Source organism: Cohnella luojiensis, from assembly GCF_004564235.1.
GTDB lineage: Bacteria > Bacillota > Bacilli > Paenibacillales > Paenibacillaceae > Cohnella > Cohnella luojiensis.
In genome coordinates, this window is record NZ_SOMN01000001.1 from 288,358 (window position 1) to 346,028 (window position 57,671).

The 57,671-nt window shown below is 50.5% G+C and carries 57 protein-coding genes, 4 tRNA genes, 1 pseudogene and 1 other annotated feature (2 of these 63 only partly in view); of the genes and pseudogenes, 43 read left to right on the top strand and 19 right to left on the bottom strand.

Annotation, left to right across the window (positions count from 1 at the left end; translation table 11 throughout):
- From ftsZ to sigG, 4 genes are all read left to right on the top strand, one after another.
- On the top strand, window positions 1-917 hold the 3' portion of the coding sequence (gene ftsZ, locus E2980_RS01315) for a cell division protein FtsZ (protein WP_135150309.1). 211 nt of this gene lie to the left of the window's left edge; only the last 917 of its 1,128 coding nucleotides appear in the window; the start codon falls outside the window, past its left edge; the stop codon is at window positions 915-917.
- 188 nt (window positions 918-1,105) lie between these two features.
- A complete protein-coding gene (gene spoIIGA, locus E2980_RS01320; RefSeq protein WP_135150310.1) occupies window positions 1,106-2,068 on the top strand; it encodes a sigma-E processing peptidase SpoIIGA in 963 nt (320 codons plus the stop codon).
- Window positions 2,069-2,084: 16 nt separating this feature from the next.
- Entirely contained in the window at window positions 2,085-2,807 is a 723-nt protein-coding gene (gene sigE, locus E2980_RS01325) for an RNA polymerase sporulation sigma factor SigE (protein ID WP_135150311.1), read from the top strand.
- Window positions 2,808-2,900: 93 nt separating this feature from the next.
- The gene (sigG, locus tag E2980_RS01330; RefSeq protein WP_115990769.1) at window positions 2,901-3,683 is read left to right on the top strand and encodes an RNA polymerase sporulation sigma factor SigG; all 783 of its coding nucleotides are present in this window, start codon (window positions 2,901-2,903) and stop codon (window positions 3,681-3,683) included.
- A 432-nt stretch (window positions 3,684-4,115) separates the two neighbouring features.
- Here sigG and E2980_RS01340 read toward each other — a convergent pair whose 3' ends face one another.
- On the bottom strand, window positions 4,116-5,039 hold the full coding sequence (locus E2980_RS01340) for a transposase (protein ID WP_135150312.1): 924 nt from the start codon (window positions 5,037-5,039) through the stop codon (window positions 4,116-4,118).
- Window positions 5,040-5,483: 444 nt separating this feature from the next.
- Here E2980_RS01340 and E2980_RS01345 point away from each other — a divergent pair, with 444 nt between their 5' ends.
- The 9 genes from E2980_RS01345 (at window position 5,484) to E2980_RS01390 (ending at window position 13,478) form a co-directional block, all read left to right on the top strand.
- Window positions 5,484-5,762 carry a YlmC/YmxH family sporulation protein gene (locus E2980_RS01345; protein ID WP_135150313.1) on the top strand — a complete coding sequence of 93 codons (279 nt, stop codon included), beginning with the start codon at window positions 5,484-5,486 and terminating at the stop codon, window positions 5,760-5,762.
- Window positions 5,763-5,845: 83 nt separating this feature from the next.
- Window positions 5,846-6,661 (top strand): peptidoglycan editing factor PgeF, encoded by an 816-nt coding sequence (gene pgeF / locus E2980_RS01350; RefSeq protein ID WP_240702796.1) that lies wholly within the window; start codon window positions 5,846-5,848, stop codon window positions 6,659-6,661.
- Window positions 6,662-6,668: 7 nt separating this feature from the next.
- The gene (locus E2980_RS01355) at window positions 6,669-7,367 is read left to right on the top strand and encodes a YggS family pyridoxal phosphate-dependent enzyme (RefSeq protein ID WP_135150315.1); all 699 of its coding nucleotides are present in this window, start codon (window positions 6,669-6,671) and stop codon (window positions 7,365-7,367) included.
- Window positions 7,368-7,369: 2 nt separating this feature from the next.
- Window positions 7,370-7,825 carry a cell division protein SepF gene (locus E2980_RS01360; RefSeq protein WP_135150316.1) on the top strand — a complete coding sequence of 152 codons (456 nt, stop codon included), beginning with the start codon at window positions 7,370-7,372 and terminating at the stop codon, window positions 7,823-7,825.
- A gap of 7 nt (window positions 7,826-7,832) precedes the next feature.
- The gene (locus E2980_RS01365) at window positions 7,833-8,099 is read left to right on the top strand and encodes a YggT family protein (RefSeq protein WP_135150317.1); all 267 of its coding nucleotides are present in this window, start codon (window positions 7,833-7,835) and stop codon (window positions 8,097-8,099) included.
- Window positions 8,100-8,114: 15 nt separating this feature from the next.
- Window positions 8,115-8,900 (top strand): YlmH family RNA-binding protein, encoded by a 786-nt coding sequence (locus E2980_RS01370; RefSeq protein WP_135150318.1) that lies wholly within the window; start codon window positions 8,115-8,117, stop codon window positions 8,898-8,900.
- An 83-nt stretch (window positions 8,901-8,983) separates the two neighbouring features.
- Window positions 8,984-9,469 carry a DivIVA domain-containing protein gene (locus E2980_RS01375; protein WP_135150319.1) on the top strand — a complete coding sequence of 162 codons (486 nt, stop codon included), beginning with the start codon at window positions 8,984-8,986 and terminating at the stop codon, window positions 9,467-9,469.
- A 60-nt stretch (window positions 9,470-9,529) separates the two neighbouring features.
- Window positions 9,530-9,806: a binding site (T-box leader), on the top strand.
- Window positions 9,807-9,849: 43 nt separating this feature from the next.
- The gene (gene ileS, locus E2980_RS01385) at window positions 9,850-12,942 is read left to right on the top strand and encodes an isoleucine--tRNA ligase (protein ID WP_135150321.1); all 3,093 of its coding nucleotides are present in this window, start codon (window positions 9,850-9,852) and stop codon (window positions 12,940-12,942) included.
- 161 nt (window positions 12,943-13,103) lie between these two features.
- Window positions 13,104-13,478 carry a DUF5665 domain-containing protein gene (locus tag E2980_RS01390; RefSeq protein ID WP_135150322.1) on the top strand — a complete coding sequence of 125 codons (375 nt, stop codon included), beginning with the start codon at window positions 13,104-13,106 and terminating at the stop codon, window positions 13,476-13,478.
- 218 nt (window positions 13,479-13,696) lie between these two features.
- On the opposite strand, the gene E2980_RS01395 is transcribed toward E2980_RS01390, so the two are convergent.
- Window positions 13,697-14,449 carry a TraR/DksA C4-type zinc finger protein gene (locus tag E2980_RS01395; protein ID WP_135150323.1) on the bottom strand — a complete coding sequence of 251 codons (753 nt, stop codon included), beginning with the start codon at window positions 14,447-14,449 and terminating at the stop codon, window positions 13,697-13,699.
- Between the two features lie 165 nt (window positions 14,450-14,614).
- Between E2980_RS01395 and lspA the strand changes: the two genes are divergently transcribed.
- From lspA to E2980_RS01450, 11 genes and pseudogenes are all read left to right on the top strand, one after another.
- Window positions 14,615-15,145 (top strand): signal peptidase II, encoded by a 531-nt coding sequence (gene lspA, locus E2980_RS01400; RefSeq protein WP_135150324.1) that lies wholly within the window; start codon window positions 14,615-14,617, stop codon window positions 15,143-15,145.
- Window positions 15,111-16,076: an RluA family pseudouridine synthase gene (locus tag E2980_RS01405; protein WP_240702809.1), complete on the top strand. Its 966-nt coding sequence runs from the start codon at window positions 15,111-15,113 to the stop codon at window positions 16,074-16,076. The genes lspA and E2980_RS01405 overlap by 35 nt, the downstream gene beginning before the upstream one ends.
- A 131-nt stretch (window positions 16,077-16,207) precedes the next feature.
- On the top strand, window positions 16,208-17,461 hold the full coding sequence (locus tag E2980_RS01410) for an LL-diaminopimelate aminotransferase (protein ID WP_135150326.1): 1,254 nt from the start codon (window positions 16,208-16,210) through the stop codon (window positions 17,459-17,461).
- Window positions 17,462-17,738: 277 nt separating this feature from the next.
- Window positions 17,739-18,299: a bifunctional pyr operon transcriptional regulator/uracil phosphoribosyltransferase PyrR gene (gene pyrR, locus E2980_RS01415; RefSeq protein ID WP_135150327.1), complete on the top strand. Its 561-nt coding sequence runs from the start codon at window positions 17,739-17,741 to the stop codon at window positions 18,297-18,299.
- A gap of 64 nt (window positions 18,300-18,363) precedes the next feature.
- Window positions 18,364-19,668 carry a dihydroorotase gene (locus tag E2980_RS01420; RefSeq protein WP_135150328.1) on the top strand — a complete coding sequence of 435 codons (1,305 nt, stop codon included), beginning with the start codon at window positions 18,364-18,366 and terminating at the stop codon, window positions 19,666-19,668.
- 12 nt (window positions 19,669-19,680) lie between these two features.
- A complete protein-coding gene (locus tag E2980_RS01425) occupies window positions 19,681-20,826 on the top strand; it encodes a carbamoyl phosphate synthase small subunit (protein ID WP_135150329.1) in 1,146 nt (381 codons plus the stop codon).
- Window positions 20,813-24,031: a carbamoyl-phosphate synthase large subunit gene (carB, locus tag E2980_RS01430; RefSeq protein WP_135150330.1), complete on the top strand. Its 3,219-nt coding sequence runs from the start codon at window positions 20,813-20,815 to the stop codon at window positions 24,029-24,031. The genes E2980_RS01425 and carB overlap by 14 nt, the downstream gene beginning before the upstream one ends.
- An 88-nt stretch (window positions 24,032-24,119) precedes the next feature.
- Entirely contained in the window at window positions 24,120-24,860 is a 741-nt protein-coding gene (gene pyrF / locus E2980_RS01435) for an orotidine-5'-phosphate decarboxylase (protein WP_135150331.1), read from the top strand.
- A complete protein-coding gene (pyrE, locus tag E2980_RS01440) occupies window positions 24,857-25,504 on the top strand; it encodes an orotate phosphoribosyltransferase (protein WP_135150332.1) in 648 nt (215 codons plus the stop codon). Before pyrF ends, pyrE begins: the two co-directional genes overlap by 4 nt.
- A 194-nt stretch (window positions 25,505-25,698) precedes the next feature.
- Window positions 25,699-26,487: pseudogene (locus tag E2980_RS24890) on the top strand (ABC transporter ATP-binding protein).
- Window positions 26,408-26,983: an ABC transporter permease gene (locus E2980_RS01450; RefSeq protein ID WP_240702797.1), complete on the top strand. Its 576-nt coding sequence runs from the start codon at window positions 26,408-26,410 to the stop codon at window positions 26,981-26,983. The pseudogene E2980_RS24890 and the gene E2980_RS01450 overlap by 80 nt, the downstream one beginning before the upstream one ends.
- Before the next feature lie 132 nt (window positions 26,984-27,115).
- Here E2980_RS01450 and nagZ read toward each other — a convergent pair whose 3' ends face one another.
- Window positions 27,116-28,429 (bottom strand): beta-N-acetylhexosaminidase, encoded by a 1,314-nt coding sequence (gene nagZ, locus E2980_RS01455; RefSeq protein ID WP_135150334.1) that lies wholly within the window; start codon window positions 28,427-28,429, stop codon window positions 27,116-27,118.
- A gap of 71 nt (window positions 28,430-28,500) precedes the next feature.
- Window positions 28,501-30,153: a glutamine--tRNA ligase/YqeY domain fusion protein gene (locus E2980_RS01460; RefSeq protein ID WP_135150335.1), complete on the bottom strand. Its 1,653-nt coding sequence runs from the start codon at window positions 30,151-30,153 to the stop codon at window positions 28,501-28,503.
- A 202-nt stretch (window positions 30,154-30,355) separates the two neighbouring features.
- On the opposite strand from E2980_RS01460, the gene E2980_RS01465 reads away from it, so the two are divergent.
- From E2980_RS01465 to E2980_RS01510, 11 genes are all read left to right on the top strand, one after another.
- Window positions 30,356-31,132: an ABC transporter ATP-binding protein gene (locus tag E2980_RS01465; protein WP_135150336.1), complete on the top strand. Its 777-nt coding sequence runs from the start codon at window positions 30,356-30,358 to the stop codon at window positions 31,130-31,132.
- Window positions 31,092-32,192 carry an efflux RND transporter periplasmic adaptor subunit gene (locus tag E2980_RS01470; RefSeq protein ID WP_167746933.1) on the top strand — a complete coding sequence of 367 codons (1,101 nt, stop codon included), beginning with the start codon at window positions 31,092-31,094 and terminating at the stop codon, window positions 32,190-32,192. The genes E2980_RS01465 and E2980_RS01470 overlap by 41 nt, the downstream gene beginning before the upstream one ends.
- 3 nt (window positions 32,193-32,195) lie before the next feature.
- Window positions 32,196-35,084 carry an ABC transporter permease gene (locus E2980_RS01475; protein WP_135150337.1) on the top strand — a complete coding sequence of 963 codons (2,889 nt, stop codon included), beginning with the start codon at window positions 32,196-32,198 and terminating at the stop codon, window positions 35,082-35,084.
- A 3-nt stretch (window positions 35,085-35,087) separates the two neighbouring features.
- The gene (locus tag E2980_RS01480; protein WP_135150338.1) at window positions 35,088-35,978 is read left to right on the top strand and encodes an ABC transporter ATP-binding protein; all 891 of its coding nucleotides are present in this window, start codon (window positions 35,088-35,090) and stop codon (window positions 35,976-35,978) included.
- The gene (locus E2980_RS01485) at window positions 35,975-37,528 is read left to right on the top strand and encodes an ABC transporter substrate-binding protein (RefSeq protein WP_135150339.1); all 1,554 of its coding nucleotides are present in this window, start codon (window positions 35,975-35,977) and stop codon (window positions 37,526-37,528) included. Before E2980_RS01480 ends, E2980_RS01485 begins: the two co-directional genes overlap by 4 nt.
- Before the next feature lie 146 nt (window positions 37,529-37,674).
- Window positions 37,675-37,839 (top strand): hypothetical protein, encoded by a 165-nt coding sequence (locus E2980_RS23995; RefSeq protein ID WP_167746934.1) that lies wholly within the window; start codon window positions 37,675-37,677, stop codon window positions 37,837-37,839.
- 76 nt (window positions 37,840-37,915) lie between these two features.
- On the top strand, window positions 37,916-38,101 hold the full coding sequence (locus tag E2980_RS01490; protein WP_135150340.1) for a YycC family protein: 186 nt from the start codon (window positions 37,916-37,918) through the stop codon (window positions 38,099-38,101).
- 73 nt (window positions 38,102-38,174) lie between these two features.
- Window positions 38,175-38,251: transfer RNA gene (locus E2980_RS01495), tRNA-Met, on the top strand.
- Between the two features lie 23 nt (window positions 38,252-38,274).
- A tRNA-Ile gene (locus E2980_RS01500) sits at window positions 38,275-38,351 on the top strand.
- 70 nt (window positions 38,352-38,421) lie between these two features.
- Window positions 38,422-38,510 (top strand) — tRNA-Leu (locus E2980_RS01505).
- 86 nt (window positions 38,511-38,596) lie between these two features.
- On the top strand, window positions 38,597-39,301 hold the full coding sequence (locus E2980_RS01510; RefSeq protein ID WP_135150341.1) for a uracil-DNA glycosylase: 705 nt from the start codon (window positions 38,597-38,599) through the stop codon (window positions 39,299-39,301).
- Window positions 39,302-39,378: 77 nt separating this feature from the next.
- On the opposite strand, the gene E2980_RS01515 is transcribed toward E2980_RS01510, so the two are convergent.
- The gene (locus tag E2980_RS01515) at window positions 39,379-40,275 is read right to left on the bottom strand and encodes an S-layer homology domain-containing protein (protein WP_167746935.1); all 897 of its coding nucleotides are present in this window, start codon (window positions 40,273-40,275) and stop codon (window positions 39,379-39,381) included.
- Between the two features lie 155 nt (window positions 40,276-40,430).
- On the opposite strand from E2980_RS01515, the gene E2980_RS01520 reads away from it, so the two are divergent.
- A complete protein-coding gene (locus E2980_RS01520; protein ID WP_135150343.1) occupies window positions 40,431-40,625 on the top strand; it encodes a hypothetical protein in 195 nt (64 codons plus the stop codon).
- Between the two features lie 297 nt (window positions 40,626-40,922).
- Here E2980_RS01520 and E2980_RS01530 read toward each other — a convergent pair whose 3' ends face one another.
- The 7 genes from E2980_RS01530 to E2980_RS01550 all read right to left on the bottom strand — a co-directional run bounded on the left by E2980_RS01530 (window position 40,923) and on the right by E2980_RS01550 (window position 44,117).
- Window positions 40,923-41,135, bottom strand: coding sequence for a DUF3006 domain-containing protein (locus E2980_RS01530; protein WP_135150345.1), 213 nt, complete (start codon window positions 41,133-41,135; stop codon window positions 40,923-40,925).
- The gene (locus tag E2980_RS01535) at window positions 41,135-42,160 is read right to left on the bottom strand and encodes an MBL fold metallo-hydrolase (RefSeq protein ID WP_135150346.1); all 1,026 of its coding nucleotides are present in this window, start codon (window positions 42,158-42,160) and stop codon (window positions 41,135-41,137) included. The genes E2980_RS01530 and E2980_RS01535 overlap by 1 nt, the downstream gene beginning before the upstream one ends.
- Before the next feature lie 73 nt (window positions 42,161-42,233).
- Entirely contained in the window at window positions 42,234-42,446 is a 213-nt protein-coding gene (locus E2980_RS01540; protein WP_135150347.1) for a hypothetical protein, read from the bottom strand.
- A gap of 116 nt (window positions 42,447-42,562) precedes the next feature.
- A complete protein-coding gene (locus tag E2980_RS24000) occupies window positions 42,563-42,718 on the bottom strand; it encodes a hypothetical protein (RefSeq protein WP_167746936.1) in 156 nt (51 codons plus the stop codon).
- A gap of 67 nt (window positions 42,719-42,785) precedes the next feature.
- Window positions 42,786-43,259 (bottom strand): hypothetical protein, encoded by a 474-nt coding sequence (locus E2980_RS01545; protein WP_135150348.1) that lies wholly within the window; start codon window positions 43,257-43,259, stop codon window positions 42,786-42,788.
- 184 nt (window positions 43,260-43,443) lie between these two features.
- Window positions 43,444-43,590 (bottom strand): hypothetical protein, encoded by a 147-nt coding sequence (locus E2980_RS24005; protein ID WP_167746937.1) that lies wholly within the window; start codon window positions 43,588-43,590, stop codon window positions 43,444-43,446.
- Window positions 43,591-44,041: 451 nt separating this feature from the next.
- A tRNA-Val gene (locus tag E2980_RS01550) sits at window positions 44,042-44,117 on the bottom strand.
- 183 nt (window positions 44,118-44,300) lie between these two features.
- Between E2980_RS01550 and E2980_RS24010 the strand changes: the two genes are divergently transcribed.
- Window positions 44,301-44,474 (top strand): hypothetical protein, encoded by a 174-nt coding sequence (locus E2980_RS24010; protein WP_167746938.1) that lies wholly within the window; start codon window positions 44,301-44,303, stop codon window positions 44,472-44,474.
- 175 nt (window positions 44,475-44,649) lie between these two features.
- Here E2980_RS24010 and E2980_RS01555 read toward each other — a convergent pair whose 3' ends face one another.
- On the bottom strand, window positions 44,650-45,423 hold the full coding sequence (locus E2980_RS01555) for an MBL fold metallo-hydrolase (protein ID WP_135150453.1): 774 nt from the start codon (window positions 45,421-45,423) through the stop codon (window positions 44,650-44,652).
- Between the two features lie 181 nt (window positions 45,424-45,604).
- Between E2980_RS01555 and E2980_RS01560 the strand changes: the two genes are divergently transcribed.
- The 3 genes from E2980_RS01560 (at window position 45,605) to E2980_RS01570 (ending at window position 46,911) form a co-directional block, all read left to right on the top strand.
- Window positions 45,605-45,808, top strand: a complete 204-nt coding sequence (locus E2980_RS01560) for a hypothetical protein (protein ID WP_135150349.1) — start codon at window positions 45,605-45,607, stop codon at window positions 45,806-45,808.
- A gap of 109 nt (window positions 45,809-45,917) precedes the next feature.
- A complete protein-coding gene (locus E2980_RS01565) occupies window positions 45,918-46,493 on the top strand; it encodes a copper amine oxidase (RefSeq protein WP_135150350.1) in 576 nt (191 codons plus the stop codon).
- Window positions 46,494-46,614: 121 nt separating this feature from the next.
- Window positions 46,615-46,911, top strand: a complete 297-nt coding sequence (locus E2980_RS01570) for a DUF1292 domain-containing protein (protein WP_135150351.1) — start codon at window positions 46,615-46,617, stop codon at window positions 46,909-46,911.
- Between the two features lie 80 nt (window positions 46,912-46,991).
- Here the strand turns inward: E2980_RS01570 and E2980_RS01575 are convergent, their stop codons facing one another.
- A complete protein-coding gene (locus E2980_RS01575) occupies window positions 46,992-47,411 on the bottom strand; it encodes a DUF1885 family protein (protein WP_135150352.1) in 420 nt (139 codons plus the stop codon).
- Window positions 47,412-47,481: 70 nt separating this feature from the next.
- Window positions 47,482-48,954: an aminotransferase class I/II-fold pyridoxal phosphate-dependent enzyme gene (locus E2980_RS01580; RefSeq protein WP_135150353.1), complete on the bottom strand. Its 1,473-nt coding sequence runs from the start codon at window positions 48,952-48,954 to the stop codon at window positions 47,482-47,484.
- Between the two features lie 231 nt (window positions 48,955-49,185).
- Here E2980_RS01580 and E2980_RS01585 point away from each other — a divergent pair, with 231 nt between their 5' ends.
- Entirely contained in the window at window positions 49,186-50,361 is a 1,176-nt protein-coding gene (locus tag E2980_RS01585; protein WP_135150354.1) for an MFS transporter, read from the top strand.
- A 66-nt stretch (window positions 50,362-50,427) separates the two neighbouring features.
- On the opposite strand, the gene E2980_RS01590 is transcribed toward E2980_RS01585, so the two are convergent.
- From E2980_RS01590 to E2980_RS01600, 3 genes are read right to left on the bottom strand one after another with little or no spacing between them, the layout of a single operon-like run.
- A complete protein-coding gene (locus tag E2980_RS01590) occupies window positions 50,428-51,084 on the bottom strand; it encodes a TetR/AcrR family transcriptional regulator (RefSeq protein WP_240702799.1) in 657 nt (218 codons plus the stop codon).
- Window positions 51,085-51,123: 39 nt separating this feature from the next.
- Window positions 51,124-52,152 carry an ABC transporter permease gene (locus E2980_RS01595; RefSeq protein WP_135150355.1) on the bottom strand — a complete coding sequence of 343 codons (1,029 nt, stop codon included), beginning with the start codon at window positions 52,150-52,152 and terminating at the stop codon, window positions 51,124-51,126.
- Window positions 52,149-52,904 (bottom strand): ABC transporter ATP-binding protein, encoded by a 756-nt coding sequence (locus tag E2980_RS01600; protein WP_135150356.1) that lies wholly within the window; start codon window positions 52,902-52,904, stop codon window positions 52,149-52,151. The genes E2980_RS01595 and E2980_RS01600 overlap by 4 nt, the downstream gene beginning before the upstream one ends.
- Before the next feature lie 277 nt (window positions 52,905-53,181).
- On the opposite strand from E2980_RS01600, the gene E2980_RS01605 reads away from it, so the two are divergent.
- Window positions 53,182-56,199: an efflux RND transporter permease subunit gene (locus E2980_RS01605; RefSeq protein ID WP_276322220.1), complete on the top strand. Its 3,018-nt coding sequence runs from the start codon at window positions 53,182-53,184 to the stop codon at window positions 56,197-56,199.
- Between the two features lie 78 nt (window positions 56,200-56,277).
- On the opposite strand, the gene E2980_RS01610 is transcribed toward E2980_RS01605, so the two are convergent.
- Window positions 56,278-56,922 (bottom strand): YktB family protein, encoded by a 645-nt coding sequence (locus tag E2980_RS01610; protein ID WP_135150357.1) that lies wholly within the window; start codon window positions 56,920-56,922, stop codon window positions 56,278-56,280.
- A gap of 279 nt (window positions 56,923-57,201) precedes the next feature.
- Here E2980_RS01610 and E2980_RS01615 point away from each other — a divergent pair, with 279 nt between their 5' ends.
- On the top strand, window positions 57,202-57,671 hold the 5' portion of the coding sequence (locus tag E2980_RS01615) for a hypothetical protein (RefSeq protein WP_135150358.1). It continues 130 nt past the right edge of the window; the window shows 470 of its 600 coding nt (coding positions 1-470); it begins with the start codon at window positions 57,202-57,204; the stop codon falls past the right edge of the window.

A 57,671-nucleotide genomic window follows, 5' to 3' on the forward strand; every position in this document is an offset into this window, starting at 1 on the left:
CTGGTGCCAACCCTGATGTAGGCAAGAAAGCTGCTGAAGAGTCTCGCGAGTTTATCACGAACACGCTTCGTTCTGCGGATATGGTTTTCGTAACTGCGGGAATGGGTGGAGGTACGGGTACAGGCGCAGCTCCTGTTATAGCTGAGCTGGCGAAGGAATGCGGAGCTCTTACTGTTGGGGTTGTCACTCGCCCTTTCACTTTCGAAGGCCGGAAGCGCTCCTCGCAAGCGGAGCTCGGCATCGAGGCGTTGAAGGAAAAAGTAGACACGCTTATCGTCATACCCAATGACAGATTGCTTGAGATCGTAGACAAGAAGACTCCTATGCTCGAAGCCTTCCGCGAAGCTGATAACGTATTGCGACAAGCGGTACAAGGCATCTCGGATCTTATCGCTGTTCCCGGATTGATCAACCTTGACTTTGCGGACGTAAAGACGATTATGTCTGAACGCGGTTCTGCATTAATGGGAATTGGAACGGCTTCCGGAGAGAATCGTGCCATGGAAGCTGCTCGCAAAGCGATTATGAGCCCGCTCCTGGAAACATCGATCGAGGGTGCACGAGGTGTTATCATGAACATCACGGGCGGGTCGAATTTGTCCCTCTACGAAGTTAACGAAGCTGCGGAAATTGTCATTTCGGCTTCCGATCCAGAAGTGAACATGATCTTCGGAGCTATTATAGACGACAACCTTAAGGATGAGATCAAGGTTACCGTAATTGCTACGGGCTTTGAGCACAAAGGTCCTTCCCGTCGGTCTGCAGCTCCCGCTGCACCGCAGATACAGGCGGAGCCGGCTGGCTCTAACGAGGTTCGTCAGACCGGAAACCTTCGTCCTTTCGGCAATCAGAATCTATCCAGCGATCAATTGGACATTCCCGCGTTTCTGCGTAATCGTCCGCGTAACGACCGTTAGATTGCTACGAAGTAAGAAACGATTGACCAAGTCTCTCAGACAGCATCTTGCTGGCTGGGAGACTTTTTTGTTATTTTTGCTTGATCGACAAAAAAAGGTTTGAAAGGTCGGCAAGATTAGACAGACACCTGATTTGAAAGCGATTATACTGGGTTCATCCATCGGGCGATTTAGGATGGGGGATTCCTATGACCGTTTATGTTGATCTCGTCTTCTTCAATAATCTTGCAGTAGACGGAGCCGTACTTCTGACCACGGCTAAGGTTCGCCATCTTCGGCCGGCCCGAAGCCGATTGTTACTTGCCGCTATTTTGGGAGGGATTTATGCGGCAGCGATGTTCTGGGCACATATCCCTTACCTATATTCATTTGGGGTTAAGATAGCAATCTCCCTTTTGATGGTCCTTCTCACATTCGGGTATGGTGGACCTTTGCAGCTTATACGCAATTTCGGTGCCTTCTATGTCGTTAATTTCGCGACGTTGGGCGGAGTCATCGGAATATCCTTCTTGCTGCAATCGGCAGATTCCCCATGGGGCGGAATGACGTTTACGCAAGATGGAGGATTGCTTTTGAGTTGGCAAATGCAGCTGGGATTGTATGTTACTGCCCTTCTGCTTTCGTTTTGGTTATTTAGAAGCACTTCGGAGACACGCAAGAAGCGGCAAGATCTGGAACAGCTATTCTGGAACATCGAAATCAAAGTGGATGCCGAAAAGTGGACAATCAAAGCGTTACTGGATACCGGAAATCGCCTTTATGAGCCGCTGACTCGTATTCCTGTCATGATCATGGAGGCGGAAGTCTGGAGGGAGCAATTGCCTCCAGGATGGTGCGATAGGCTTAAGAGGGAATCTCCGGACCTGCTCATTTCCGAAATGGATAATCAACTGTCGGAGGAGTACCCGTGGGGAAGTCGCCTGCGCCTAGTACCTTACCGAGCAGTAAACGGAAATTCCCGTCTCATGCTGGCAGTAAAGCCAGATGTCGTAATGTTGTCTCGGGAAGGACATCCCCCTCTTCAAGTGCACCGGGTGCTTATCGGTTTAGATGGAGGCACTTTGTCATCCGAAGGAAATTATCGTGCCATCGTCCACCCGGACATGGCTCAAGCCGACCCAGCGAAGTCGGCTCCATCTCAACCTGCGTGACAGGAGGTTAGCAGAAATGTTCGTGAACTTGAAATTAAGATCCCAATTATCGTTTTATCGCCTGTTATTCTGGTTTGGATGGAAAAGCGAAGAGGTTTATTACATTGGTGGGAGCGAGGCTTTGCCTCCGCCGTTAAGCAGGGAAGAGGAAGAATACTTATTGGAGAGGCTATCGACCGGGGATGCGGCCATCCGGGCGATGCTGATCGAGAGAAACCTTCGCCTGGTCGTTTATATTGCCCGCAAATTCGAAAACACGGGAATTCATATTGAAGATCTCGTATCTATTGGAGCCATCGGTCTCATTAAGGCCGTAAATACGTTTGACCCTGATAAAAAAATCAAGTTAGCCACGTATGCTTCCCGTTGCATCGAGAACGAGATTCTGATGTATTTGCGCCGCAACAGCAAAACTCGCACCGAAGTATCCTTTGATGAGCCGCTTAATATCGATTGGGATGGGAACGAGCTCCTGCTCTCGGATGTGTTAGGCACGGAGAATGATACGATTTACCGTAACATTGAGGAGCAAGTCGATCGGAAATTGCTGCATAAGGCTCTTGATAAGCTTAACGAAAGAGAACGGACGATTATGGAATTGCGCTTCGGGCTAGCGGACGGAGAAGAGAAAACCCAGAAGGACGTAGCAGATTTGCTCGGGATTTCTCAATCCTATATTTCAAGGCTGGAGAAACGTATAATAAAGCGGCTACGTAAGGAATTTAACAAAATGGTTTAGGTGTTGCGAGAATATTCGAGTGACAATTTACGGAATAAAAACCATCGTCCCGGAGATACTTTACATTAATGCTGCTCCCCGGGAGGAATTGCCTTGACCCGCAACAAAGTGGAGATTTGTGGAGTGGACACCTCAAAGCTGCCCGTTCTAACCAATGCCGAAATGAGGGAACTATTTCTTGCTCTGCAAACCCGAGGAGAGATCACGGCCCGGGAAAAATTAGTAAATGGAAATTTACGCCTGGTGCTTAGCGTGATCCAACGATTCAATAATCGTGGGGAATTTGTGGACGACCTGTTTCAAGTCGGATGCATTGGCTTGATGAAAGCCATCGACAACTTCGATTTAGGTCAGAACGTCCGCTTTTCTACTTATGCCGTACCGATGATCATCGGGGAAATACGCCGCTACTTGAGGGACAATAACCCGATTCGAGTGTCCCGTAGTTTGCGTGATATCGCCTATAAGGCGTTGCAGGTCAGAGATCAGCTTACGAACCAACATTCCAGAGAACCGACTATTCTGGAAATTTCACAAGTTCTGAATGTTCCGAAAGAAGATATCGTGTTCGCGCTAGATGCGATTCAGGATCCGGTTTCATTATTTGAACCGATCTACCACGATGGCGGCGATCCCATTTTCGTCATGGATCAGATTAGCGATGAACGGAATAAAGATGCTCAATGGATAGAAGAAATCGCTCTCCGCGAAGCGATGAGGAAGCTTAACGATCGTGAGAAAATGATTTTATCGATGCGCTTCTTCGAGGGTAAGACTCAGATGGAAGTGGCTGACGAAATCGGCATCTCTCAAGCTCAAGTGTCTCGCCTAGAGAAATCCGCCATCCAACAAATGCAGAAACACGTGAAAACTTAATCGACTGTCAGGATTTTAGCGAGAGGGTGAAGGTGACTTCATCCTCTTTCGTGTTATCCCGCCCTGAATCCCCCCCCCTTATTTCGGTCTACGTCTTACGTCCCTCTCAGCTCTTCTTACGTCCCTCTCAATCCCTATGGCCATTATCCCCTTCGCTCAGGGTGATGGATGAATCCAACAGAACGCAGAACGTAGCAGAACGCAGCAGAACACAGAACGTAGAACACAGAACGCAGAACGCAGTAGTACGCAGAACACAGAACGTAGAACACAGAACGCAGAACGCAGTAGAACGCAGAACGCAGTAGAACGCAGAACACAGAACGTAGAACACAGAACGCAGAACGCAGTAGAACGCAGAACGCAGTAGAACGCAGACACACTTAAGTTTATTGTGGGACACATCAAAAATGTTTGATTCCTTACAACAGGTTATCCAGCCTTTCTTAAAAGTTCGAAATAATCATTTTTAAGCATGGCTGAATTATTTTTACGATTGATCAGAGTGGGGTATTTTAGTGTCGTTGTTGACGCGCAATGATGGAATAGAACTCCGAAAATATTCTCGTCGCGTTTCGTCATATTGAAGCCAAAGCAAAACTGATCTAAATAAGCTTGCAGATGCTTGGGGCCAATCCCGTTAAAAATGTGGTTGATCCATTGCGAAGCTTGATAACAGCGCTGTATGATCGGGAAATATCTTTGGCGACTAAACTTCTGAATGACTACGCTAATGTCGGCAGTTGAAGAATTGACATGCCTGCTAACAAACTCGCGTCCACCCGCTGGAGTAATACGATCGTAAATCAAATGTTCTTCAGCGACTTGCATGATTTTGAGATGTGTAATTTGATCATTCTTGTCAATTGAAGCGCCTGCCAGCAGAGGTTGTTCTTGAGGATGCCGATAAATAGTTGGATTGTGAGGTCTGCCGTAGACGCCCCAATTAACCCGTACAAGGCCGGATAACAGCTCCTCGGATTGACTGCTAGACATGGCATGACGAATTTTATGACAGATTAGCCAAGCGGTTTTGTAAGTTGAGCCAATTATGGATGCCAAACGAATCGCGCTTGTACCTTCGGGGGCAGCATGGAGGAAAATGGCTTGAAACCAATGAATTAGGGATGTACGGGTGCCTTCAAAAATAGTGCCGGAAATAAGTGAAGTTTGGGCGCGGCATTGGCTGCATTCATAAAGCGGCAACCTGCGGGAACGAATGACATAGCAACGGCGATGAGCACACCGGGGGCAGCAGTACCCTTCAGGCCAACGCGCAAAGAATAAAGCATCAATGCAAGCTTCCTCTTTGTCATACTTTTTGCAAAAATGCTCGAAATCCAAAAAATCATCCAATGCATATCACCACCCAAATGGGAACATATGTTCTTATTTTATTTTACATAATTTATGTGAATTTTACAAGCGTTTGTGAAAATATTTTTCTACTGAGCTTTGGGGATAGTGAATAAATCTGAAGAGTATCGCTGCATATCTGAGTTAAGGGGATAGTGGATATAAGGATCAGGGAAATGGGGATATTCAATTCCTGAACGAGGGGGATAGTGGACATAAGACGGTGAAAAGCGACAACTTCTGAGCGAGGGGGATAATGGACCGAGGAGGAGAGGAAGGAAGTCGAAATGGTTGAATCGCAAAAACTGGCCTGAGCGAAGGGGATAATGGGGAGAGGAGTTTAATATATTGCTCCAATGAAGCCTCGCTCCGTGCATTTTTCCAGTCCGGCTCATATATTTAGTAGTAGGGTACGCATGCCTGGTCGACTGGGGGCGAGAGGATATGAAAATTTCCGATTTTCAGACGAAGGACGTAATCAACATAGTTGATGGGAAAAAGTTGGGCCAAGTGAGCGATTTGGAACTGGATTTACGCCAGGGACGAATCGATTCCATTGTTGTGCCTACGTCGACCCGGCTGTTCGGAATGTTTGGCGGGGGGAACGATGTCGTGATCCCATGGAGGAACATCGTAAAGATCGGAACGGATGTGGTGCTAGTCCGATTGGATGAAGCCAAAGTATATCGGCTCGAGGATGGCGAACAGCATTCTGGAAGATAGCGCGCCCCTGGCGCCTTTCTTCCGCATGAGGCTGAGCTATGGTAAACTGGGTTGGGAGGTGTCAATTTTTGGAGCCGTTTCAATTGAGCACAGACTCTGAAGTGCCGCCGTTATTCATGCTTAAGTCGTGGTGCGAGTTGGATGGCTTAACCGCCGGATTTACGACAAGACAAGCCGGGAATGCCGCATTGCACGTCGGGGATATGCCTCAGGCTGTAATAGATAACCGAAGAAGCGTTATGGAGCAGTTAGGCTGGGGCTTTGAAGCATTCACTTGCGCGGAGCAGGTTCATGGCAGTGAGGTACATATCATAGCTCCCGGGGACAAGGGACGAGGTCGTTCCGACCGCGCTAGCGCAATCCCGGATACGGATGCATTGATCACGAATGAATCCAACGTACTGATGGCGATGTACTTCGCCGACTGCGTGCCTTTATATTTTTACGATCCCGTTTCCGGAAGCATGGGACTTGCCCATGCGGGCTGGAAGGGAACCATAGCCGAGATAGCGGTTAAAACGGTAGAAAAAATGCAAGCCCAATTCGGTGTTCAACCGGCTAACTTACTAACGGCAATTGGGCCTTCAATCGGAAGCTGTTGTTATGAAGTAGATCAATCCGTGCTTAAGCATGTCGTTCTGTTATTGGAATCTTTGCAGGCGGGTAATCCATCTTTAGGGGCTTCGGACATTATTAAGCCGGTCGCGGAAACAGATCGCGCGATGCTTGACTTGAAACATTTAAACCGACACCTTATGATAAAAGCAGGAATTTTGCCGAGCCGCATCGAAATGTCAACATGGTGCACAGGCTGTCGTACGGACTTGTTGTTTTCCCATCGAATGGAAAAAGGCGCAACAGGACGAATGATGAGCTGGCTGGGAAGGAAATCGAGGTGATCGTTTCGTGACATTGCAGAGCCGTCTACGAGACGTGGAAAACCGGTTGGAGCAAGCATGCTTAAGAAGCGGCAGGCAACGCGAAGACATAAAGGTAATCGCCGTTACCAAATATGTGCCGGCGGATACTGCTCAAGCAGTAGTTCGTGAAGGAATTACCCACATCGGAGAAAATCGGTGGCCGGCAGCCAAAGCCAAATGGGACGTTTTGAAGGGACAAGCTGTTTTTCATTACATAGGTTCCTTACAAACGAACAAGGTCAAGGACGTGATCGGAAAATTCGATTTTATTCATTCCTTGGATCGGCTTTCGTTGGCTGAAGCGATCCACATCCGTGCCCAAGCGTTGGACATTCATGTTCCGTGTTTTCTGCAAGTGAACGTGTCTGGAGAACAGTCTAAGCACGGTCTAGCTCCGGAAGACGTGAAGACATTCATAACCGATCTCCAAAGATATGAAAGGATTCATCCGGTCGGCTTAATGACTATGGCTCCATACGAAAGCGAGCCGGAAGCGACTAGGCCAATCTTTCGATCGCTTCGGCAGCTAAAAGACGACCTAAACGGGATGTCGATACTAAAAGAGCCGTTAACCGAGCTCTCCATGGGGATGTCCAACGATTTCGAGGTTGCCGTGGAAGAAGGCGCTACCTGGGTGCGTTTGGGAACCGTATTGGTAGGGAAAGAAGAGATAGAGGAGGGATAACGATGGGCGTTATGAACCGATTTCTGAATTACTTGGGCTTGCAAGAAGAACACGAGCAAGATCTCGAACGCGAGAGAATGGGAGAGGGGGAAGATCAAGAAATTGAAACCCCGGTGTTCGATTCGCGTAAACAATCAGGAAAGAACAATGTCGTAAGCATACATTCCCAGAAAAATGCCCGTGTCGTTCTGACCGAGCCGCGTTCTTATGACGAAGCGCAGGATATCGCGGATCAATTAAAATCCCGCCGTTCCGTCGTCGTGAACCTGCAACGCGTAAGAAGGGACCAAGCCATTCGGATCGTAGATTTCTTGAGCGGAACCGTATACGCGCTTGGAGGCCATATCTCTAAGCTTGGTCCGGATATCTTCCTCTGTACGCCTGATTCGGTGGAAGTATCGGGAACGATTACGGAGATACTGTCTGAGGAAGCCGCTGAATACCCCAAAATGAGGTGACACCAGGTTGGAGCAAATAGCAAGTTACATTGGAATTTTGTATCGAATTTACTCGTACATGATCATCATTTACGTGCTCATGTCTTGGTTGCCCGCGGTTAAGGAAAGCTTCGTCGGGGAGCTCTTAGGAAAATTAGTCGAGCCGTACTTAAAGCCGTTCCGTCGTTTGATCCCGCCTATCGGAGGAATGCTGGACATTTCCCCGATCGTTGCTTACTTCGCATTGGGATTTGTAGCTCAAGGGCTTATCGCCGTCTTGAACTTCGTGTTTTAAGATTGAAGGTGTCCTATGTCACATAGAGAAATTTACGAGCATTTTCATCCGGATGAAAAATCGTTTGTAGATCGCGCCTGGGAATGGGTCGAACGTGCCGCAGAACGTCATGAGACGAAGCGGACGGATTTTCTCGACCCGCGCCAGGCGCATATTTTATTTGCGCTGGCAAATCGCCATCCCGATGCCCAAGTCGTCTTAAACGGCGGAGGCACACAGGCGGAACGTCAAAGAGCCATTATCGCTCCCGATTATAAAACGTTAGAAGACGAGGATATGGGAATCGTCGTCTTGGATATTTCCTCGGACGATCGAAGAATATCCGAACTTGACCATGGCGATTATTTAGGAGCTCTGCTAGGGCTTGGCATTAAGCGTGATAAGATCGGAGACCTGCACGTCAGCGAAGAAGGCTGCCACGCGCTCATAGCCGAGGAGATCGGGGATTTTTTAATCGGACATATGAAACAAGCGCACCGCGTAGACGTCAGGGTCACCGTGCGACCTTTATCTGAGCTGAGGGAAATCACGTCGACGCTGGAGGAGCAAGTGATCTCCGTGGCGTCTATGCGTCTTGATGGCGTGGCCAGCGACGTATTTCGGTTAAGCCGTACCAAAATCGTAGCTCCGATCAAAGCGGGACGATGCAGAGTCAGTTGGAAGCCGGTCGAAGATCCCTCTCATCCATTGAGGGAAGGAGACGTCGTTTCCATGAAAGGTTTTGGCCGGTTTAAGATACTCGAGGTGGAAGGCTTATCGAAAAGCGGCAGAATTCGAGTTCGAGTCGGTAAATTTGTGTAGCGGATAAGAAGGATTTCCACATATTTCGTCGAATTCAGTCAGTGAACAAGGAACTTGGAAATATGACACTAGGAGGTGCGCCAATGCCACTTACTCCATTGGACATCCATAACAAAGAATTCGCCCGCCGTCTGCGCGGATACGACGAAGATCAAGTGAACGAGTTTCTCGATCAGATCATCAAGGATTACGAGGCGATGATTCGCGAGAACAAGGAACTGCAAAATCAGGTTGCCGCATCTCAAGACAAGCTTGGACACTTCTCCAACATCGAGGAAACGCTAAGCAAGACGATTATCGTAGCGCAGGAAGCCGCGGATGAACTGAGAGGCAATGCCAAGAAGGAAGCCCAGCTGATCGTGAAGGAAGCCGAGAAAAACGCCGACCGAATTATCAATGACGCTCTTTCCAAGTCCCGCAAGGTAGCTTTGGAAGTAGAAGAATTGAAGAAGCAGGCGACGATCTATCGCGCACGCTTCCGGGCGTTGATCGAAACGCAGATGGAGCTCTTGACGCAAGACGGTTGGGAATCGCTCGATAGCCGCGAACCCCGCGGAATCGAGGCATAACGAGTCGCAGAAGAAAGATCCCTTGCGGATCTTTTTTTATTGAGATATGATTAATCCATACGATTGTCGAAGACGGGAAAAAGGTCGCGCGTTATCCGAAATGCAGAGAGTTGGCGGTCGCTGCGAGCCAACATGAGGAACGTGCCGAATATCATCCCCGAGACGCCCTGCCGAATATCGCGCGACTTCTTGTTTACGCGATTACTAAGCAGCGCCGGATGTCCACCGTTACAGGGAACGCGCACAACAATTGTGCGTTGCGAGTTGCCGTCTAGCTTCAGATTTAGGGAGCGCGGACGGAACAAGGGTGGTAACGCGAGCTAACCTCGTCCCTTTCCAGGGATGGGGTTTTTATTTTTGCGACGAAAGGAAGAGGAACGATGCAACGCGTAGACGTGAAAGAAAAAGCAAGATCCCGCGAGCGACGCATTCTGGAGAAATGGAGCAAAGAGGATACGTTCCGCCAATCGATCGATAACCGCGAGGGTAAGCCTAACTTCGTTTTTTACGAGGGCCCTCCTACGGCAAACGGCAAACCTCATATCGGACACGTCCTCGGACGGGTGATCAAAGATTTCGTAAGCCGCTATAAGACAATGTCCGGTTATCGCGTCATTCGCAAAGCCGGATGGGATACTCATGGCCTGCCGGTAGAGCTCGGAGTTGAAAAGCAACTAGGCATCTCGGGCAAACAAGAAATCGAGAACTACGGCGTGGAGCCTTTTATCAAAAAATGCAAGGAAAGCGTGTTCGAGTACGAACGCCAATGGCGCGAATTGACGGAAGCCATCGCGTATTGGACCGACCTCGACGATCCGTATATTACGCTGGATAACAACTACATCCAAAGCGTGTGGAATATCTTGGCAACGATTCATGAAAAGGGTTTGCTATACCGCGGTCACAGAGTCAGCCCATATTGCCCATCTTGTCAGACGACTCTTAGCTCGCATGAGGTTGCCCAAGGTTATGAGGACGTCAAGGATCTAACCGCGACCGCGAAATTCAAGCTAAAAGAAAGCGGAGAGTTCGTCCTCGCTTGGACGACGACGCCTTGGACATTGCCGGCTAACGTCGCGTTAGCCGTAAATCCGCAGTTGGATTACGTGCGGGTTCGCCAAGAGGGCGAGACGTTCATCGTGGCTTCAGCGTTAGCAGACAAAGTCATGAAAGGCGAATACGAGACGTTAAGCACCGTAAAAGGCATTGAATTAGTAGGCTTAACGTATGAGCCGCTGTTCCCTTACGTCACGGTAGAAAATGCATACCGCGTTATTGATGCCGATTACGTTACCGATTCGAGCGGTACGGGCATCGTCCATATCTCGCCGGCGCACGGGGAAGATGACTACCGCGTTGCCCGATTGCACGACATCCCGATGCTGATGGTCGTGAACAACGAAGGCAAATATATCAGCGAAGTGACGGATTTGGCCGGTCGTTTCGTTAAAGACTGCGATATCGATATCGTCAAGATGTTATCCGAACGCGGTTTGTTGTATCACAAAGAAAGAATGGAGCATAGCTATCCCTTCTGCTGGAGATGCAAAACGCCATTGCTCTACTACGCAACGGAGAGCTGGTTCATCAAGACGACTGCCGTCAAGGACCAGTTAATCGAGAATAACAAGACGATTCAATGGTACCCTGAGCATCTTCGCGACGGCCGATTTGGCAAGTTCTTGGAGGATTTGGTCGACTGGAATATTAGCCGGAACCGCTACTGGGGAACTCCGCTAAATGTTTGGACATGCGAGTCATGCGGCAAAGAGAAAGCGCCTCATAGCATTGCCGAGCTTCGCGAGCTTGCTGTAGGGGACGTTCCCGAGAATATCGAGCTGCATAAGCCTTACGTGAACGCGGTACAACTCCGCTGCGAATGCGGCGGCGTAATGAATCGTGCATCCGAAGTGATCGACGTTTGGTTCGATAGCGGGTCGATGCCGTTCGCGCAATATTTTCATCCTTACGGGGACGAGAAGAAATTCCAAGAGCAATATCCGGCGGATTTCATCTGCGAAGGCATTGACCAAACTCGCGGTTGGTTCTTCAGCTTGTTGGCGGTATCCACTCTATATAACGGAAAAGCTCCGTATAAATCCGTTATCTCGACAGGTCACGTGCTGGACGAGAGCGGACAGAAGATGAGTAAATCCAAGGGCAACGTCATCGACCCATGGGAAATCATCGACGAGTTCGGAACGGATGCTTTCCGCTGGTCTCTCCTTGCGGACAGCGCGCCGTGGAACAGCAAGCGGTTCTCCAAAGGAATCGTCGCGGAAGCCAAGTCCAAAGTAGTGGATACGCTCGTGAACACGCATGCTTTCTATGCCCTGTACGCTTCTATCGACGGTTACGTCGCGGCTAACCACGAGAAGGTGAAATCCGACAACAAGCTGGATTGCTGGATCTTGTCGCGGTTAAACTCTTTGATCGTAGACGTTGCCAAAGGACTTGAGGTTAACGACTTCCTTAATCCGGCCAAAGGCATCGAAATCTTCATCGACGAGCTGTCCAATTGGTACGTTCGCCGTTCCCGCGACCGTTTCTGGGGAAGCGGCCTGACGGAGAACAAGCTTGCGGCGTATCAGACGCTCGGAGAAGTGCTGCTGACCTTATCCAAGCTGATCGCTCCTTACGCGCCATTCGTTTCCGAGGATATCTACGGAAATCTTGGAGGCAAAGGCAGCGTTCATTTGGCCGATTATCCGCAACCAGACTTGGCTGCCGTTGATTCGGAGCTGGAACGAGAAATGGGTGCCGTTCGAAACATGGTGGAGCTCGCTCGGAATATCCGTAACGAATCCAGCCTCAAGACTCGCCAACCCTTGTCCGAACTTCTTGTTTCTCTAAGCGATAGCTTTGATCTCGCGGGATACGAGGATATCATCATGGATGAGATCAACGTCAAATTAATCACGATCGTCAAAGATGATAGCGGGTTCGTGAACTTCAACCTGAAGCTCAACTTGAAGGTCGCCGGCAAAAAGTACGGAAAAAACGTCGGACCAATCCAGATCGCGTTCAAAGGGTTATCCAGCGACGAGACGAGAAACATCGTCCAAACGGGAAAATACGAATTTGTGTCCCCAGATGGGGAAGCGTTGACGGTTGACTTGGAGGAGATTCTAGTCGAGAAGGAAGCCAAGACCGGCTACGCTTCCGCGTCTGGCGGAGGCTTGACCGTGGCGCTGAATACCGAGATCACGCCGGAGCTCGAGCAAGAAGGTTGGGTTCGCGAAGTCATTCGCGCGGTGCAGGATACCCGCAAGAAGCTTGACCTCCCGATCGAGAAACGAATCGATCTCGTTCTTGACGTGGATGCCGAGCTAGAAGCCGCGCTTCGAGCGTTCGACAACGTTCTGAAGGAGAACGTACTCGTCAACGAGGTTTCATTCGGTAAAGCCGCGGGATCGGAATCGGTGCAGGCCGGCGAGAAGACAATTGGCGTGGCTATCGTAACGGAAGCATAATTAACAAGGCAAGAGGCTAAACATAATAAAGAAATCGATAAGACGAGCTCCTTGTTCCGATGGTCAGGTTTGGGATTTCCCAAAAGACCGTCGGGAGGGCTCGTTTTGCATTCGGCTGACAGGGTAAATGGAGGAAAAGGACGCCTGAAGGGACGTGCGGAATGGGCGATAATTCCAAGAACGATAAAAGGGCGGCATCGACAGCCTCAACGGATCGGCTTACGGAAGAGGCCAAGGAGTTGAGGGGCACTCTCGGGTTCCTATCCGAGAGGCTGGAGCGATTGTCCATCGATATGGAGAAGGCGCAATTAAAGGAATACGTCAATCTTATGCATCGGCCGTGGCAGCTCATATGGAGAAGCCTCATATCAGGATTGTCCCGGGGCGTCGGAATCGCGCTCGGGTTTACTTTTTTCGCGGCGACGATCGTTTATCTGCTTAAATTCTTAGGGGCGCTTAATTTGCCTATTGTTGGGGATTATATTGCCGATATCGTGCGGATCGTTCAGCGACAGCTTGAAATAAATCCTTATTGAAAAGTTTTCTAGAATGCTTAAGAAGCCAGGTCTGCGTAGTTGTATCTCTCTCCAGCCGCTTCCTCTCCGCCCATTGCCTTGATGAGATTTAAAGGTGGCAATGGGCTCCAAGAGGCGGACGTAAACTCTTCCGAGAGATACAACTACTCCAACCCGGCTTAGCATTCATAAAGACATCAAACGGAATTATCCAAACAGGCTGTATTTTTAGTTTTAAATTAAAGTTCGTCGTAGAGCTCGTCGGGTTCAAGGGAATGATCGCCTTCGTTGCTTGCCATGTAGCGGTGGTAGGCGGTGTTGCGAACGACCGTTAAGTTATGGCCGGTAATATCGGTGGCCAGGAAACTTTCCAACGGCTCGACGAAGCCATCGTTCTCGTCGGCTTCGATATACATATGGTCGTAATCTTCGATTTGGTTGCCTTCGGCCATAGCCGGACTATTAGAGCTGCCCCAGGACTCCACGATTTGCCAAGCGTCTTCGCCGTCGAAGCCGTTTTGTCCTTCCTTCTCATCCAAGCTGGTACGTCCGAAGGGAGGAGTTAGGAATTCCTCCTCGACCGGCCGATTATTGGAAGTTTCCTGGCGTGGTTCATGCTCGATACAATAGATGGCGGTAGGAAGAGCTTCGAGCCTTTCGACCGGAATAAACTTGCCGCACGCAACGCAGCGTCCGTATTCTCCGGTATCCATCCGCTCCAATGCGGCTTCGACGCGGTCGAGTCGGAAGGCTTCCTTTTCCAATAGGGCCAAATCTTTGCTTCTCTCGTACATCTCGCTTCCTGCGTCCGCGGGATGGTTATCGATCGCCGAGAGCTCCCCTGTCGAATCACGGAAGGATGCGGCAAGGCCGAAATGGCCGTTTCCCTGTACGCGTTTCTCTAAATCGTCACGTTCTTGCACCAGACGTCTTCTTAGCGCCTGAATTCGCTCTTGATCTAACGGAATCGTCAAGATGCCCACTCCCTTCATCTTCTGACTGCCTGTAGTTTTCACTGAACGGGGTTGTTTTACGAGCGAAACGGGTCGGGCAAGTTTGGAGGTTCTGTCGATTTTTACTTGCCTTCATGGACGCTCCTTATCGCAATGTGATAAAATCAACACGTTGGAGAACAGATGAAGGGCGGAGTTAAGCCGATGCAACGTCGTATTTGGCCGGTTTGGGCATATTATGTAGTAGCAATTGTCGTATTCTTGATTGACTATGCGAGTAAGAAAATCATTGACCGCACGGTAGCGCTCGATACCGAGAGAATTCCCGTTTTGGGAGATTTTTTCATCATCACCCACATTCGCAACAGCGGAGCTGCTTTCGGAATGCTGCAGGGAGGACGTTGGTTTTTCCTCTTCATTACCATTATCGTCGTGATCGGGATATTATGGTACTTGCACCGTTCTTACCGTACCGGAAGCGGCTTGTTACTGTTCGCTTTGGCGATGATTCTTGGCGGAGCGGTTGGGAACTTCCTAGACCGTGCCCGTTTCGGAGAAGTCATCGACTTTTTGCAATTTAACTTCGGATCTTATACGTTTCCGATTTTCAACTTGGCGGATTCCGCGATTGTCTGCGGCGTCGGGTTGGTCATTCTGGATACGTTGCTGACCATGAAACAGGAGAATAAACCGGATGGCAATGGAGAGCAACCCCAAGAGCAACAAACTGTCTGATGAGACAAACGGCGATTATGCCTGGCAGGTAGAGGAAGAACAGTCCGGCGAACGGGTGGACAAGCATATCGCGGAAACGTTGGCGGACGAATCGGTTTCCCGTTCCCAAGCGCAGGAATGGATTCGAACCGGACTCGTTACCGTCAACGACAATCCGGTTAAGCCTAATACAAAGCTTTCGGCCGGTGACCGTATCCACGTAACTTTGCCTGAACCAGAGCCGTTAGAAGCTTTTCCAGAAGACATTCCGATCGACGTCGTATACGAGGATAGCGATGTTATCGTCATTAATAAGCCGAGAGGAATGGTCGTACATCCAGCCGCCGGACATCCAAGCGGAACCGTGGTCAACGCCTTATTGCATCATTGCAAGGACCTTTCCGGCATTAATGGCGTCATGAGGCCGGGGATCGTGCATCGGATCGACAAAGACACGTCCGGTTTGCTTATGGTGGCTAAGAACGATCTAGCGCACGCATCCCTTGCGGAGCAGCTTAAGGAACATACCGTAACCCGTAAATATTCCGCGCTCGTATATGGAGTCATGCAGCATGATAAGGGCACGATCGACGCGCCGATAGGACGCGCGAATCATGACCGCAAGCTGTATGTTGTCACGGAAAAGAACAGCAAGCATGCGGTGACGCACTTTGCCGTAAGCGAGCGATTCGATGAATATACGCTGCTTGAACTAAAGCTCGAAACCGGTCGGACGCATCAGATCAGGGTGCATATGAAGTATATAAGCCACCCATTGGTAGGGGATCCCGTGTATGGCGGGAAAAGCGGACGAACGCTGGGTATGAAAGGGCAGGCGTTGCACGCCGAAGTTCTTGGCTTCAACCATCCTCGGTCCGGCGAGTATCTGGAGTTCTCGGTTCCGATACCGGAGGATATGGAGCACTCGTTAAGTATCCTTAGAACCCGATAAACTAAGGCTGAACAGGCTCAAGGCGATTTCTGCAAATGATCTGCACAAAAATCCATGGCGAATCTCGCTTGATTAAGCCATAGTTTGAGTCATAGGAAGAAAATTATCGATTTTACAAGGAGTGTCGTTACTTGAGCGTGGAAAAATACCAATCGACCTTTATTCAAGAGCAGTTCGCAAACCGCATTGGCGGATCGAATTACGGCAAAGATACGAACATTTATAAATTCGAGAAAATAAAAAGAGCGAAAGCGGCCGCTAAAAAGGCTCATCCCGACATGGAATTGATCGATATGGGCGTCGGCGAGCCGGACGAGATGGCGGATGCCGGCATCGTAGCTAAGCTTGCCGAAGAAGCGGCGAAGCCCGGGAACCGCGGCTATGCGGATAACGGGATTCCAGAATTTAAAATCGCTGCCGCTAAATATCTGAAAGAGGTATTTTCCGTTGACGGCATCGACGCCGAGACGGAGGTTCTGCATTCGATCGGCTCGAAGCCGGCGCTTGCCATGCTGCCGGCGGTCTTTATTAATCCGGGCGACGTCACGATCATGACGGTACCAGGATATCCTGTCATGGGAACGCATACGAAATACCTTGGCGGAGAAGTATACAATATTAAGCTGACGAAGGAAAATAACTTCCTGCCGGATATCGATGCGATTCCTGAAGATATCGCTAACCGCGCTAAGTTGCTTTACCTCAATTATCCGAATAATCCTACGGGCGCAGCGGCTACCGTTGAATTCTTCGAAAAGGTTATTGCTTGGGCGAAGAAATACAATGTCGTAGTCGTTCATGACGCGCCTTACGCGGCATTGACTTATGACGGCGTTAAACCGTTCAGCTTCCTGTCCGTTCCTGGAGCTAAAGACGTCGGAGTAGAATTGCATTCCTTATCCAAATCCTACAACATGACGGGCTGGCGGATCGGCTTCGTCGCCGGTAACCCTCTGATCGTGAAAGCTTTCGGAGATGTGAAGGACAACAGCGATTCCGGTCAGTTCATCGCCATTCAGAAAGCGGCGGCATACGGACTTGGCAACCCGGCGATCACGGAAGCGATCTCGGCTAAATATTCCCGCCGTCACAACCTGCTTGTTGGCGCGTTGAACGAAATCGGCTTCTGTGCCGAGAAACCTAAGGGCTCCTTCTTCTTATACGTGGAAGCGCCGAAGGGCATCGTAGGCGGACAGCGTTTCGAGTCCGCGGAAGATTTCTCGCAGTACCTGATTCGTGAGAAGCTGATTTCCACGGTTCCGTGGGACGACGCAGGGAAGTTCGTCCGTTTTTCCGTGACGTTCATCGCTAAAGGCGAAGCAGAAGAAGCTCGGGTTATCGATGAAATTAAAAGGCGCCTGACAGACGTACAATTCGAATTTTAATCACGTTCTTATTGTTGACACTTCGTGTCGAACATGGGATAATCGTTGTTAATGAAACGGAACCTTTAACTCAGTCCTGAGAGGCTGGCAAGGTGGCGCAGAGTTGACACATATCCAAGGGTTGTTCGATTTATCCTGTCCAGCAGTATAACTGCATCGGGTGGACAGGTCATGCGAACGACGAGTTCTTCGGATATTCTCATCTTACTGAAACCTCCTTGCGAAAGATCGCGAGGAGGTTTTTTATGTGCAATTACCGCGTGAAGGAGGGATTGATATGTTAGACTCCCGCGTCATCATGGATGAATCCGCCATACGGCGGGCGCTTACCCGGATCGCTCACGAAATGGTCGAGAAAAACAAAGGGATTCAAGGCTGCGTGCTTATCGGAATTCGCACGAGGGGTATTTATCTCGCAAGGCGCGTAGCGGAGCGGATTCTGGATATCGAAGGCCACCCGATCGCCGTCGGCGAGTTGGACATTACCCGTTACCGGGACGATCGTCCGTTTACGGCGGAATCGGGCGACCTGCTTCCCGATGAGGAATTGAAGCTTTTGGTAAAAGATAAGCGAATCATCCTGTTCGACGACGTGCTCTACACCGGGCGAACGATTCGCGCGGCATTGGATGCTTTAATGGACTGCGGAAGACCGCAATCGATTCAGCTTGCGGTACTGGTCGACCGGGGACACCGCGAATTGCCGATCCGCCCAGATTATGTTGGCAAGAATGTGCCGACCTCTAAGCACGAGCAGATTGACGTTTCGTTAAGCGAGATCGACGAGAGCGATTGCGTCACGATCATGCATCCACGAGAAGCGGAAATCGGGCGATAATATCAGCAACAAGCATGAGCAACAAAAGAAACAGCAGCAGCAGTAGAGGAGGCGCAAGAAAATCATGGCTACTTGGATCATTAACGCAAAGACTCTAAATAAAGAAAACGGCGATATCGAGATCAAACATGTACGAGTAGAAAACGGGCTGATCGCTGAATGGCGCGATGGAACTGCGCTGCCGAACACGAGTGGCGCGGAAGTCATCGATGCGCAAGGGAAGCTAATCTCGCCGGGACTTATCGATATGCACGTACATTTACGCGAACCGGGTTTCGAATACAAGGAAACGATCGCGAGCGGCACGGAATCCGCAGCCAAAGGCGGATTCACGGTCATCGCGCCGATGCCGAACACGCGCCCGGTCATGGACACGCCCGAAACAATCAACTTCGTAATCGACAAAGCGACTACGGAAGGAGTCGTTCGCGTGCTTCCATACGCGGCTATCACGAAGAATGAGCTTGGTCGCGAACTGACCGATTTCGCGGCATTGAAACAAGCCGGAGCAATTGGCTTCACCGATGACGGAGTCGGCGTGCAAAACGCGCAAATGATGAAGAACGCCATGGCGCTTGCTAAATCCCTCGATATGCCGATCATCGCGCACTGCGAAGACGATACGCTAGTCGAAGGCGCTGCAGTCTCGGAGGGCGTATTCGCCCGAAAGCATGGGCTAAAGGGCATTCCGAACGAGTCCGAAGCCATTCATGTCGGCCGCGATATTCTGTTGTCCGAAGCAACAGGCGTTCACTATCACATATGCCATGTCAGCACTGAGCAATCCGTACGGCTGATCCGGCTAGGGAAGTCGGTAGGCGTTAAGGTAACCGCGGAGGTTTGCCCGCATCACCTGCTGCTGTCCGACGAACATATTCCCGACAGCATGGATGCCAATTGGAAAATGAATCCGCCGCTCCGAACGCCGAAGGACGTAGAGGCATGCATCCAGGGGATCGAGGACGGAACGATCGATATTATCGTGACCGACCATGCTCCGCACAGCGAAGAGGAAAAAGCGCGAGGCATGGAAAGAGCGCCCTTCGGCATCGTCGGTTTCGAAACGGCTTTTCCGCTCATGTATACCCATTTCGTCCGAACGGGACGCTGGAGCTTGGATTTCTTGCTTCGCAGGATGTCAACCGATCCGGCCAGACTATTCCGTTTGCCTTACGGAACGATGGAAGTCGGCGCACCCGCCGATCTTATACTTATCGATTTGGAGAACGAACGGGAAGTCGATCCCGCCACGTTCCTCACGAAAGGCCGCAACACTCCTTTCAAGGGTTGGAAGTTGTATGGTTGGCCAACATTAACGATGGTTAATGGCAAAGTTGTCTGGACAGATGAGAATGGCATTAACCGCTAAGGAGTGATTGGGATGCAAGCTAGATTATTGTTAGAAGACGGTACGTTATTCACGGGTCAAGGCTTTGGCGCAGAGGGCGGATCCGTCGGAGAAGTGGTATTTAACACAGGGATTACAGGATACCAGGAAGTATTGTCCGATCCATCCTATTGCGGACAAATCGTGACCATGACTTTCCCGCTCATTGGGAACTATGGCATTAACCGCGACGACTTTGAAAGCATTCGTCCTTACATTCACGGTTTCGTGGTTCGCCGCCACGAAACGATGCCGAGTAACTGGAGGGCGCAATATACAATCGATCAATTATTAAAGGAATACGGCATCGTCGGAATCAGCGACATCGATACCCGCATGCTCACTCGCATCCTTCGCCAGCATGGAACGATGAAGGGGATTCTGACTACCGGCAACGAGCGCATCGAGGAGCTTAAGGAACGCCTTGGAACGACGGCTTTGCTGCGTGATCAAGTGGCGCGTACATCTACGAAGAGCGTGTTCTCCAGCCCCGGGGAAAAAGAGCGTATCGTGCTTGTCGACTACGGCGCGAAAAGCGGAATTCTTCGCGAGTTAACCAAACGCGGTTGCGACGTTGTCGTAGTTCCGCAAGACGCGACGGCGGAAGAGATTCGCCGCTTGTCTCCCGATGGCATTCAATTGTCAAACGGTCCCGGAGATCCGAAGGACGTGCCCCACGCGGTTAATACGATTCGCGAGTTGCTCGGACAATATCCGATCTTCGGCATCTGCCTCGGCCACCAGCTGTTCGCGCTTGCTTGCGGCGCGGATACCGACAAGCTTAAATTCGGCCACCGCGGCGGCAATCACCCGGTGAAGGAACTGGAATCCGGACGCTGCTTCATTACCTCCCAGAACCATGGCTATACGGTGAAGGAAGAGTCCGTGGTCGGAACGGAATTGGAAGTCACGCACATTAACAATAACGATAAAACCATCGAAGGCCTGAAGCATAAGCGCTTCCCCGCTTTCTCGGTACAATATCATCCAGAGGCGGCACCGGGACCTTACGATTCCAGCTACTTGTTCGATCGTTTCTTGGAAATGATCCGCGACAACAAGATCGCCAACCCTGAACGGCCGCGCCAAGCGCAATTGTCGGAGACGCTGAGAGGAGAGCTGCAGTATGCCCAGAAATAATGACCTCAAGAAAATTCTCGTTATCGGCTCCGGCCCTATCGTTATCGGACAAGCGGCGGAATTCGATTATGCCGGCACGCAAGCTTGCCAAGCCTTGAAGGAAGAAGGCATCGAGGTCGTATTGATCAATAGCAACCCTGCTACGATCATGACCGATACGAATATTGCGGATAAGGTGTACATCGAACCGATCAATCTCGAGTTCGTATCCCAAATCATTCGCCAAGAGCGTCCGGATGGGTTGCTTCCGACGCTTGGCGGACAAACGGGCCTCAACATGGCCGTAGAACTTGCGCGCGCAGGCGTGCTTAAGCAAGAAAACGTGAAGCTATTAGGCACGCAGTTGGATGCCATCGAACGCGCGGAGGACCGCGACTTATTCCGTGAATTGATGCGCGAATTGGAGCAACCGGTACCGGAAAGCGACATCGTTACGACAGTAGAAGCAGCGGTTGAATTCGCCAACGGATTGGGATATCCGGTTATCGTGCGTCCCGCATACACACTGGGTGGAACGGGCGGAGGCATTGCCGCGAACGAGGAAGAGCTGCGCGAGACGGTTACTAACGGAATCCGTTATAGCCCGATCGGGCAATGCTTGATCGAGAAATCGATCGCGGGCTTGAAGGAAGTCGAGTACGAAGTCATGCGCGACGCGAACGATAACTGCATCGTCGTCTGCAACATGGAGAATTTCGATCCGGTCGGCGTTCATACGGGAGATAGCATCGTCGTAGCGCCAAGCCAAACCTTGTCCGACCGCGAATATCAAATGCTTCGTTCGGCATCGCTGAAGATCATCCGCGCGCTGAACATCGAAGGCGGTTGTAACGTTCAATTCGCGTTAGACCCGCAAAGCTATCAATATTACGTAATCGAAGTAAACCCGAGGGTGAGCCGCTCTTCCGCGCTAGCTTCCAAAGCGACCGGTTATCCGATCGCCAAGATGGCAGCCAAAATCGCGGTAGGTTATACGCTCGACGAGATCGTCAACCCGGTAACGGGTCAAACCTATGCGTGCTTCGAACCGACGCTGGACTACATCGTGGCTAAAATACCACGCTGGCCTTTCGATAAGTTTACTTCGGCTAACCGCAAGCTCGGCACGCAGATGAAAGCGACCGGGGAAGTTATGGCTATCGGCCGTACTTTCGAAGAGTCCATCCTTAAAGCCGTACGATCGCTGGAGATCGGAGTTCACCGTATTTATCTGAAAGGCGCGAATGAGCTTTCCGATGAAGTGCTGACGAATCGACTAATCAAACCGGACGACGAACGCCTGTTCTTGGTTGCCGAAGCTTTCCGTCGCGGATGGACGCTTCAGCACATCCAAGATTTGACGAACATCGACTGGTGGTTCCTGGATAAGATCGAACGAATCGTACAATTCGAAGACGTCATCCGCCGCGAGCCTGCGCTCACTCCGGAAACGCTCTATACAGCAAAACGGAACGGCTTCACGGATCGAGCGATTGCGGAACTGCGGAGCGAAGGGTATCCGAACAGCGCGTTGACCAAGGAAGCGGACGTACGAGCACACCGATTGGCGCAAGGGCTCAAACCAGTCTATAAAATGGTCGATACTTGCGCGGCGGAGTTCGAAGCGACGACTCCTTATTATTACTCGACATACGAGACTGAGAACGAGGTTATCCCGAGCTCCAAGGAGAAAATCATCGTGCTTGGTTCCGGTCCGATCCGGATCGGACAAGGGATCGAATTCGACTATTCGACCGTTCATGCCGTCTGGGCCATCCGCAACGCGGGTTACGAAGCGGTCATCATCAATAACAACCCTGAAACGGTTTCCACCGACTTCAGCACTTCGGATCGCTTATACTTTGAACCGCTCTTCTTCGAAGACGTCATGAACGTCATTGAGCAAGAGAAGCCGATCGGCGTCATCGTGCAGTTCGGCGGACAAACCGCGATCAACCTGGCAGCGCCTTTGTCCAAAGCCGGCGTAACGATCCTCGGCACTTCCTTGGAAAGCATCGACGAGGCCGAGAACCGCAAGAAATTCGAAGCGTTGCTTAGCAAGCTGAGCATCCCTCAGCCGAAAGGAACAACGGTTACTTCGGTCGGCGAAGCGGTTGGAGCCGCTCAAGAGCTCGGATATCCGGTTCTTGTTCGCCCGTCTTACGTGCTTGGCGGACGCGCGATGGAAATCGTGTACTCCGATGAGGAATTGCTCTCCTACATGGAAGTCGCCGTTAAAATCAACCCGGAGCATCCGGTATTGATCGACCGCTACATGTTGGGCAAAGAAATCGAGGTCGACGCGATCTGCGACGGAGAAACGGTTCTCATTCCCGGAATCATGGAGCATGTCGAGCGCGCGGGGGTCCACTCCGGAGACTCCATCGCGGTGTATCCTCCGCAATCGCTGTCCGACGATATCAAACAACAAGCGATCGACATCACGATCAAAATCGCCAAAGAGCTCAAAACGATCGGTCTAGTTAATATCCAATTCGTAGTATGGCAAGAGAAAGTGTACGTTATCGAGGTTAACCCTCGCTCGTCCCGCACGGTTCCTTTCTTGAGCAAGGTGACGAAAATTCCGATGGCGAACCTGGCTACCCAAGCGATACTGGGCAAGAAACTGACCGACCTGGGCTACCAAGAAGGACTTTGGCCGGAAGACGATTTCGTTTCCGTCAAAGTACCGGTATTCTCCTTCGCCAAGCTGCGTCGCGTTGACCCGACGCTGACTCCGGAAATGAAGTCGACCGGCGAAGTCATGGGACGGGACCGTTATTACGCGAAAGCCTTATACAAAGGATTGGTCGGCTCGGGCATGAAAATCCCGAATTCTGGCGCGATAATCGCTACCGTAGCCGATAAGGATAAAGACGAAGCGATTCAGATTCTGAAAGGCTTCTACGCCCTTGGCTACAAGCTGATGGCTACAGGCGGAACCGCAGACGCCTTGGAAGCGGCAGGACTCAAAGTGCGCCGCGTGAACAAGCTGTCCGACGGTTCGCCGAATATCCTGGATCTGATCCGTACCGGTCAAGCGCAATTCGTCGTGAACACTCTGACGAAAGGCAAGGCTCCCGAACGCGACGGCTTCCGAATTCGCCGCGAAGCGGTCGAGAACGGGGTTGTATGTTTGACATCATTAGACACGGTAAACGCACTGCTTAACATGTTGCAAGCTCTTCGTTTCTCCAGCGAACCGATGCCTGCCTTCCAAGATTAAATCCGGTATGCCGCCCGGTCCCCAAGCTTCACGGGGATCGGGCTTCTGTATGAACTTCAAGCTGAAAGCTAATTGAGGGGGACTCGGAATGGCCATATTATCTCGGGAAGAAGCCGCAAGCAAAATCATGGTGGCGCTCGATAAACCGGATGCCGCGGCGGCGTTGACGTTAGCCGATCAATTGCAAGGCTCTGGCTGTTGGATGAAGGTAGGGATGGAGCTTTTCTATTCGGCTGGTCCTTCCGTCGTTCGGGAGTTGAAGTCGCGAGGGTTTAAAATCTTTCTTGATCTGAAGATGCATGATATTCCGAATACCGTCCGCGGCGGAGCGCGCAGCATCACTCGCCTTGGCGTAGACCTGTTTAACGTGCACGGTGCCGGCGGCATTGCTATGATGAACGCCGCCGCGGAAGGCGTAAGGGAAGCAGTGAAGGCGGGAGACGCGCCGCAAGCGCCGATCGTCATCGCGGTCACGCAGCTTACAAGCACGAGCCAAACCGTACTTAACGATGAAATCGGAATAGCAGGGCAAGTGGAAGACGCTGTCGTACGTTATGCCAAGCTTGCCAGGGAAGCAGGGCTGCAAGGCGTAGTCGCCTCTCCGCTGGAAGTAGCCGCGATTAAGGCAGCTTGCGGAACCGGCTTCATTACGGTCACGCCGGGCATACGACCGATAGGCTCTGAAGCAGGAGATCAGTCCCGAATTACGACGCCTCGCGAGGCGGTTGCCGGCGGCACCGACTATATGGTGATCGGGCGTCCGATCACTGCCGATATCAGCCCGGCGGAAGCGCTGAACAACATATTGAAGGAGATGACCGAACAATGAGCAAAGTATCTTTGGAACAATTGCCGACTTCAATCGCGGGAAATTTATTGGATATCGGGGCAGTTAATCTTCGGCCTAACGAACCGTTTACTTGGACATCGGGTATGATCTCGCCTATCTATTGCGATAACCGTTTGACGATGAGTTTTCCGGGCATACGCGATTCGATCGCCGAAGGTTTCGCAACATTGATTCGCGAGCGTTATCCCGATACGGAGGTTATCGCGGGCACCGCAACCGCGGGCATTCCTCACGCGGCTTGGGTGGCGCAGAAGCTCAACCTCCCTATGGCTTACATTCGCGACAAGGCCAAAGGTCACGGCAAACAAAACCAGATCGAAGGATTGATTAAGGAAGGGCAAAAGGTCGTCGTCATCGAGGATTTGATTTCCACCGGCGGAAGCTCCCTCAAAGCGGCGCTTGCGGTAATCGAAGCTGGAGGCGACGTCCAGAGCGTGCTGGCTATCTTCACCTACCAGTTCGCGCAAGCGGAGGATGCCTTCCGCGAAGAGGGTATACAACTGCAGACTTTATCCAATTATACAGCCTTGGTTGAGGAGGCGCGTCGCCGCGGAACGATAAGCGAAGCCGATGTAATCCTGCTTCAATCTTGGCGGGAGAGTCCGGAAACATTTGGTAAATAATAGAAAGCGGAAATGTCCGCTTCATAGCGAAAAAAGGTTGTCCCCCTGGAAATTCATTAGGGAGACAACCTTTTTTTGCTTTTCTACTTCTCTAGACCGAGGACGATTACATGCCGTAGACTGTCGAAAGTCTAGTGAAACTGAGTTACAATAGGTCTGCTTATGAATAATTGGAAATTGAAGGAGAGGAATTCATGTCCATTCTAGAAGTGAAGGGTTTGCGTAAATCCTTCGGCACGGTTCAGGCCGTAGAAGAAATAAGCTTCTCCGTAGAAGCCGGAGAGGTCTTTACGATTATCGGTCCTAACGGAGCGGGAAAAACAACGACCTTAGAGATGATCGAGGGCTTACAGTCTCCGGATTCCGGAACCGTGACGATCGACGGATTGACGTGGGACAAAGATGCGGATCAGATCAAATATCGGATCGGCGTGCAGCCGTAGTCCAGCGCGATGTTCGAGTTATTGACGGTTGAGGAGAACTTGGATTTGTTCGCCTCCTTCTACCCACGTTCAAAGCATGCGGCAGAAGTGCTGGAAATGATTAATTTGACGGACCATCGCGACAAAAGGGTGAAGTCGCTTTCCGGAGGTCAGCGCCAACGGCTCGCAATCGGACTGGCGATGATCAGCGATCCTCAGATTATTTTTCTCGATGAGCCTACGACGGGACTTGACCCTCAAGCGCGCCGCAACATTTGGGATATCGTTCTCAAGCTTAAGGAGTTAGGTAAAACGACGATATTGACCACTCATTACATGGAAGAAGCGGAAAAGCTGAGCGACCGCGTATGCATCGTTGATCAAGGCCGCGTCGTTACGCTTGATACTCCTGCCGCGCTCATCGACCGTTTAACGAAGGAACGGGAGGTTCGGTTGAGCTTCCAAGACGGGGATGATTGCGTTGTCCGTCGCTCAGGGCGGTTTGTTCGGCATGGTAGACATGGTGGAGATGCGCAGGAAAGGGCTGTTAAAGCGGCTTAAGATGACACCTGTCAAAATGGGGCTGTTCGGCGTGGGCGGAATGATGGTCCGCTTCGTTCTCGGAGTCGTTCAGATCGTTATTCTCGCTTTGATCGGCGTACTCGGGTTCGGAGCCAATTTACATCTGGATTTCTCCACGCTTGTCGTTGCATTCTTCATAGGGGCGCTTGCTTTTAATGCTCTGGGATACTTATTCTCTTCTTTCAGCAAATCTATTGAAGCCTATATGGGGTTAGCCAATATCGCCAGCTTCCTAATGATGTTCTTAAGCGGGATATTTTTTCCGACAAACGGATTCCCGGAATGGCTTCAACCCGTTTCGCAGATATTGCCGCTTACCTATTTCGTAAACGGAATACGGGATGGGATGGTATACGGCAGCGGAATCGCTACTAGCGAATTCTGGGCTGGAATCGGGATATTGGGTGTATGGGGAGTCGTTGCTTTCGGAATCGGGGTTCTTATTTATCGGAAAGGGAAAGTAGAAGTCCGTTAGGCCATTATCCCCTTCGCTCAGGTGTGAGACTTCGTATAGCCAGACCTCTCCGGCCATTATCCCCGTCGCTCAGGAGAGTGAAAGGTAAGAATCACGCTCCTGAGCCAACGGGATAATGGAGAGAGGCAAGGATTATAGCTTCTCCAACCATTGCCGGATTTCTTCATTAGGAAGATCGCCGATTGTCGGTATGGGGATCATTTTGTCTGACAACTCGTATTTTAGCTTCAAAGCGAGAATCCGCCTAACGCTCTGGTCGATTCGGGACTCTTCGATTCGTCCTGATTTGACGGCCTGCATCAGTTTATCGAACACTTTCTTCTCCGTATCATAGCCATGCGCGACAAGAATGATGTCGCTTCCCGCTTCGACCGATAACGCCGCCGCATCCTCGATGCCGTAATTGTCGGCGATCGCCCCCATGGTCATATCATCCGTTATAACGACTCCGTCGTAGCCGAGCGTGCCGCGAAGCTGCTCTCCGATGATGACTTTAGAGAAAGAAGCCGGTGCATCCGGATCGATCTTCGGAAAGAGGATATGCGCGATCATGACGGCATCCGCCCCATTCTCGATCGCGGATCGAAAAGGAATCCACTCCATTTTCCCGAGCTGCTCGGTCGTCTTGTTGACGACGGGCAAATCCAGATGAGAATCGACCGCGGTGTCGCCATGGCCCGGGAAGTGTTTGACGACGGCAATGGTGCCTCCCTCCCGCAAGCCGATCATTTCCGCAATGCCCATCTTCGTAACGAGTTTGGCGGTGCTGCCGAATGAACGATTTCCGATGACCGGATTTTTCGGATTGCTATTAATATCGAGCACCGGCGCGAAATCGACGTTGAAGCCCATGAGCTTCAGCTCTTTCGAGAGCAGGGAGCCCATTTCCTTCGCGAGCTCGGCATTACCGGTACGGCCTACTTTGGCCGCATCCGGTATGGAAACAAAGTCTTTCGGAAGCCTGCTTACTTTGCCGCCTTCCTGATCGACGCTTATGAAGAGCGGCGCCGGATTGCCTTCGTTGGCTTTCTTCAGCGCGTTGACGAACCGAACCGAGCCGCTTAGGCCGGAGAAGTTGTTTTTGTACAAAATAATGCCACCGACATGCTGATCGGAAATCATCTTCTTCGTTGCGGTGTCAATCGATGTACCCTCCACACCCGCCAAGATCATTTGTCCGATTTTCTGTTCAAGCGTCATGCCGCCCAGCAGGTTACCAATTTCATCCTCTTCCGAAGGCGTTGGAGTAGCGGTAGGCGTAGGTGTAGGAGAGGGGGGGGTCTCCGGCGGAATAGCGGTGGGTGAAGAGGTTGCGGTTGGCAAAGGCGTTGCGGTCGGAGAGCCTTCCGCGGCATTCCCGCCTCTCCACAAACCGCAGCCTAAGCTAAGCAATAGAATGAGGCTAATTCCTAAACCCCCTAGGCATCTTGCAACTTTATGTCTCATTGCGGCTTTCCTCCTTCTAAGCAAAAGGCTCCTGCACTCCCCTCAATCAGGGTGCAGGAGCACTTTTTTTATTAAACCTCGAACGAACTTTTCAATGAAACGATCCGGTTAAAGACGGGGTGCCCTGCGGCAGAGTCCTTTGGATCCACGTTAAAGTATCCATGGCGGAAGAATTGGAATTTGTCCCCGCCGACGGAGTCCTTCATTCCTTGTTCTACGAATCCTTCCAACACTTCCAGGGAATTCGGGTTCAGATGGTCGAGGAACGATTGCCCGTCATCCTCGGCTTCATCCGTAATGAGCGGTTCATAGAGGCGGAACTGGGTGGGAACGGCATGAGTAGCTTCGACCCAGTGAATCGTGCCTTTTACTTTGCGGCCGGTGAAGCCGGAGCCGCTCTTCGTCTCGGGATCATAGGTGCAACGAAGCTCGACGACGTTCCCTTCCGAGTCGCGAATAACTTCTTCGCACTTAACGAAATAGGCACTTTTCAGGCGCACTTCGTTACCAGGGAACAATCGGAAATATTTGGGCGGCGGGTTATCCATGAAATCATCGCGCTCGATATAGAGTTCCCTGGAGAATGGGATTTTACGATGACCCATGTCCGGATTTTCCGAATTGTTCTCGGCATCCAGCCATTCCACTTGGCCTTCGGGATAGTTCGTAATAACAACCTTAAGCGGCTGCAGCACGGCCATCGTCCGGAGAGCCTTAAGCTTGAGGTCTTCGCGAATGAAATGCTCCAGCATCCGCTCATCGACGATTCCGTAACTTTTCGCTACGCCGATCTCTCGGCAGAACGCGCGGATAGCTTCGGGCGTGTAGCCCTTGCGCCGCAATCCGGAAATGGTCGGCATGCGGGGGTCGTCCCAGCCGTCCACCGCTTTCTCGTCCACGAGCAGTTTCAGCTTCCGCTTGCTCATGACGGTGTTCGTCAGATTAAGCCGCGCGAACTCGTATTGGCGAGGAACCCACTTCATCTCGCATTCGCGAACGACCCAATCGTAGAAAGGGCGCTGATCCTCGAATTCCAGCGTACAGATCGAGTGGGTAACGCCTTCGATCGCGTCCTCGAGCGGATGGGCGTAAGCGTACATCGGATAGATGCACCATTGGTCTCCGGTATTATGATGGTGCGCGTGAACGACCCGATACAAGATCGGATCGCGCAAGTTAACGTTTGGCGAAGCCATGTCGATCTTGGCGCGAAGTACTTTCTGGCCGTCCGCGAATTCTCCGGCTTTCATTCTGGCAAACAGGTCAAGGTTCTCCTCTACGGAGCGATTCCGATAAGGGCTCTCTTGACCGGGAGCGGTTAACGTCCCGCGGGTCTCGCGAATTTGATCGGCGGTTTGATCGTCGACGAACGCCAATCCTTTCCGAATAAGGACGTTAGCCCGTTCGTACATCTCGCCGAAATAATCCGACGCGAAGAACAATCCGTCCCACTCGAAGCCGAGCCATTGTACGTCTCGCTTGATGGACTCTACGTATTCCACGTCCTCTTTTACGGGATTCGTATCGTCGAAACGCAGATTGGTTCTGCCTTTGAATTCACCGGCTAGTTCAAAGTTTAGGCAGATCGACTTCGCATGTCCGATATGCAGGTAACCATTCGGTTCCGGGGGAAAGCGGGTAACGACTTCCTTTACTTTCCCGGACGCGAGATCCTCGGCCACGATGTTTTTAATAAAATTCGATGACGGCGTCTTAGTTTCCACGCGGACCAACCTTCCTCACAGTAGCAAGTTATATCCTCTAATAATACACAAAAGTGGCGGTGCTTATAAAGGGCTGAGCAAAAAAATGGTGAAATATCGGGAAGCTTCTCCTAAAAAAATGATAAAGGTTTAATTTTTCCGTAACTTTTATTAACAAACCCTCGTTATAATCAATGAAGAGATTGGAAAGGGAGGAAATGGCATGCTGTCATGGTTGAGCCGAAGTTCCACGGCGGAGAAGGCCAGCGAACAAGAGGATGCTCAAGCACCGGAGCCGGTTGCCTTAAACAAAGCTTCCGTAGCCGAGCCGCTGCTTACCGTACGGGGCGTGGAACGATCTTTCGACGTCGGCAGCCAGAAAATCCGAGTATTAAAGGGAATTAACCTAAACCTGTATCCTCAGCAACTCGTCATGCTCAGGGGACGATCCGGGTCCGGGAAGACGACGCTAATGAATCTGATGGGGGGATTGGACACGCCCACGGGTGGAGAAATCCATTTCAAGGGACGCCCGTTCCACATTTGGAACGATGACAAGCGCACGGAGGTGCGCCGACAGGATATCGGGTTTATTTTCCAAGCGTATGCCTTGATGCCTTTATTATCGGCTTACGAGAATGTTGAATTGTCGATGCGCATGGCTAAAATTCACCGCTCCGAATGGAAAGCAAGGGTCACCTCTTGCTTGGATCTCGTGGGCTTATCGAAGCGGATGCACCATCGTCCGTTCGAGCTGTCCGGGGGAGAACAACAGAGAGTGGCCATCGCCAAGGCGATAGCCCACAGGCCAAGCTTATTGCTGGCGGATGAACCGACAGCGGAATTAGACAGCCAAATGGCCGCGCAGGTCATGCAGGTATTCAAGGAAATCGTCGCAAGCGAGAACGTGACGATCTGCATGACGACGCACGATCCTACAATTATGGAGGTAGCAGACCATGTCTATGAAATGGTGGACGGCGTATTCGTCGGCAAGTGAACCCTTGCCATTAAATCGAAGGAACCGCAAGAGTGCCAGTATATTAGCGGTATTAGCTTTAACGGTCGCGATTACGGGATGCAGCATGCTTCCAAGCGAACCCGAAGAAGAGGATTTTTCGGCCATCGAGCTGCCGAAAATTTCGGAAAAACCGAAATACGACGTGGCAACCAAGACTTTGGAGACGACGGTGCAAGGCTCAGGAAAGATTATGTCTACGCAAGAGAAGCAATTATATTTTACTTTAGAAGGCAAAAGGCTTAAAAAACTATACATACAGTCCGGAGATAAAGTCGAAGCGGGACAGACGATTGCCGAGCTGGATGTCGACGAAATGAAAAAAACGTTGCGCAACCAAACGCTTGCTTTCAAGAAAACCGAATTGACGATGAAGGAAACGTTACGCAAACGCGATGAAATGGATCCTATCGAATTCGAGCAGGCGATGCTTACCTTCGAGGAATCTCGCCAGGCGCTCGTAGACGCGCAAGAAGATATCGACAAGGCGGTGCTAACCGCTCCGTTCTCCGGGACGGTAGTATCGGTGGCGGTGCAAGAAGGCGCCCAGATCAAAGCGTATGACACGATCTCTACTATCGCGAATCCAAGCAGCTTAATCGTTGCAGCCAGTTTATCCAAGGATGATCTGGAGAAGGTAGCCCTTGGCATGGAAGTTCAGGTCGATATTAACAACGCGGGCCAGGTGAAGGGCAAGATTAAACAATTCCCGGTCGCAACCGACGATAACCAGAACGGCGGCGGACAAGGCGGGGGATCCGTCGAGAGTCTTAACAATTACTTGTTAATCGACGTGAAGGACTTGCCTAAGACTGTTACTAGAGGTACTCCATTGTCCGTAACGGTCATCGTGAATCGCAAGGAGAACGCAGTCGTCATTCCGTTGGCCGCGCTTCGAAGCATCGGCGCTCGAACTTACGTGCAGGTAATCGAAGCCGACGGCATGAAGCGAGAGGTGGACGTGGAGGTCGGCCAGCAAACCTCTACGGACGCGGAAATCTTGAATGGATTGACACCGGGACAGAAAGTAGTGGGTCAGTAATCGATGAACGCACTCATTCGGTTTCTTTTTCGCAAAATGTGGAACACGCGCTGGATGACGCTAAGTACGCTTGCCGGATTGTTCGTGGCCGTAGCCTTTACGACGAGTATACCGATGTACGCGGACGGAGCGCTTAAGCGAGTCGTTTCCCAATCGCTGCAGGATAACAGCGACGGCCTTCCTGCGGGCTCGATGTTAATCCGCTACCAATCAACCGACGGCAAGACCGACATGGAAGGCTTTCATAATGTCGATAAGTATATTCGCGAAGATGTCGCCGCCGATATCGGGTTTCCGGCCGAGGTTGCCCAACGCAGCTTGACGCTGAGAAGCGCGGAGGTATCGCCGGAGGATCCGAAGAAGGTAGATGCGAGCCGGACCCGTAAGCTAACACTGGCCGCGTTCGGCGGGCTCAAAGAGCAGTCGGAGCTAGCCGGCGGCAAATGGTTCGCCGACCGCGCGGAGTCCGACGGAACGCTGCAAGCGGTAATGATGGAAGAAGCGATGTTTCGCAATGATCTTCATGTGGGCGACGTGCTGCTTTATCCGATATCCGGTGGTTTGGATTTAACCCTTCGGGTTCAGATCGTCGGATCCTTCAAGGCTACCGACGAGAGCAGTCCTTATTGGTATCAAGGCTTCGAAGGTCTCATGAACAATCTGTACATCGCGGAGCCTGCTTTTCTGGAGGATCTGGCCGGGGAATTGAAAATTCCGATTCAGTTGGCGGGTTGGTATACCGCTTTCGATCTAAGGGAGATCAAGACCAGTCAGCTTGCTCCTCTATCGAGCAAACTCAACCGCGTGGATATCGAAGCGTACAAGAGGCTGAAGGACACGCATTTGGAGCTTAGCTTCGCCGAGATGCTGAGCGACTTCCGTCGCCAGAGCATTCAGCTCCAAACGCTGCTCTTCACACTGGCTGCTCCGATGATCGCCATGGTATTCTACTTCATTACAATGAACACGCAGCAGGCGCTCGAGAAGCAACGCTCCGATATCGCGGTGCTCCGAAGCCGCGGGGCGAGCACTAGGCAAGTATTCATGCTCTTTCTGCTTGAGAGCATCTTGCTAGGCATTGTTGCCTTGCTCATCGGCCCTTTCTTCGGTTGGTTCATGGCCAAGAGTATCGGTTCGGCAAGCGGTTTTCTCGAATTCGTGGATCGCAAGGCCATTCCGGTCGGCTTCTCGACGGATGGCGTTCTAGCCGGAGTAGCCGCAGTTGTCGTCGCGATCGGCGCAACGGTCATCCCGGCGCTTGTATTTACCCGAACGTCGATCGTCGATTACAAGCGGCAGATGGCTCGCGGAGATCGCCAGCCCTTCTGGCAGAAATGGTTCTTGGACGTCGTTCTGCTCGGAGTTGCGGGTTACGGTTGGTATATGTTCAACGAGCGGCAGATGGTTTCGTTCAAGACGGGCATGACGACCGACCAATTGAACGTTCAGCCTTTCCTGTTCTTCGTCCCCGCGCTGAGCATTTTCGCCGCTGGGCTCGTGTTCCTAAGGTTGTTCCCGCTTCTCTTGAAGCTGTTTAATCTCATATGGAAAAGAATTTTGCCGGTTCCTTTTTATCTGACGCTTACCCAGCTATCCCGTTCATCGAAGTCGTATTATCCGTTAATGATTTTGCTCATTCTGACGCTCGGCCTCGGAGTATACAATTCATCCGCCGCTCGAACGATCGGATTGAATTCGGAAGAGCGAATCATGTACAAATACGGCACCGACGTCATCGTGAAGACGGTATGGGAAGGCCAAGCCGAATTCAAGCCGCCGACTCAGTCGCAAGGAGGCGGAGGTTCCGGTGGTGGCTCGGGCGGAGGTTCGGGTGGAGGTAGCGGTGGCGGTGGCAGCGGCGGCGGGCAAGGCTCGAGTCCGACGCCGACGAAGATTAACTACAATGAACCGCCATTCGAAGTATTCCGCACCTTGCCAGGCGTTGAGCATGCGGCTCGGGTACTGCAAACGAAGAGCAGCTTGACGATTTCGGGTAAGACGGCAGGACAGGCGACGATCATGGGGATCGACAACGTCGATTTTGCCCGCGTCGGCTGGTTGCGCAAGGATATGTACGAGATCAATCCGTATAAGTACTTGGCTTGGATGGGGCAAGTTCCGGAAGGCGCGTTCATCTCCTCCAACGTAGCGAAGAAATTCGACCTGAAGCGCGGAGATACGGTTGAGACCATTATCCAAGAGCAGAGGGTGCAATTCATCATTCTAGACATCCTGTCTTACTGGCCTAGTCAATACCCGGATCAAACGCCTTTCTTGATCGCGAACTTGGATTACATCTATGATCTGGTACCTAAAATTCCTTACGATGTTTGGTTGAAGATGGAGCCCGGCGCGAAAACCGCGCCGATCATTCCTCTGCTGCAAAGCAAGGGAATCGAGCTGGCAGCCATTAACGATATGAGAAGCGAACTCGTCACGCAGAGCAAGCACCCCGCAAGGGGAGGCGTCTTCGGCATCCTGAGCCTTGGCTTCTTGGTTACGATCATTGTATCCTTGTCGGGATACATCCTGTTCTGGTTCTTTAACCTCTCGCGAAGGGTCGTGCAGATCGGAATTCTGCGGGCAATGGGATTATCGCGCAAGCAGTTGACCGGAATGCTCTTATTGGAGCAGATTTTCACGGCGGGGTTATCGATCGGTCTCGGAATCGGGATCGGGAAGCTTACGAGCATCCTGTTCCTTCCTTTCCTGCAGACCACGGACAACTCGGCGAATCAGGTTCCGCCGTTCCGGGTTGTATTCGAGGCAAGCGATACGATGAGGCTATACGTTGTCGTTGCGGTTATGATGAGTATCGGCGTCGCGCTTCTTATTACTCATATAAGGCGTTTGAAGGTTCATCAGGCCGTGAAACTGGGAGAGGAGCGATAATCCATGATCCATTGCGAAGGTCTCGTCAAGATTTACAAAGCCGATGACTTGGAAGTCGTTGCTCTTCAGGGACTTAATTTGTCCGTCAAGCCCGGAGAAATGATGGCTATTATCGGCAACAGCGGAAGCGGGAAGTCGACTCTCCTGAACATATTGGGAGGGCTCGATCGCCCGTCCGCGGGCCAGGTTCAAGTCGGTCCTTGGAATCTGCTCAAGGTAGACGATGAGGATCTGGTGAAATACAAACGCGATACCGTCGGGTTCATCTGGCAGAACAACGCCCGCAACCTGCTTCCATTCCTGTCCGCGCTCGAGAACGTCGAGATGCCGATGGTGTTCTCCGGGAAACTGGACCGTGCCTACGCGATGCAATTGCTGGAATGGGTCGGGTTAAAAGATCGCATGCACAACAAGCTTCAGCAGCTCTCGGGGGGCGAACAGCAACGGGTCGCTATTGCGATCTCGCTGGCCAACAAGCCGCAGCTTCTGCTGGCGGACGAACCGACTGGCTCCGTCGACTCTCGCACGTCGGATGTCATCATGGATATTTTCCGCAGGTTTAACCGGGAATTGGGGCTTACGATCGTGATCGTTACGCATGACTTGTCGCTTGCCGGCAAGGTAGACCGGGTAGTCGCGATCCGCGATGGGTTGACGAGTACCGAGTTTATCAAGCGCAATCCTAATCTCGATCTATCGCTGCCTTTATCGGCTGGTCAGTCCTCCGAGGAGATTCACGAAGCCTATATCGTCGTGGATAGAGTTGGCCGGTTGCAGATTCCGAAGGAATACCTGCAGGCGTTAGCGATCGGCGATAAAGCAACCATGGAATTCGACGGCGACAAGATCGTCATTACCAAACCGAAATCATTAGAGGGGGATCAACCCGCATGAACAAGAAAACAAATCGCGTACGCAAGTGGATCATGACAGGTCTTACATTGTCTTTATTGGTTCCTACATTGGCAGCCTGTAATACCAGCAAGAATGAAGAAGCCGATAGCGTGCGCACGCTCCGCATCGGAACGATGTACGGAAGCAAGCAGGATGAGTCCTGGTTCCGCCAACAGTTCACCGACATGTTCGAATTCACCCATTCGAATATCGAGATCGAGGTCGTGCCGGCGATCGATTACTCCGAAATGCAATTCGGAGACCAATCGAAGGAACAAGAGCAACCCGACCCGCTTGAGAAAGTGAAAGCAATCATGACCGGGACCAATCCCGTGGACGTTATGATCATTAACGATCTAAGCTTGCTGGGAACGCTGGTTAACGAAAATTTGCTCAAGCAGTTGGACCCAATGCTCAAGGAAGATGAAATCGACGTGAACGAATTCGTCCCGACGGTCATCGAAGGGATCAAGGACCAAGGAAACGGCTTCCTCTATGGCCTGACGCCAATGTTTTCTCCTTCCGCGCTTTATTACAATAAAAAGCTGTTCACCAATAAGGGAGTAGAGTTTCCGACGGACGGCATGAGTTGGGATCAAGTATTTAACCTGGCCAAACGGTTGAAATCGGGCAGCGGCAAGGATGCCGTGTTCGGATTCTCCTTTAACCAATGGGGCGCGGGCGATAATTACTGGGACGTTCAGAACTTTGCCGCTCCGCTTCAATTAAGAATGTACGACGAGAAAGCGGAAACGATGACCGTCAATACCCCGCAATGGGAAGCGGTTTGGAAGAAGGCAACAGACCTGTACAAGGACCATGTGACTCCTCATCAGGAAGATATGCAGTACGATCAACCGACGGATGGCAAAGGGTTTTATAATCCTTATCAAGGTCAATTGTTCATGAACGGAAGAGTCGCCATGACGATCGGGGATTATGGCCTGATCACGCAAATCCAGCAATTGAATGACAACAGCGAGAAGATGAAGATGGAGAAATTGGATTGGGACGTGGTTACGATGCCCTTTCACGTCGGCAAAGAAGGAATTGGCGGTAACATCTACTTGAACCAGCTTGCCGGAATCAACGCGAAAGCGGCGAACTCCGATGATGCTTGGGAGTTCGTGAAGTTCATGAACGGCAAGGAATGGGCGAAGCTGAAAGCCCGCAGCACTTACGAAATGTCCGCGCGCAAGGAGTATATCAAGCCGCGTGACGGAATGGCTTACAACGTCGAAGCCTTCACGAAGATGAAACCTGCTCCGCAATTGAATTCCTCGCTGAAGGATCAGGCATTGCTTCGCGAGAAGCCGAACCTTAACATGGTTTCCGAGCTTGGAACGAGAGCTTACTCCGAGGTCATCCAAGGGAAGAAATCGGTTAAGGAGGCTCTTGCGGAATGGGAAACGAAAGGGAACGACCTGTTGCAGAAGATCAAGACGAACCCGAAAGGCCCGATTGAAGGGATCTTCGACGACGTATATGGCGGCGATGGCGTAGTAAGGCCGTTGAAGGAAGCCTTGATGGAAGCGTCAGGAGAAGGTTAATAAATAAGCCATAAAATCGAAAGCGATCCACTCCTTAGAGGGTGGGTCGCTATTTTTGTTAAATATCGGGGAGAGATGAAGATTCAAAACCTTAAAAGCCGCACATGCTATAGTCATCCTAAATTCTACATTACGGAGGAAACGAGATGAAATGGGTTTATTGGTCAAGGCTATACGATAGTAAATTCCAGGCCGGATGTTTGGTTCAGCGCATGGAGCATGACAGCTGGGTATTCGGGGTCGAAGTACCGCAGGAGATCGAGGTATTCCGGTCGCGAAAAGGGAAGTACGGGGTTCGCTATTTGCCTTGATCACTCTTAGTATTGGCAACTCATGACTCCTGTGCTAAGCTGAGTCCTAGGTTATCTTGGGATGGAGGAATCAGAAATGCGCAGAATGCCGCTATCGGCAGACACGGCCGTAAAGCTTGCCGAATATATGACGGTGCCTTTGGAGCATCTGATGCATATGCCGCAACATATTTTACTCCAGAAGCTTGCGGAGATGGCGAAGTCGCAGGCAGAGGAACCGAGCAAGGAAACGGGAATGGCAACGGAGGAAAAGAACGAATAAAGTTCTTGACGTATAGGTGCTGAATGTAGTATATTATTACTTGTCGCCAATAAACGTGACGTAATAATAATGACGCGGGGTGGAGCAGCCCGGTAGCTCGTCGGGCTCATAACCCGAAGGCCGCAGGTTCAAATCCTGCCCCCGCAACCAACCTTTTCTCTGGACCGAGACGGGGGCCTTTAGCTCAGTTGGTTAGAGCGGTCGGCTCATAACCGATTGGTCGGGGGTTCGAGTCCCTCAAGGCCCACCAAGTGAAATTACGCGGCAAGATGATCTTATATCTAACTTATGAACATGTTCTAACCGACATCGTTCCGTATGCCGGGATGGCGGAATTGGCAGACGCACAGGACTTAAAATCCTGCGGTAGGTGACTACCGTACCGGTTCGACCCCGGTTCTCGGCACCACTACATAATTAATGATCATGACAAGAAGTTCCTCAACCCGAGGAACTTCTTTTGCTATAATAAGGGACGATGGGGAGAGTGGGTGCATGGGAAAGGAGAAATTAGCGGTGCTGCAAAACGATTGGGGACTTCTGTTGCAAGAAGAATGGGACAAGCCATACTATAGAAAGCTCATGGAGCGGGTGGAAGAGCAATACCTGGAGGGAGCTGTGTACCCTCCGCGGTCAGATGTCTATCGCGCGCTGGAGCTTACGCCGTTCGAGAGAGTTAAGGTCGTCATCTTGGGGCAGGATCCTTATCACGGTCCGGAGCAGGCCCATGGGTTAAGCTTCTCGGTGTTGCCTGGCGTCAAATTGCCGCCTTCTCTAAGGAATATTTATAAGGAGCTCCAGGACGATATCGGTTGTCCGATCCCTGATCATGGCTTCCTGGAACATTGGGCGAAACAGGGCGTGCTTCTGTTGAACGCCGTTCTGACGGTGCGGGAAAGCCTGCCTAATTCACATCGCAAGCTGGGATGGGAGACGTTCACGGACAAGATCATCAGCCTGCTGAACGAGCGGGAGACGCCGATTGCTTTCGTATTATGGGGGAAACAAGCCCAGGACAAGGGACGTTATATCGATGAATCAAAGCATTTCGTGCTGAACTCGGTGCATCCGAGTCCTTTATCCGCATACGGTGGGTTTTGGGGAAGCAAGCCTTTCTCGCTGTGTAATGCTTTCCTGAAAGAGAATGGCATCGAAGAAATCGATTGGAGGCTCCCCGAACGAATTGAACATATAGACTAATCGATCTTTACGAACAAAACGGATGGATCTCGATTTTCGAGATCCATCCGTTTTGTTTTGTAAACAGGTATTGTAGATCATCCTGGGAATGGGACGGTTGGCTGAGCTTCGCCCAATACGGCTTTATAGCCCGCAGGAATGTAGGTGACGGCCTTCAATTCCGTAACGACCTGCGCGAACATTTTATTCGGGTCCGGCAATACGACTCGATACTGGATGACGGCTTCGCCTTTTGCGAATTGAATGCCGGTTATCTCGAGACCATAACCCGGATGCGGAGCCATGGCGGAGACGGTAACTTTCGTCACGTCATCGGTTACTTTGTCGGAAGTTACTTTAACGTCCGTCAGAATCGGATTTTCCGGAACTTCAGGTGCGGGAGTTATAGGTTTCGAATCAGCAATGAATTTTAACGTTCTGTTAATCATGACCGCAGCCGTTGCTTGAGTCATGCTGCCCTTAGGATAAAATTTCTTCTTGCCGTCCAACGTGGCGATCTTGGCAATCAGCAGCTTTTGGATGCTATCCATGTAACCTTCGGTCACTTGCTTCTCGTCTGCTACTTGATAATAAATATCTATCCACGCATATTCGCCTTTGTGGCTTAACGCGCCATAGAGCCATTTGGCAAACTGCTCCCGGGTAACTTTCGCGGTCGGATTAATATCCTTCGGCAGCTCTAATCCATTGAATTGGGCGATGATGAAGTCGCCCGCGTAAGGGGCAGTGTCCTTAACCTTAGTGTAATAGTCGCTTGCCTTCGGCTCTTTAATGAAACGAATATTATCAATGTTTAGTTTCAATCCCTTTACGATCATGGTTACGGCCGTGGCGACGTCTATGCTACCTTTCCAGTGCGAATTGCCTTTGTCGTTATTTTTGTTTTGCGCAAGCGCGGAGCCTCCGATGGCTGTACAGAACATCGCGACGAGCATGAGAATAAGCAGCGGTTTTTTCATGTGATGGATCATCATGTATTCCTCCATTTTGTTTTATGTTTTCCCATTGGGTACCCCTTAGACGTCGAAGGTTTGGAAAATGTTGCGATTATCCAGTATTTTCTCTTGAATAGGAACGAGCGTTCTGGTTATAATAAGAGAACAAACGTTCTTATCCAGGAGGGAAGAATATGTCCGAAAGGGAAATCGGTCAAAACATATGTATTATTTATCAGGACGTGAAGGGCACGATTACAAAGAGAACGGTCCGAGTCGTTAAGGTAGGATCCGCCAAATTATATGCCTACGACTATGGCAAAAGAGCGATGCGTCCTTTCAAGCTTGATCGTATTTTGGCTTATCAACGAGTTGGGAGGACGGCTTAAATCACATACAAATCCCCGCCAAGCAGGTGCGGGCTTGGCGGGGATTTAGGAACTGAAGTAAATTAGTATCCTGCTCTTAAGATAATTACGAGCAGGACGAAGAGGACAAGAGCGATTGCTGCTCCACTACCTCCGTGTGCAACCGGATAACTCATACAATCACCGCCATGAGGTTATTGTGATTGTTCATCACCCATTTAGCTTATGTCAGGATAAATAGAGGGACAATACATTCGCACAGATCAGCTTATTTTCCGCAAGCGCACAGTCTGTGTCGTTAGGAACGGCCAGAGCGTATTATTCAAAAAGCTCATTCATTAGCCGCTTGACTTCAGTCCTTCGCCTTGCGCTTTGGGAGTTATCGCGACGAACTTCGCCGTTTTCGATAATCACGGAGTCCCCGATTTTGATATCAAGAGGCAAGGATGCCCTAGGGAAATCCCTGGTCGCTCCTTCGATTTCAATAACTGCCATATCCCCTTCAAACCGATCGACAACGCCGTGCTCCATTATTTCACCTTCATGAATTGAATTTTTTTACCGTCGCTTATGACTGTGACGGTTCCATTTAGATCTGTTCTAAAAGTCGTGACTTTAGCGGTTTTGAGCCTGTTTATTATCGTTGCTGCTGGATGCCCATAGCTATTTTTGCCTACGCTGATGATCGCGTACTTTGGGGAAACGGCTTTAAGGAACGCGGCGCTCGTAGAGGAAACGGAGCCGTGGTGTCCGATCTTCAGGACATCTGCCTTTAACGCCCGTTTCGATGCGATAATGTCGTCCTCGGATTTTTTCTCGGCATCTCCCGTAAACAGGAACCGAGTTGTCCCGTAAGTGAAATGCAGCACGGCGCTCCAATCGTTCAAGTCGTCTCCGTAGGTTTTGACCGGGCCGAGAAATTTGGCGGTCACGCCCTTAATCGGTACGGCTAAGCCAGCCTTAGCCTCCTTAATGGTTAGGCCTTCTTTCTTCACGGCCAAAAGGAAGTCCTTAAATGTATCGGTCGTATGCGATACCTTGGGAGCATAAACGGCTTTGACTTTGAAGCTCCCCAGTACGGTATCGAGACCGCCAATATGGTCAGAATCAGGGTGAGTGGCGATCATGATTTCAATGTCGTCTACGCCAAGCTGCTTAAGGTAGCTCACGACGATATCGCCTGCCTCGTTCTTGCCGGCATCAATCAGAATATCGTCTCCGCCAGCGGTCTTAATGTAAGTGGCATCGCCCTGTCCGACGTTCAGGAAGTAGACGGAGAGCTTGCCTTTGGCCGGCGTCTTGATCGCATCGGCTTTAAGCTCGTCGCTTGCTTCGTTGTTCGATGGAGCAGGGGCAGGGTCTGTCGGAGGTTTCGTGGTGATTGATCCATCGCTATTATGATAGTGGTATTCTCCGTCCTTCAGACCCCACTCCGCGCAGTTCGTGCGGCAAGTATGACCGCCGTTCGCATCCGTTCGTCCGGGATGGGCCATGGAAACGTTCGTGCTGAGCATAATGATAGAAAGCATAAGAACGGAAAGTATAATTCTGGGCATGGAGTGCTTCTCCTCAAGGATGTCATGAAGTTCATTTTACAAGATTAAGGCGCGAATAAAAAGGAAATCATTCTCAGATTTGAGGGGAGTGGGTGTTGACTAAGGAGAATGTGTCGGAGAAGAAGTCATCGATGTGTTTGATCGCTAAATCTTCAGCCATGCCTACGATGGCCGTAAAGAAGTAAAGCATATGGTCGTAGATCGAATCGCATTGCTCGATCTCTTCCGGATGCTTGATGGCATACGCCATGTGCTGGCTAACCAGCATATAAGTTAATTGTCTCATGGAGAAGATTATATCCGTATAAACTACCGCAGGATAGGGGGTTTTATTGTCGTTATATCACGAATCGGAGAAATAAAAAAGAAGCTTGTATGTTCCAAGCCTCTCGGAATTTACAGCTATTCTCGATAAATCGACTTGTACCCGTCAGCTAGCTTTTCAACATTTCCAAGCATCTCGGCGTCATTGGTCAGTTCAGTTTCGACTTCCGGCTCATCACTGCGGTCGTGCGGTTTAATCGGCGGATCAAGAAATTGATTTTCATGTGGTGTCAAATGTAAGTCTCCTTAGATAGATTTTATTACCAAGTAATCATTATCTAAAGGAGCACTTTTTATTCAGTTAACGCCAATTGAATCCGGTTTTAAATTCAGCGCCGTGTCCCATGATATTACCTCCGGCCTGTACGCCGAAGCCTTGACTATCAAGGTGACCACCGGTTTCCAGACCGACACCATAATTCCCGCCGATATGTCCGCCGGCATATGATTCTAATAAATGTTCACCGCCGATGTTGGTGCCGGCATGGAATCCAACGCCATTGCTTCCCCCGATGTTAGAACCGGCGTGAATTCCAAGTCCTTGACCGCCTCCTAAGTGGGAGTGGCCGTGGAGACCCGCGCCATAATTTCCAATATTGCCATACGCATTAAACCCAACGCCGTGAACACCTGGTTGACTCCAATAATGAGCTGGGTAATAGTCTGCCGGGTTATAGAGAACTGGACGGTAAGGCATTTGGTATGGTGGTTGATAAACATACGGATCAGGGGATCGGAAATAACCGTACTGATACATGTGGGGATAGAAATTCAAACTAAAAACCTCCAATTAGATGATGATCTAGCCTATTCAGTTTTATCAATCGTGACACTTACCCAAGATTAATTGGGTATTAGCCCGATCTAGATTGATAAAACTCCTAGGAGAGGAAGGACAGAAGTCCTCTAGATCAAAGGGAGGCAGATGACATTATTCTAAGTTTCTGTATTTGGAGGCTTCATTCGGGATTTGTCCGGAATTCTTCCTCCATTATCTCTTGAAGATTGTCGGACTGTTCGGGGTCATCGGCCATGTCAGCTGCAAGCTCTGCTACTTGTTCATCGTATGTGTGATTTTCCAGATCATCGAGATTTCTTTCGGTCATTGGTATGTCTCCTTTTAATGGATTTCATTACCAATAAATCATTTGCATAAGGATTACTTTTTATTCAGGCCAATACACCAAAAGTGTACGATCTCAAGGAAAAAGAACGCCCAAGTGAGCGTTCCTTAACTTCTTTAACAGAGATGTTTCTTGCGTTTTCTATGTTTCTTGCAAATTATGAGTGCTATTTGACCGGGTTTTAGCTTAACGACAATAAGCTTTTTCTTCTTCGACACGAAACGCACCTCCTTTGTATTTATCCTTCACTCTATGATTCCGAGATCTATTTTGTTTGGACAATCTTACATAAAACCGAAACTTTCCGGAACGGCGGTGGTTGGGAAAAATGAATTCGTCGTTCATTCTCCTTTAGATGTTCGAAAACGACTCCTTATGTAGAGAACAAAAAGAAAAGAAGCCATACCGAAGTAGGCTTCTCAAAGTTTAAGTATGGTGATCTGAACAGGGATCGAACCTGTGACCCCCACCCTGTCAAGATGGTGCTCTCCCAGCTGAGCTATCAGATCATATTTTTTAACGGCGACAAGTAACATCATACCAACTGACGAATATGAAGTCAACCAAAATAATATAAAAAATTTTATACGATTCACGCCAAGCTTTACTAATACGAAAATCTCATACAATTGGGATGAATTACTCATTCCCGACGTACAAATGTAATATACGATCGGCGGGAGGAACGGTCAATGAGAGACGCGGCACTGCTGGTGGTGTGGTTGATCGGGGTATTTGGATTAATCGGAGGAGTCATGGCTGCGGTTGCGCGATTCGTGAAGAGGGATTCCACGAAATACGACGAGCAATTCACGTGGAAAACCTATACGGAGACGAAACCTGATGCTAAGAATAAGGGAACATAATGCAAGGGGTGACCTATAGCCGGTTCCGGCTTAAGTCACCCCTTAACCTATTCATCCCACTTGCGAGAGTAGGCCTTCTTGGTGGCCCAGAGAACGATCCAGATAAGCAAGGCGGCAATGATACCCCCGATAATGAACGTGGCAACCAACGGATAACTTCCTTTCGTACGCGGTATTAATCGATCATACCAAATTGCTCGGCAAATGTTAACCGATCGACCGCATAAATCCGTTGTTGTTCTACGAATCTCATTTTCCCGGTACGCCCTGCGAACTCTGGCTGGTCATCGCCATAATGCATGAGAAATGTTCGTTCCTGAATGGAATCGGGCAGGGTGAGAAGCTGTGATAAGCATGCATGAACGACGCCTGGCGGATGCAGTTGGCAGTCGTGGAAGATAATCCGAACTCCCCGCGCGTTTACTAAATCTTTAAGCAAATCCGGATCGAATACCGTGTCCCCGGAATAGAAGAAGAAGTCATTAAACAGCAAGGAGTAATTGGGTTTGTTCGGAATGTGCTTCGTTCCGATCAATTCCACGTTCAGGCCTGGAAAAATTTCATGGGACACCCCTTCTTTGAGGGGATGGACAACGAAGAAGCTCTCCAACGTCTCGGACGCGTCTTGCTGCAGGCCGCCTTTGAGCGAATGCTCCCATAAAGGTTCAACAAGGGTATCGGCTAAATATAGCGTCGGCTTGCGGCCGTATATGAATTTCATTTGAAAAGCAAGCTCTTCCAGTCCGCCCATATGATCGGCATGGATGTGAGTGATAAGTACTGCATCGAGGTCATTGAAGTTATATCCCAGCTCATGAAGCGCTTTAGGGGCTGTAATCCCGCAATCCACCAATAGGTTGAGGCCGTCGACCGTCAGCATAGCGTTATTATTGTTGAACGCTTTCGCGAAGGCGCTGCCCGTACCTAGCATTTGAATTTTCAATTCGATACCCCCAACACAGGATGCGGTTTCATTTCGACAATAGCTTTTACCAATGTACCATAATTTACCTCGGCAAGTAAGAAGATGTACGGAAAAACCTATCGGTCTTCTGTGACGAATTGGGCGCATCTCGCATAGTCTGGTGGGAAGCCGTTTTCCACCCTGATTTCGCGAAAGGAAGATTCCGATGTCGAAGGTGAACAAGAAGAAGAAGTCTGCTGCCGCAGCGGAGCAAAAAAGGGCACAAATGAAAATCGTGACATCCGATACGTGCGCCGTTTGCAAGACTCCATGCAAGAGAGGCCTGGATTACCTGGATGCCCTAAGTTCCCCAGGAGCAGTAGGTTACGGCGTTCCATGCGTGTTAACTATACCGGGCCGTAAACCATAAATAGAAGTCTAAGAAAATTTTAAACTTTCATGCGCAACTTTCCGCTCGGCTGTCGGTATAACCAAATACAGACAAGATTGTGAGTCGGTGAAGACGGAGGATGCTAATCATGAAGGTACGTAAACTTGTGCTTTTAACCTTAGCTTTTACTTTGATCTGCGGAAGCGCAGCTTATGCGGATACCGTAACCCAGAAGTTTCGGGTTTGGGTTAATAAGAAGGAAGTCGACAGCAGCATCGTCGTGGATAATAAGACGTATATCTCATCCAAGATCGTATCCGATAAGCTTCAGGGCATCCTGTTGTGGGATGACGCCGATAAGAAAATTACGATCTTCAAGCCTAACGTTCATATGTTGACGAGCCGTGACAATACCATATTCGGCAATGTTGACAAGAAGCAGAAGTTCAAGTTCAATACCTTTATTCAAGTGGATTCTCTCAAGGTGGACATCAACGCGCTTAAGCTGACGATCGCCGATCCTTATGGAGACGAAACCCTGATTGAATCGCGCAGCTCGGGAGATAGCGACTTTCCCGATGGTAAGGATAGCTTCTGGATTACAATGAAAGATATCTCCTATAATTTCGATTCCGTTGGCACGTACACGCTGCGCCTGTGGATGAAGCCGGTAGGGGAAGCCACCTACCAAGTCGTCTCTGAGAAAACAATTGCCTCTAAATAACGGCAGATAAGCGACGCCCGAACCGGTTTGACGGTTTGGGCGTTTTTCGTTTGACCCTCGTTTCCGGAAATGATACGATACGTGGGTAGGTAAAATCAACCGAATTGAACGGAGGTTCGCCATGAGCGATCATGTCCACGACGAGAATTGCGAACATGACCACGATGAAGCCGTATTTATAGTAACGGACGAAGACGGCAAAGAACACGAGATGGTGCTCGTGTATACATTCGAAACCAATGATCGCGCGTATGCCGTATTATTGGACCGTAACGATCCAGAGGATGACGGCGTTATTTTCCGTGTCGAAGAAGAAGGCGAAGACGAAGTCCTAGTCAACATCGAAGACGACCAAGAGTGGGAAACGGTCATGAAGGTATATGAAGAGCTTGCTGCCCTGGAGAACGAGAACGGATAATCTGCTTATCGTCGAAAATCACTAAAAGCAAAGGCCATTCCTTGAGTGAAGTAACTCACGGAATGGCCTTTTGTTATTGTTTATTTGCGAGGATTGAAGTAGATCGTGCGGCCGTTGAACATCTTCACTTCAGCTTGCAGCTGCTTGCCAATCCATTTGCACAGCTCGTTGGCTTTTGCTTTGTCTCCATGGGTGGAGTCATCCGGTAACACGAGATGAATATACGACACGTTGGTTCCGTCTTCCTGACGTGCGCCGGTACCGACCACGATATAACGATATTGCGGCTTATTTCCCTTCAGATAGAACCATTGGTCTTTGGCTTCGGGTTTGCTCTCGATGCTGTAAGGGAAAGCGGCTTCGGCGTATTCCCAACCGAGCTGCCGGCCGGTCAACGTCATTTGTTCCCGATAATGGCGAAGCTGCTCCTTGACGCCGTCAAGGTCAATCTCGGCTACGGCCGAGCCTTGAACAAGTGAAATGTAAGCGCTCTGACTCATGAGTTCCACCCCCACGCCCATGATAGCATTTCCGGTAAACCTTGGCAACGGTTGAACGGAAGGCGATGAACTAGGAGATGGCCGTTTCTTCCAGGATCACTTTTACGTTCGTAACGGACCGATCTTCCGGTCCTTTCACGGGTAGGCCAACCTCCAGATGGTCGACGATGTAGTCGATGTTTTCTTGCGAGATCACCTCGCCGGGGAGCAAGATCGGAATTCCCGGCGGGTAGACATAAATGAACTCCGCGATGATCCGGCCTGCGGATTCCTTAAACGCAACCAGTTCGGTTTCCCCGTAGAAGGCATCCCGTGGAGTCAGGGCGAGATGGGGGATTTCCGGGATTTTAACGACAACCTCGAGAATTTCCCTGTTATCCGCGTGATAGGCGTCGGACATCGCTTGCAAAGCTTCGAGCAGAATACCTATCGATTCCTCGTCGTCCCCTGGTGTAATCAGACAGAGGATGTTGTACATATCGCTCAGTTCGACTTCGAGACGGTAATGCTCGCGCAACCAATTCTCCGCGTCATAACCGCTAATGCCTAGGTGGCGAACGTGAATCGTCAGCTTCGTCGGATCGTAGTCGTAAGTCGCTTCCTCACCTAACAACTCTTCCCCGAAGCTATAGAGTCCGGAAATATTATTTACGGCTTCCCTCGCTTTTTTCGCCAGATTCAAGGTTCTGTCCGCGATCTCTTTGCCATGAATGGCCAGCTGTCGGCGGGCGGTATCCAACGAAGCGAGAAGAGGATAAGAAGTAGACGTCGTCATCAGCAAGCTGAGTATCGTCTGTACACGATGAGGGTTTACCAAGCCTTTGCGAATGTTTAGAATGGAGCTTTGGGTCATCGAGCCTCCCAGCTTATGAACGCTAGTCGCCGCCATATCGGCACCCGCTTGCATGGCCGACAAGGGGAGGTTGTCGGAGAAATGAATCAATGCGCCATGAGCTTCATCCACGAGAACGGGAATGTCGTATTCATGAACAAGGTCCACGATTTCCTTTAGATTCGTGCACACGCCATAATACGTTGGGTTGATTATCAAAACGGCAGCCGCGTCGGGATGGCGCTCCAATGCCCTTCGCACGGAGCGCGTCGTTACTCCATGGTCGATCCCAAGGTTCGTATCGCGAACCGGTGACAGGAATACAGGGCGCGCGCCGGCAAAAATAATGGCAGACAAAATCGATTTATGTACGTTGCGCGGAACGATGATTTTGTCCCCATGGCTGCAAGCCGTTAAGATCATGGTCATAATGGCTGTACTCGTGCCTTGGACGGAGAAATAAGTGGCATCCGCTCCGAATGCGTCCGCGGCAAGTTGCTGCGCTTCAAGAATAACGCCGATCGGCTGGTGCAGGTCGTCTAGCGGCGCAATATTAATCAAGTCGATATCTAAAATGTTTTGTCCGATAAAATCGCGATACTCGGGATCCATTCCGGCTCCTTTTTTATGGCCTGGAATGTGAAACTGTACCGGATTCTGCTTAGCGTGGGAACGCAGCGCGTCGAATAACGGAGTGCGGTTATGGTCCAAGAGGAAATCCCTGCCTTTCTCAAACGTGCGTCAATTAGGTATTGCAAACAAGCATGAGTATAACAAATATGGGGGGGAAATCAACCGCTGTCTATTCTAAGCGGATCTTGTCACGAAAACGACAATAGTTCCGATTTGGAACAACGCGTTCGATATGCTACCATCAGGGTATAGAATGTTTGGTCGTAAAGTGTCTTTTTATTGTTTAAAACAGAGGAGAGAGAATTTTCTGTGAGAAGCAAATTAGCAATCGTCGGACTTATGCTTTTTACTATTTTCATTGGGTTCGGCATCATTATTCCGGTGCTTCCCCAATTGGTAACGGAAGCCAGCAAAGAATCCGCGAACTGGCATACGGGAGCAATGCTCGCCATCTACTCCCTGATGTCGTTCCTCTTAAGCCCGATATGGGGAGCGCTGTCCGAACGCATCGGACGTCGTCCGGTCATTATGACCGGGGTACTCGGATTCAGCATCAGCTTCTTGTTGTTCGGTCTATCGGGAGACAATCTCGCTATCATGTATGCTTCGCGCATATTGGGAGGCTTGTTCTCCGGGGCGGTCGTATCCTGTATTGTTGCCTATGTCGCGGATATTACGACAGAAGAGGAGCGAACGAAAGGCATGGCCGTCGTAGGAATGAGCATAGGGCTCGGATTTACGTTCGGACCGGGCTTCGGAGGGTTGCTAAGCGAGATTAAGATTCATACTCCGTTCTTCGCGGCTGCGGCGTTATCCTTAATCGTATTTATCGCGGCATGGTTCAAGCTTCCCGAATCCTTGCCTCCCGAGCGGCGCGCCTCGAGCGAGAAGGGCAAACGGGTTTCCCGATGGATCGCTTTCCAAGGACCGCTTAAGTACTTGTATGTGCTCGCTTTCTTCGTGACCTTCTCTCTAGCGATACTGGAGGCAACCCTTCAATTGTTCGGGATGGAGCAATTCGCCGTGACTCCGTTGCAGATCGGGATGATGTTCTTCTTCTGCGGGTTGGCAGGAGCTGTCGTACAGGGCGGGATCGTTCGCCGACGGGTTAAGAAGGGACAGGAAAGCCAGTACATAGCTATCGGACTGATTATTTCGGCCGCAGGTTTCTTCTTGCTTCTCACGGCGAATAGTTGGGGTATGGCAACGGTCTATCTGTGCATCTTCGGAATCGGCAACTCTCTTATCAAGCCATGCGTGACTTCCTTGATCACGCAGAAGACGACGGTCGGACAGGGAATCGCTTCGGGGCTTAGCTCGTCAATGGATAGCTTAGGCCGTATTGTCGGCCCGTTGCTTGGAGCGGCTTTGCTCGGAGCGACATCTTGGCTGCCTTTCGTCGTCTCGGGTATTCTTTCGTTAGCCGCTCTGGGGTTGCTCGCGCAATTCCGCAGTCAGGATCGGCAACAGAAGGCTCATGCATGATTGTTCTCCTATCGGAAAAGCGAAAAAAGAACTGGAGGAAGTCGCCTCCGGTTCTTTTTTGACTGATCAATTCTTGCGATTAAGGCCATGTAAAATATATTGAACGGTCGCTTCCCGTTCCTGCGTGTCATCCCAACCGGATGGAGCGAACAAAAACCGCACGATCAAATAACCGAACAACGTAGATCCAACCAGACGTATCATCGTTAAGGGCGGCAAATCCACGATTTGTCCTTGCTTGCGATAATGGTAGACTGCATTGGAAAGCTTCACAAGCACGCGCTCGGCGACTTTGGATAGAAACTGCTCCCGCAGCTCGGGATGAAAGGGAACCTCCTGTAGCAATATCTTAATAACCTTGATGTTTTTCTCGGCGAAAGCGATACGGTTATCCAGCAATGCCCGGATGAAGCCTTCGAAGGTCGGATGCGGATTGTCGATTAACGGGTATAGGTCGCGAAGGACAAACGGTTCGATAAGCTTTGCCACGAAAGGGGCGACGATGGAATAAAGCAAATCCTTCTTCGTGCGGTAGTGGCGAAATATCGTCCCCTCGGCTACGCCCGCGCGTTGCGCGATCTCGCTAGTTGCCGCGCCGGAATACCCTTTCTCGGCGAATACCTCCACGGCGGCCCTCAATATTCTCGACTGCTTGTCGGTCATCCGTTCCCCTTCATGCTTTTCGAGCAGCTCCTCGAGCCATTGCTCCAATGAATCCTTCACTGTATTTACCTCCGATACCGGGACAAGCCCTATTGCTCATTATATTCGACGATGTTTACGCAGCGCTAGTACGTTCAAAATGGCGAACAAAACGGAGAACCCGACTAGCACGATGGAATCTACCCATATGTCATTCCAGCCTGCTCCCCGCAACATGATTCCCCTAAGCGCATCGGCTCCATAGTAGAGGGGAAGCGCTTTGCCGACCGTTTGCAGCCATTCCGGCATCGATTGCAGGTCGATCAATCCGCAGAAGAAGATCTGAGGAACGATAATCAGCGGAATGAATTGGAACATCTGAAATTCGTTCTGCGCATAGGCGGATAATAGCGTTCCTAAAGTGAGCGCAGCCAGAGCGAGAAGCAAGTTCATAAGCAAGACGAGGAAAAACGAGCCCTCCAAAGCGATCCCCAGCACGCTGGTTGCATACCAGGCGATAAGGGATGCCTGCAGCAACGTGAAGAGCCCGAAGCCGAGCAAGTACCCGGCCACTACCTCCCAACGCCTTAATGGTGTAGCAAGCAGTCGCTGTAACGTCCCTGTTGTCCTTTCCCTTAAGAACGATACGCCTGCAATCAGGAATACGAAGAAGAAGGAGAAAAAACCTACGAGCACGGAACCGTAGTAGTCGAAAATATCGCGATCTCCCGAGCCGTGCAAATACGAGAGCTCCAGCTGAGGGGGATCGCCATTACCGCCAAGCTTTTGCAGAGACTTCTGAGCAACAGCCATTACGTTACGTATTTTGGTCGGATTGCTCCCCTCCAGAACGATTTGGGGCAGAGTGTCGTTAAGCATAAAGACTGCGTCAAGCTCGGCATCTCCCATTTGTGCAAGAGCCTGCTCTTCGTTATCGAAGGGAGTAACATCGGCACCATTGCTCTGCAAGGCTTCGATGACCGGACCGGGTATTTGCACCGTTCCTATACGGGGATCTACCGCTTGGCCGTCGAAGACGAGCTTCATCAGCGTTAAAACAAGAAGCGGGGCTAGCAGCATTAGCGCGAGAGTGCGCTTGTCTTTAATGAATTGTCGGATGATCCGGAAAGCGAGCGCGCGGATTCTCATGCTACACCTCCGCCGTAAGTAATGAATGCATCTTCCATAGTGGCGGAATGAGAATCCGCCTTTAGTTGTTCCGGAGTTCCAAGCGCGATCACCTTGCCATCCCGTAACATGGCCAGACGATCGCATTTGTCCGCTTCGTCCATGACATGGGTCGTAACGAGAATGGTTACTCCGCCGCGTCGCAGGTTGTCGAGCTCATTCCAAACCGATTTGCGCAACACCGGATCAATGCCGACCGTCGGTTCGTCCAGTACGAGCACTTCCGGCTCGTGCATGAGGGCAACGGCCAGGGACAGTCTTCTTTTCATGCCGCCGGAATATTGCTGCACGGGTTTCTTCAAGTCGTCGGACAGCTTCACTAATTCGGCAACCTCTTGGATCCGCTTCTTTAACGAGTTTCCGCGAAGACCGTATAACGTCGAGAAAAACTCGAGGTTTTCTTGCGCGGTCAGCTCGCCGTATAAGGCATCGGATTGGGCCATGTACCCGATTCGGCTTAGAACGTTCAGCTTCGGCATTGGTTCTCCGAGCAAGGTGATGGAGCCGCCATCCGGGATGTCCAAGCCGGTTACTAATCGAACTAAAGTTGTTTTTCCGGAGCCGGACGGGCCAAGAAGGCCGAAAATTTCTCCGCGTTTAACGGTTAACGATATTTCATCCAACACCTTTTTTTTACCGAACTGTCGGGATACGTCAACTGCCACGACGCAATCGTAGCTAGAGGCAACGGAGGAATGCTCGGGAAGGTTCATCGGGGATCTCTCCTTATAAAAATAAGTGATTACTCACTTTTTATCATAAGCGGAATTGGATGTAACTGTAAAGTGAGTTAACGCTCATTTTAGCGTTCAAATTCCGTTCATATCCATCGGTTAAGGTAATGTAAAGCTTGCCGATGAAGACTTAAGCCGGAAGCAGATCAGACTTTAGTCTAGGTTCAAGTCCGGTCTCCAGTCGTTTCCAGCGAAGGCGGGATATCCTTTATGCTTAGACAAAGAAAGAATCAATGGAGTGGAAGGGGAAAAACAAGTGAAAAGTATTATTAACGGAGCATTTCGCAACAAAGCAGCCATGATCATCATCGTGATTATGGTACTAGCCATGGGAATTCTAAGCTACACGAAGCTTCCGATGGAGTTTCTGCCGGAGGCGGATAATCCGCAGGTGACCGTATCCGTCATCGGACCGGGTTACGACGCTTCATCGATGGACAGAGAGGTTACGGGACCGCTGGAGAAATCCTTGTCCGCGATCAAAGGGAAAACGAACGTCTTCTCCTCGTCGGGGGACGGCTTCTCCCAGGTCAACCTGAATTTCGATGCCAATACGGACATGAAAGAAGCAAAGCTGGAGGTCGAAAAGGCGGTTAATTCCGTACAGCTTCCGGATAACGTTTCTCCTCCTTACGTGGTGCAATTCAATACCTCGATGATTCCGATCTCATTCGTGACGCTCACTTTCGACGATGGCCTGAGCGATGCTCAGAAAGAAGCGTTGGAACAGGATGTTATGGATGCGTTTCGAGCTATCGATGGCGTAGGCGAGGTTCAATTGTCGGGTAAATCCCAGCCAAAGGTTAGCATCGTTCCGGATGCGGCGAAGTTGGCTGCTAAAGGGATTCCTCTTCAAACTCTATACGGAGTCCTTCAAGGACGCGATGCTTCGGCTTCCGTAGGGGAAAGCACATTGGACGGCCAGATCGTCAACTTGAACGTATCCGCTAGTTTGCAGGATGTGGAATCCGTGAAGAAGCTTCCGGTAGCCGAAGGCGTGAAGCTCGGCGACGTCGCGGACGTGACGTTCGACGATGCCAAGGAAAGCACGTTCCGCATCGACGGCAAGGACGCATTAGAGTTCGTTATCTCCAAGGGAGCTAACTCCAATGCGGTCAAAGTCGGAGAAGGCGTAGACGAAGTTATCAAGGCGTTTAATGAAGAAAACAAATCCGTCAACATGAAAATAATGATCAGCACGTCCGAGCAAGTCGTTCATTCCGTAAATAGCATGATGAGGGAAGTTCTTCTTGGCGCGTTGTTCGCTACAATCGTTATTCTGATCTTCATGCGCAACATAAGGGCTACATTGGTAACGATCGTCTCCATTCCGTTGTCCTTGGCCATGACGCTATACCTGCTCGATATGTCGGGAATCACGCTTAACATTCTAACGCTTGGCGGCGTAGCGGTCGCGGTTGGACGGTTGGTCGATGATAGTATCGTCGTTATCGAAAATATTTTCCGCCGTCTGCAGAAAGAGAAGTTCTCGGCTGAATTGATCACCGATGCGACGAAAGAGGTTGCTAGAGCCATTACGGCATCTACGCTTACCACCATAGCTGTATTCTTGCCGATGAGTTTACTTAGAGGCGGTCTGCAAGCGTTCCTGCTCCCGTTCGCATTAACGATGACGTACTCTCTATTATCTTCTCTACTCGTCGCTTTGACGATCATCCCGCTCATGAGCGCCGGAGTGCTTAAGAATTCGCAGATTAAAGAACATCAGCCTTCCAAGCGTTTCGTAAAGCTGCTCGAATGGAACCTGCGTCACAAATGGCTGCCGATTACCGCAGCATTCTTGCTTCTGATCGGTTCCATCGCTACTTATATGTCTCTTCCTAAAGGCGCGATCGATTCTTCGAGCGCCGAGAATCTTAACGTCAGCCTGGAATACAAACCGGATACTCCTGTTTCGGAAGTCATGGAGAACGGCAGCAAACTCGAAGCCTTCTTGATGAAAAGGGAAGAAGTGGAATGGGTTACTTTAGCTAATGGCAATAGCGCCGACGCGGCTAAATATGGCTCGGTATCTTCTCCAACCCTTGTCTCTTACATGATGAAAATGAAGCCAGGCGCGGATGCCGAGAAAGTCATGGAAGCCGTTAAAGCCGAACGCGACAACTATCCCGGCGCCGAAATCAATACGGGAACGGGAACTTTCTTGACAGGCGGCAGCTCCACCCAAGTTTTCGTTGATGTTACCGGCGATAATCTGGATGCCATCAGCAAAACCGCGGATGAGGTTATTGCCAAGATCAAACCCGTAAAAGACGTTCTGAAAGTGGAAAGCAACCAGGAAGAGAAGAAAACGGTCTATACGCTGGAGGTTAACCCTACCGAGGCGAAGGCTGGAGATATCGCGATGCAGCTGCAAGGCATGCTGAATCCTGTCCCAGTGGGTGCGATTAACGTTGACGGACAATCGGTTCAAGTGCTGCTCGAACCTTCTTTAAAACCGAAATCGGAAAGCGATCTTTCCTCTCTTACCGTCATGACCGATTCCGGTCCAAAGCCGGTATCGAGCGTGGCCAAGTGGGTTAAAGCCGAGCAACCCACGACTTTCTACCATAAAGACGGCAAAAGCTATGTCCGGGTGTCGGCTTCCGTAGAACCTTCCCAATTGTCAAAGGCAGGCGCCGAAATCAAGAAAGTATTGGCCGACGTGAAGCCGCCGGAAGGCGTGAAGCTGTTCGTCGGCGGTGCTTCCGCGGATCAATCGGCCGATATGACGAGCTTGTTTATGATGATGCTCGTATCTATCGGAATCGTGTACTTGATCATGGTTATTACTTTCAAAACATTACGTGCTCCTCTAGCCATTATGACATCCATTCTCTTCGTACCGATCGGTGCCGTGTTAGGCTTAATCGTTACCGGAGTATCGCCTGACTTTACCGCGATCTTCGGGGTGGTCATGCTCATTGGAATCGTCGTAACGAACGCAATCGTACTTATAGATCGCGTGAAGCATAACGAAGATAAAATGACGATTCGCGAATCGTTGTTGGAAGCGGCGGGAACGCGCATGCGTCCGATTCTGATGACGGCCATCGCTACCGTTGGCGCTATGCTGCCTCTTGTGTTCGGCTCATCGGAAAGCGGAAGCATCGTTTCCCAAAGCCTTGCCATCGTCGTAATAGGCGGCTTGGTCGTCTCCACCTTGCTGACGTTGCTTATCGTTCCATGTATTTATGAGCTGCTTTACTTCCGCAAGTCCGCTCGCCAGCGTAAAACGGTGGCTGCAACGGTTCGCGAAGTTGCTGCGCAATAAAATCGCGACATAACGAAAAGGGGATGTTCCGCACGGTCTTTATGACCTTACGGAACATCCCCTTTTTGTAGTATGACTTTACGCAAACGCCATCCGATATAAAGGAAGCAGCGTACGGAAAGTCTCATCCACTCGATGCAAGAAGGCTTCGCCGTCCGCAAGAAGAGGATCTCCGCGCTGAATATGAATGCCGCAGGTCAATTCGGCTGCTTTCACTGATTTCAACCGCGACATCAACTCCGCCAGATCTTCGTCCGATAAGTCGCCATGCGTGAGTCCGGTCGGCACCATATGATCCTTCGACCACACGAAGTGAGCCGGCACGGATTTGCGAATGGAATCCAGCTCGTTCAACGCTCGTTCAGCGAAAACGTTCTTGTTCGGGCATTCATAGATGATGGCAAATTGCACGAACACATGCGTGGACCACAAACCAATCTGGAAATGCGGATGGGCTTTGTACCCCCGCTTGTTGTGGGCGAAAGCGACCCATGAGTCGTTCGGGGGGTTAACCGTCCTTCTCGCATGTTTGGCCACGTGGGTAAACATCTCATCATCGCACAATTCTCCGAGAGATTTTGAAACGCGTTCTCCAAGCTCGTGGAACTTCGGCCTTACTCTGGAAATTAACGCATCCATACGAGACTCGAGCCCTTCAATCTCGAATACCTCGAAGTCGCTATCGTTAAATCCGTTGAATACGTCGGTTACAGCTGCGCTCATTGATGAATTCTCCTTGCTAATGTTTGTTGTTAAAGGTTTGATGCTCGTCACGCGAGTTTAACATGTACGCAAGTTCCGCGCAATGTAAGGGTGATTAGCGAGACTTATCCCGGTTCCGTTTCTGATTTGGGTTCGTTGTGTAAAAAATAGGAGTGAAAATAGTCAAGAAACCAAGTTGCCAGAACATAAGATGGAGTATAAGATAGAAGTAAGCAACAATATTCAGATAATTCGGTCAATATCTCAAGCCATGCGATTAGTGCAGGAGGGGGGATGGCCGTGAACCGCAGTCATGAAGTGGAATATTGCAACCTGGAGCTTCGTTTTGATCGCCGTCAAATTCAGAATCTGATCCGGGAGCTGATCCAGGAAGGTTATTCGTTGTACTGGAACGAAAGCGATCACCAATTCATCGTATCCGTCAGGACCGGACGCAAGTTGCTGAAGCTGAGATTCCTAAGGGTGCTCAATCGTTACAAAATGGTAGGAGATTACCTGGTCAAGGATGAAAAGCTGGCGTTATGGATCGAGAAGCTCATAGGGGACTCCCGCGGCCACGCCGTCGTAAAAAGGTTTCAAGACCGTCAAGTGCTTAGGATAGAGAATATCATGTTCGGTGAAATTATCCGTCTCGTGGAGGTGTCCGGCATGGAACATCGGATCATATTTCAAAAAAGACCGCAGGTTACAGTGGAAGACATGGTGCAGGCGTTTAAATCGAAGAGAGCCGAGCATCGAGCGGGCGTATT

Excerpts from the sequence above, each read along its gene's own strand:
- E2980_RS01610 (WP_135150357.1), bottom strand. The coding sequence starts at position 56,922 with ATGAGCGCAGCTGTAACCGACGTATTCAACGGATTTAACGATAGCGAC.
- E2980_RS01390 (WP_135150322.1), top strand. The coding sequence starts at position 13,104 with ATGGGCGATAATTCCAAGAACGATAAAAGGGCGGCATCGACAGCCTCA.
- E2980_RS01570 (WP_135150351.1), top strand. The coding sequence starts at position 46,615 with ATGAGCGATCATGTCCACGACGAGAATTGCGAACATGACCACGATGAA.
- E2980_RS01600 (WP_135150356.1), bottom strand. The coding sequence starts at position 52,904 with ATGAACCTTCCCGAGCATTCCTCCGTTGCCTCTAGCTACGATTGCGTC.
- E2980_RS24010 (WP_167746938.1), top strand. The coding sequence starts at position 44,301 with ATGAGAGACGCGGCACTGCTGGTGGTGTGGTTGATCGGGGTATTTGGA.
- E2980_RS01425 (WP_135150329.1), top strand. The coding sequence starts at position 19,681 with ATGCAAGCTAGATTATTGTTAGAAGACGGTACGTTATTCACGGGTCAA.
- E2980_RS01370 (WP_135150318.1), top strand. The coding sequence starts at position 8,115 with ATGTCACATAGAGAAATTTACGAGCATTTTCATCCGGATGAAAAATCG.
- E2980_RS01485 (WP_135150339.1), top strand. The coding sequence starts at position 35,975 with ATGAACAAGAAAACAAATCGCGTACGCAAGTGGATCATGACAGGTCTT.
- E2980_RS01510 (WP_135150341.1), top strand. The coding sequence starts at position 38,597 with ATGGGAAAGGAGAAATTAGCGGTGCTGCAAAACGATTGGGGACTTCTG.
- lspA (WP_135150324.1), top strand. The coding sequence starts at position 14,615 with ATGCAACGTCGTATTTGGCCGGTTTGGGCATATTATGTAGTAGCAATT.
- E2980_RS23995 (WP_167746934.1), top strand. The coding sequence starts at position 37,675 with ATGAAATGGGTTTATTGGTCAAGGCTATACGATAGTAAATTCCAGGCC.
- pyrR (WP_135150327.1), top strand. The coding sequence starts at position 17,739 with ATGTTAGACTCCCGCGTCATCATGGATGAATCCGCCATACGGCGGGCG.
- spoIIGA (WP_135150310.1), top strand. The coding sequence starts at position 1,106 with ATGACCGTTTATGTTGATCTCGTCTTCTTCAATAATCTTGCAGTAGAC.
- sigE (WP_135150311.1), top strand. The coding sequence starts at position 2,085 with ATGTTCGTGAACTTGAAATTAAGATCCCAATTATCGTTTTATCGCCTG.
- E2980_RS24005 (WP_167746937.1), bottom strand. The coding sequence starts at position 43,590 with ATGACCGAAAGAAATCTCGATGATCTGGAAAATCACACATACGATGAA.
- E2980_RS01465 (WP_135150336.1), top strand. The coding sequence starts at position 30,356 with ATGCTGTCATGGTTGAGCCGAAGTTCCACGGCGGAGAAGGCCAGCGAA.
- E2980_RS01360 (WP_135150316.1), top strand. The coding sequence starts at position 7,370 with ATGGGCGTTATGAACCGATTTCTGAATTACTTGGGCTTGCAAGAAGAA.
- E2980_RS01345 (WP_135150313.1), top strand. The coding sequence starts at position 5,484 with ATGAAAATTTCCGATTTTCAGACGAAGGACGTAATCAACATAGTTGAT.
- E2980_RS01395 (WP_135150323.1), bottom strand. The coding sequence starts at position 14,449 with ATGAAGGGAGTGGGCATCTTGACGATTCCGTTAGATCAAGAGCGAATT.
- E2980_RS01560 (WP_135150349.1), top strand. The coding sequence starts at position 45,605 with ATGTCGAAGGTGAACAAGAAGAAGAAGTCTGCTGCCGCAGCGGAGCAA.
- E2980_RS01520 (WP_135150343.1), top strand. The coding sequence starts at position 40,431 with ATGTCCGAAAGGGAAATCGGTCAAAACATATGTATTATTTATCAGGAC.
- E2980_RS01530 (WP_135150345.1), bottom strand. The coding sequence starts at position 41,135 with ATGGAGCACGGCGTTGTCGATCGGTTTGAAGGGGATATGGCAGTTATT.
- ileS (WP_135150321.1), top strand. The coding sequence starts at position 9,850 with ATGCAACGCGTAGACGTGAAAGAAAAAGCAAGATCCCGCGAGCGACGC.
- pyrE (WP_135150332.1), top strand. The coding sequence starts at position 24,857 with ATGAGCAAAGTATCTTTGGAACAATTGCCGACTTCAATCGCGGGAAAT.
- carB (WP_135150330.1), top strand. The coding sequence starts at position 20,813 with ATGCCCAGAAATAATGACCTCAAGAAAATTCTCGTTATCGGCTCCGGC.
- E2980_RS01575 (WP_135150352.1), bottom strand. The coding sequence starts at position 47,411 with ATGAGTCAGAGCGCTTACATTTCACTTGTTCAAGGCTCGGCCGTAGCC.
- pyrF (WP_135150331.1), top strand. The coding sequence starts at position 24,120 with ATGGCCATATTATCTCGGGAAGAAGCCGCAAGCAAAATCATGGTGGCG.
- E2980_RS01535 (WP_135150346.1), bottom strand. The coding sequence starts at position 42,160 with ATGCCCAGAATTATACTTTCCGTTCTTATGCTTTCTATCATTATGCTC.
- E2980_RS01515 (WP_167746935.1), bottom strand. The coding sequence starts at position 40,275 with ATGATGATCCATCACATGAAAAAACCGCTGCTTATTCTCATGCTCGTC.
- E2980_RS01420 (WP_135150328.1), top strand. The coding sequence starts at position 18,364 with ATGGCTACTTGGATCATTAACGCAAAGACTCTAAATAAAGAAAACGGC.
- E2980_RS01490 (WP_135150340.1), top strand. The coding sequence starts at position 37,916 with ATGCGCAGAATGCCGCTATCGGCAGACACGGCCGTAAAGCTTGCCGAA.
- E2980_RS01475 (WP_135150337.1), top strand. The coding sequence starts at position 32,196 with ATGAACGCACTCATTCGGTTTCTTTTTCGCAAAATGTGGAACACGCGC.
- E2980_RS01565 (WP_135150350.1), top strand. The coding sequence starts at position 45,918 with ATGAAGGTACGTAAACTTGTGCTTTTAACCTTAGCTTTTACTTTGATC.
- E2980_RS01595 (WP_135150355.1), bottom strand. The coding sequence starts at position 52,152 with ATGAGAATCCGCGCGCTCGCTTTCCGGATCATCCGACAATTCATTAAA.
- nagZ (WP_135150334.1), bottom strand. The coding sequence starts at position 28,429 with ATGAGACATAAAGTTGCAAGATGCCTAGGGGGTTTAGGAATTAGCCTC.
- E2980_RS01470 (WP_167746933.1), top strand. The coding sequence starts at position 31,092 with ATGTCTATGAAATGGTGGACGGCGTATTCGTCGGCAAGTGAACCCTTG.
- E2980_RS01375 (WP_135150319.1), top strand. The coding sequence starts at position 8,984 with ATGCCACTTACTCCATTGGACATCCATAACAAAGAATTCGCCCGCCGT.
- E2980_RS01480 (WP_135150338.1), top strand. The coding sequence starts at position 35,088 with ATGATCCATTGCGAAGGTCTCGTCAAGATTTACAAAGCCGATGACTTG.
- E2980_RS01540 (WP_135150347.1), bottom strand. The coding sequence starts at position 42,446 with ATGAGACAATTAACTTATATGCTGGTTAGCCAGCACATGGCGTATGCC.
- E2980_RS01405 (WP_240702809.1), top strand. The coding sequence starts at position 15,111 with ATGGAGAGCAACCCCAAGAGCAACAAACTGTCTGATGAGACAAACGGC.